The organism is Pseudomonas sp. 43mfcvi1.1 (assembly GCF_900115935.1).
GTDB classification, from domain to species: domain Bacteria; phylum Pseudomonadota; class Gammaproteobacteria; order Pseudomonadales; family Pseudomonadaceae; genus Aquipseudomonas; species Aquipseudomonas bijieensis.
This window is the reverse complement of sequence record NZ_UETT01000016.1, coordinates 57,672-112,346: the sequence shown is the minus strand read 5'-3', so window position 1 is coordinate 112,346 and position 54,675 is coordinate 57,672. Positions and strand designations below refer to the sequence as shown.

Sequence of the window (54,675 nt, the reverse complement as noted above, 5' to 3'; positions counted from 1 at the left end):
AGGCCCGATGGTCAATGGTGTTCTGCAAGGCCAACCTGGCTGGCATGATCAGCGTCTGCCCAACTACCTGCGTCAGCATGCTCAGCAAGCTGCCCTGAAAGGTACTGAAAGCGCACTGCCTTATGCCCGTGCCGCCAGCCTGGAAAACCGTTAATAAGGAAAACCATTGCGCGCCATACCTCTATTCACGCTTCTGCTTGGTGGCTGGTGTGCGATTCCAGCCTATGCCGATGAGGCACAGGATTGGTTGAACCGCCTGAGTCAAGCCGAGCAACAGCAGAGCTTCCAGGGCACTTTCGTTTACGAGCGCAACGGTAGTTTCTCTACCCATAACATCTGGCATCGAGTCCAGGATGGCAAAGTCCGCGAGCGGTTACTCCAGCTCGACGGCTCGGCACAGGAAGTCCTGCGCATTGATGGGCATACTCAATGCGTCAGCGGCTCCTTGATCGCGGGGCTGGGCAATACACCTGACGGCTCCTCACGTACGCTTGATCCGCAGAAACTCAAGAATTGGTATGACCTTGCCGTCATTGGCAAGTCGCGCGTGGCTGGGCGTCAAGCGGTCATTGTGGCGTTGACGCCCAAGGATCAGCATCGCTATGGCTTCGAACTGCACCTGGATAAAGAGACCGGCCTGCCGCTCAAGTCCCTGTTGCTCAATGACAAGGGCCAGTTGCTCGAGCGTTTCCAGTTCACCCGCTTGAGCGTCGGGGCGCCGACAGACGGTGATCTGCAAGTCAGCTCCGAATGCAAGGCTGTCGCGCAGGATCCTGGCAAGGCCGTCGCGGTGAAAACCGCCTGGCACTCGGACTGGCTTCCTCCTGGCTTCGAACTGACCGGCAGCGCTGCGCGCAAGGACCCGGACACCCAGGTCCAGGTCAACAGCTTGATGTACGATGATGGCCTGGCGCGCTTTTCGGTGTTCCTGGAGCCGTTGAACGGTGCCAACGCCACCGATACCCGTACTCAACTCGGCCCGACGGCTGCCGTCTCCCGTAGGCTCACGACACCCCAGGGTGAAATGATGGTCACGGTGGTCGGTGAGATTCCTATCGGTACGGCGGAACGGATTGCGCTTTCCATGCGCTCCGACGTCACTACGACCCAATAGCTTGCCGACTGCACGGGTGGTTCGATTGCGCGAGAGGCTGATGATGCCAGGGCTTGATCGAAATGCCGAAACTTCCTGTCAGCATTTTCATTTGCAAAAAACCAGCTTTTTTTCTATAGGTCAGAGCCGCTCGGCCCTGGCCTTGTCTGTTCCCGGAACAAAAATACTGGCGTATCTTTTCCCGGTATTCCTTGCTCCATATCGCTTAACCATGCTCGTCGTAACGGGAGCCGTATGTCGATACCACGCTTGAAAACCTATCTCTCCATTTTTGCCACCGTGCTTGTGCTCGGCCAGGCCGTTCCTGCCGTGGCGGTCGAATTGCCCGATTTCACGCAACTGGTCGAGCAGGCGTCGCCCGCCGTGGTGAACATCAGCACCACCCAGAAACTGCCGGACCGTCGTGTATCGGACCAGCAGATGCCGGACCTGGAAGGCTTGCCGCCGATGCTGCGGGAGTTCTTCGAGCGCGGAATGCCGCAACAGCCACGTTCTCCCGGCGGTGGTCGCCAGCGTGAAGCGCAATCCCTGGGTTCGGGTTTCATCATTTCGCCTGACGGCTACATCCTGACCAATAACCACGTGATCGCCGATGCCGACGAAATCCTGGTACGCCTGGCTGATCGCAGCGAACTCAAGGCCAAGCTGATCGGTACCGATCCACGTTCCGACGTGGCGCTGTTGAAAATCGAGGGCAAGGACCTGCCAGTGCTCAAGCTGGGCAAATCCCAGGACCTGAAAGCCGGCCAATGGGTCGTGGCCATCGGTTCGCCGTTCGGCTTCGACCACACCGTGACCCAGGGGATTGTCAGCGCCATCGGTCGCAGCCTGCCGAACGAAAACTACGTGCCGTTCATCCAGACCGACGTGCCGATCAACCCGGGTAACTCCGGTGGCCCGCTGTTCAACCTTGCGGGTGAAGTGGTCGGCATCAACTCCCAGATCTATACCCGCTCGGGCGGCTTCATGGGGGTGTCCTTCGCGATTCCGATCGACGTTGCCATGGATGTCTCCAACCAACTGAAAAGCGAAGGCAAGGTCAGCCGTGGCTGGTTGGGCGTGGTGATCCAGGAAGTGAACAAGGACCTGGCCGAATCGTTCGGGTTGGAGAAACCCGCCGGTGCACTGGTGGCGCAGATCCAGGAAGGTGGCCCGGCTGCCAAGGGCGGTCTGCAAGTGGGTGACGTGATCCTGAGCATGAACGGTCAACCGATCGTCATGTCCGCTGACCTGCCGCACTTGGTGGGTGCCCTCAAGGCTGGTGCCAAGGCCAATCTGGAAGTGATTCGCGAAGGCAAGCGCAAGAACGTCGAATTGACCGTTGGGGCCATTCCTGAAGAAGGCAAGGAGCTGGATTCGCTGCCCAAGTCTGGCGTCGAGCGTAGCAGCAACCGTCTGGGTGTTGCGGTGGCCGAACTGACCGAAGAGCAGAAACGTACCCTGGAATTGCAGGGCGGCGTGGTGATCAAGGAGGTACAGGATGGTCCTGCCGCGATGATCGGCCTTCAGCCGGGCGACATCATCACGCACCTGAACAATCAAGCCATCGGTTCCGCCAAGGAATTCACCGACATCGCCAAGGCGTTGCCGAAGAACCGTTCGGTTTCGATGCGGGTCCTGCGTCAAGGGCGTGCGAGCTTCATTACCTTCAAACTGGCCGAATGACCGGTTAGCGGCTCATAAAAAACCGCCTCGAGAGAGGCGGTTTTTTATTGCCTGGCCAGTGCTCAGCCCATCATGTCCTTGACCATGCGTTCCTGCTCCATGAGTTCCCGCTGGCGGGCATCGATGCGTGAAGACAGGGGGAAGTTGGTGCCAGCTCGCCGTTTGGCGAAGTCCAGTTGCTGGATGGCCTGACGGTAATCGCCCACCAGGGCGAAGTACTCGGCACGGGCCTGGTGCAGGCCAATGATGTTGCCTGACAGCCCGCGGGTCTCGGCCACCATGTACCAGACGTCCGGATCATCCGGGCGGGTCTTGAGCAGGGTTTCCAGGGCTTTCTCGGCATCGGCGGGGCGGTTCTGCTTGAGCAGCAGGTCGACGCGCACCTGGTTGAGCGGATAGTTGCCCGGGTATTGGCTCAGCATCCGGTCGACACGGGCCTGAGCGTCGGCCAGCTTGTTGCTGGTGATATCCAGGTCCACCTGGGCGAGGTTGTAGATGATCTCGTTGGGTGATTTGGCCAGCAACGGCTTGAGATTCTCCCGTGCTTCATTCAACTGGCCGCCCTTGATCTGCGCGATCGCCAGGCCATAGCGCGCCACGTCGTTCTTCGGATTCTCATCCAGCTGTGCCCGGAAGCGCTTGGCGCCCAGGCCTGGGGTTTCTTCATAGGTCAGTTGGACCCGAGCGCGAATCAGTTGATAACGCACACTGTCCTCGATGCCCCCCGGCTTGGCCTGTTCGGCGCGGTTGCGGGTGTCGGCGATCCGGGATTCGGTCACCGGGTGAGTCAGCAGGAATTCCGGCGGCCTGGCGTCGAACCGGTACTGACGCATCAGGCGCTCGAACATGGTTGGCATGGAGCGCGGATCGTAGCCGGCTTTCTCCAGGTTCTGGATGCCGATACGGTCGGCTTCCTGTTCGTTCTGCCGGGAAAAGCGCCGTTGTTCTTGGATGGCGGCGGCCTGGGTCCCGGCAATGGCCGCGATCCCGGCGTCACCGCCACCGGCGGCGGCAATCACGATGCCGGCCAGCAGTGCGGCCATCATCGGCACCTGCATGCGTTGCTGGGCTTCCACACCGCGGGCAAAGTGGCGTTGCGACAAGTGCGCGAGTTCGTGAGCCATGACCGAGGCGTACTCGCCTTCGGTCTGCGCATTGAGGAACAAGCCGCCGTTGACCCCGACGATTCCACCAGGTGCGGCGAAGGCGTTGAGTTGCGGGCTGTTGATCAGGATGAATTCCAGGCGCCGGTCGTTGACCTGGCTGGTTTCCACCAGCTTATAGACGCTGGATTCGACGTAGTCCTTGAGCTGTGGATCGTTGAGCTGTGAAACCTGGCTGCGCAGCAGGGCCAGCCAGGCGCGGCCCAGTTGGTGCTCCTGTTCTGGCGAGACGATGGCAGAACTGGCGTCGCCAAGTGACGGCAGGTCGTCGGCGAAGCCCGGTGAGGCAAGCAGGCAAGCGAGCGTCAGCAGGGTGGGGCGCAGAAATGTCATGCACGAAGCCTTAGTCGACAAAGACCTTACTGTAGCCGGACACCGGGCCCGGGACCAGATATTCTAGGCCGCTCAACGACCTGCCGCGGAGTGAACCCATGACTGATGCTGTAGCCCACGATGCCGAACTGGACGCCAGCGGCCTGAACTGTCCGTTGCCGCTACTCAAGGCCAAGCTGGAGCTCAATCGCCTGGCCAGTGGCAGTGTGCTCAAGGTGATCGCCACGGATGCGGGCTCTCAGCGTGACTTTCGCACCTTCGCCCGATTGGCCGGTCATACGCTGCTGCATGAAGAAGACGAAAACGGCGTCTACCGTTACTGGCTGAAAAAGGCTTGAAAAAACCAACAGCGTCTCTTAAGGATTTTTAATGTTCAAAGTGTTACGCGACTGGATTCAGCGCTACTTCTCCGATGAAGAGGCTGTGGTCCTGGCGGTGCTGCTGTTCCTGGCCTTTACCGCCGTGCTCACCCTGGGTGGCATGTTGGCGCCGGTGTTGGCGGGGATGGTGCTGGCGTACCTGATGCAAGGGTTGGTCACGACGCTGGAGCGTCTACGGCTACCCGGCACGGCAGCGGTTGGACTGGTGTTCGCCCTGTTCATGGGTGTGCTGGTGGTGTTTGTCGTGGTGATCGTGCCGCTGCTCTGGCATCAACTGGTGACTTTATTCAACGAGTTGCCAGGAATGCTCGCCAAATGGCAGTCCCTGCTGTTGCTGTTGCCTGAGCGCTATCCGCACCTGGTGTCCGATGAACAGGTGCTGCAGACCATCGAAGTGGTGCGCGGTGAGATTGGCAAGTTCGGCCAATGGGCACTGACGTTTTCGCTGTCCAGCCTTCCGCTTCTGGTCAACATCATGATCTACCTGGTGCTGGTACCGATCCTGGTGTTTTTCTTCCTCAAGGACCGGGAAATGATCGGGCGTTGGGTCCGTGGCTACCTGCCGCGCGAGCGGGCGCTGATTACCCGAGTGGCCCAGGAGATGAATCGGCAGATCGCCAACTACATCCGCGGCAAAGTCATCGAGATTTTCATCTGTGGCGGCGTGACTTATATCGGCTTCGTCGCCCTGGGGCTCAATTACGCTGCCCTGCTGGCGCTGCTGGTGGGCATTTCGGTGGTGGTGCCTTATGTCGGCACCGTGGTGGTGACCGTGCCGGTGGCCTTGATTGCGCTGTTCCAGTGGGGCTGGAGCGATCAGTTCATCTACCTGATGGCGGTCTACGGGATCATCCAGACACTGGATGGCAACGTGCTCGTCCCGCTGCTGTTCTCCGAGGCGGTGAACCTGCATCCGGTGGCGATCATCTGTGCGGTGCTGCTGTTTGGCGGGCTGTGGGGGTTCTGGGGGGTGTTCTTTGCGATTCCCCTGGCGACGCTATTCAAGGCTGTGCTGGATGCGTGGCCGAGCAAGGAGCCGGTTGTGGCGCCGCTTCTATAGCTGATTCTGATGGCCTCATCGCGAGCAGGCTCGCTCCCACATTGGACTGAGGGTGTTAATCAATTCCCTGTGGGAGCGAGCCTGCTCGCGATAGCGCCAGTACAGGCAGCAAAAATTTCAGCCTTTGTTGAGGGACTGGGCCGCCGCCAACACCGCATCCACATGCCCCGGCACTTTCACGCCACGCCATTCCTGGCGCAGCACGCCGTTCTTGTCGATCAGGAAGGTGCTGCGGTCAACGCCCAGGTATTCCTTGCCATAAAGCTTTTTCAGCTTGATCACGTCGAACAGCTGGCAGACGGCTTCGTCCTTGTCGCTGATCAGTTCGAACGGGAACTCCTGTTTGCACTTGAAGTTCTCGTGGGACTTGAGGCTGTCCCGGGAGACGCCGAACACTTCGGTGTTGGCGGCCTGGAACTGCGCGTACTGGTCGCGAAAACCCTGGCCCTCGGTGGTGCAGCCGGGGGTGCTGTCCTTGGGGTAGAAGTAGATCACTACCTGCTTGCCCTTGAGGGCGGCGAGGCTGACGGTCTGCCCGCTGGTGGCGGGCGCCTGGAAATCGGTAACCGGCTGGTCGACGGCAACGGCCATGAACGCTTCCTTACATTGGGTTTTGTGGGCGCCACGGTTCGATCAGGGCATCCAGGTTCATCGCATCGGCGAAGTCCAGGAACTGATCGCGCAGCCAACTGATCTGGGTGCCGGCCGGCAGGGTCACGGTGAACGTGGCATTGAGCATGGTGCCGCCGGTCTGTGGTGCCTGATAGGTATCGCAGGTCAGGTTTTCCAGCTCGACGTGATGGTCCATGAAGAACTGGCACAGCTCGTTGATGATGTCCGGACGGTAGGCCGAGCTCACATAGGCCACGTAGGGCAGGGCCTGGGGACGGTTCTCCAGCGCGGCGCTACGCACCACGTTGACGGTGAAGGCATGCTTCTTGGCCAGCACCGGCAGGCTGCCTTCCAGGCGAGCCAGGGCGTCCCAGCTGCCGGAAATCTCGAGCACGAGCGCACTGCATTCGCCATGACGGGTCAGGCGTGAGGTTACGACGGCGCAGCGATTTTCATGGCTGGCGCGGCACAGGACGTTAGTCAGCTCCATGGGGTTGGCGCCAAGGGCACTGATAACAAGGAATTGTTCGCGGACTGTGGGGGTGGACATGCAGCATTCCTAAAGCGATGAGCGGTCGGTACTTCTGCAGCTCGACACGGCATCAGGCCCGGATAAACGAACGACTCAAGCCCTGTGCCTGGGGTTGCGCTGCACTCCGAGGACGGCGGGAATGCATCAGGACAAACGCAGGATCGGGGCTTGTGGCGACGAAAACGGAGGCTGGGAACCGGTGAATGAGCTTATCAGTACCGATCAAAGCCTGAAGGGTAGCGAAAACCATCGCCAAGGGGAATGGTAGTTCGCTTGTACAAGCATCTTGGCGCCAGTACCATTACCGCTCTCTTTTTCCGGCAGGAGCGGTTTCATGATTGCGGGCAGTATGGTGGCACTGGTCACACCCATGGATGCACAAGGGCATCTTGACTGGGCCAGCCTCAGCAAACTCGTGGACTTCCACCTTGAGAACGGCACCCATGCCATTGTCGCCGTCGGTACTACCGGCGAGTCGGCAACCCTCGACGTCAATGAGCACATCGAAGTCATCCGTGCCGTGGTCAAGCAGGTCAACGGTCGCATCCCCGTCATCGCCGGCACCGGCGCCAACTCGACCCGCGAGGCCGTCGAGCTGACCCGCAACGCCAAGGAAGCCGGTGCCGACGCCTGCCTGCTGGTCGTTCCGTACTACAACAAGCCGACCCAGGAAGGCTTGTACCAGCACTTCAAGCACATTGCCGAAGCCGTCGACATCCCGCAGATCCTCTATAACGTTCCCGGCCGCACCTCCTGCGACATGCAGGCCGAGACCGTGATCCGCCTGTCCACCGTGCCGAACATCATCGGCATCAAGGAAGCCACCGGCGACATGAAGCGCGCCAAGGCCATTCTCGATGGCGTGAGCAAGGACTTCATCGTGCTGTCCGGCGATGATCCGACCGCGGTCGAGCTGATCCTGCTGGGCGGCAAGGGCAACATCTCCGTCACGGCCAACGTTGCCCCGCGCGAAATGGCCGACCTGTGCGAGGCCGCGCTCAAGGGCGACGCCGAGACTGCACGGGCAATCAACGAAAAACTGATGCCGTTGCACAAGGACCTGTTCATCGAGGCCAACCCGATTCCGGTGAAGTGGGCCTTGGTTGAAATGGGCCTGATGCACGAAGGTATCCGCCTGCCACTGACCTGGCTGAGCACCCCTTGTCAAGAACCGCTGCGGCAGGCCATGCGCCAGTCCGGCGTCCTGGTTTAATTGAGGAAGTACAACGCATGAAGCGAATGGCCGGACTTTCCGCACTTGCCTTGATTATCTCCAGCACCAGCGGCTGCGGATGGATCTGGGGGCCGGAAGGTTATTTCCGCGACCGGGGTAGCGATTACCTGCAAGCGCAACAGACTGCACCGATGCAACTGCCGCAAGACGTCAACGTCGCCAAGCGCCTGGATCCGCTGCTGCCGATTCCACGCAACGTCGCCGACGACAGCGTCAAGGGCGAGTACATCGTCCCACGTCCACAGCCGCTGTCGGCCGTGGCCGACGCCAGCGACTACACCCTGCAGAAGAGCGGCGATTCCAGCTGGGTCATGGGCCAGCATCCACCGGCCGAAGTCTGGCCCGTGGCGATCCAGTTCTTCCAGGACAACGGTTTCCGCCTGGACGAACAGCGCCCGCAAACTGGCGAATTCACCACCACCTGGCAGCGTTCCGATGAACTGTCCGCCGCTATGGCCAAGCGCCTGAGCGCCGCCGGTGTCGCGGCCGACAGCGAAACCCGCGTGCGAGTGCGTATCGAGCCGGGCGTGCAGCGCAACACCAGTGAAGTCTATGTGGTCAGCGCCGAGCGACCTGCCGGCAGTACCGCCGACGTGGCCTTCACCAACCGTTCGGTCAACACCGGCCTCGACGCTGCGCTGGTGGACGACATGCTTGCCAGCATGAGTCGTACCGCAGAGCAGGGCGGTTCGGTCTCGATGCTGGCGTCCAAGGAGTTCGATGCGCCGAGCCGCGTCAGCCTGAGCGAAGACGGCAGCGGCAACCCGGTGCTCAACGTCGGCTCCGACCTGGACCGTGCCTGGTCGAGCGTTGGCCGTGCGCTGGAGCAGGGTGAGTGGCGGGTTGAAGACATCAACCGCAGCCTGGGCCTGTACTACATCAACCTGGCCGAGAAAGCCGAGAAGAAAGACGAGAAGCCTGGCTTCTTCGGTAGCCTGTTCGGTAGCAAGCCGGACAAGGAAGAAATCGAAGCCCGCGCCGAGCGTTATCAGGTTCGCCTGAGCAAGGTCGGCGACAACGTCCAGGTCACCGTCGAGAAGAACATCAACACCGTGGCGCCGGCCGATGTGGCCCGCAAGGTGTTGAGTGTGATTCAGGACAACCTGGGCTGATCCGATGCGTTTCGCCGTTCTCGGCAGCGGTAGCCAAGGGAACGGCACGCTGGTAGCCAGCGCTGGTACGTATGTGCTGGTCGATTGTGGTTTCTCCCTGCGGGAAACCGAGAAGCGCCTGTTGCGCCTAGGTGTGCACCCGGCGCAACTGAGCGCGATACTCGTGACCCACGAACATGCCGACCATGTGCATGGCGTGGGTTTGCTGTCTCGGCGCTACAATCTGCCGGTGTACCTGAGCCGTGGAACACTGGAAGGCCTGCGCAAACCCATCGAGCCGGCCGGTTTCGTGGCCGGTGGCGAGCAACTGCGCATCGGTAGTCTGGATATCAGCGTGGTCAGCGTGGCACACGATGCCCGGGAACCGACGCAGTATGTGTTCAGCGACGGTGAGCGACGTTTCGGGTTGTTGACCGACCTGGGTTCGTACTGCGACAGGGTCATGGACAGTTACCGGGACCTCGATGCATTGATGATCGAGTCCAACCACTGCCGCGACATGCTGGCCCGTGGTTATTACCCGTACTTTCTCAAGCAGCGGGTAGGCGGGGAGCACGGACATTTGAACAACCACCAGGCAGCGTTCCTGGTGGCCGAGTTGGGCTGGCAAGGCCTGCAACACCTGGTCCTGGCCCATCTGAGCAGCAAGAACAACCTGCCGCAGCTGGCCCGGCAATGTTTTGTCGACACCCTCGGGTGCGACCCGGACTGGCTACAATTGGCCGATCAAGATTCAGGGCTCGACTGGCGACATATCGCCTAGCCCACTACTTAGCAAGCGGAGCCCATCATGGAAAAACGTGAAGAACTCTACCGCGGCAAAGCCAAGTCGGTTTACAAGACCGACGATGCTGACCGCTTGATCCTGCTGTTTCGCAACGACACCTCGGCGTTCGACGGCAAGCGCATCGAACAGCTGGATCGTAAAGGCATGGTGAACAACAAGTTCAATGCCTTCATCATGCAGAAGCTCGAAGCCGCCGGTGTGCCGACCCAGTTCGACAAGCTGCTGGGCGACAACGAATGCCTGGTCAAGAAACTGGACATGATCCCGGTCGAATGCGTCGTGCGTAACTACGCCGCCGGCAGCCTGGTCAAGCGCCTGGGCGTGGAAGAGGGCATGAAGCTCAACCCTTACACCTTCGAGCTGTTCCTGAAGGACGACGCCAAGGGCGATCCGTTCATCAACGAATCCCACGTCGTGGCATTCGGTTGGGGCACCGCCGAGCAACTGGCCCGCATGAAGGAGCTGTCCCTCAAGGTCAACGAAGTGCTGACCAAGCTGTTCGACGACGCCGGCCTGCTGCTGGTGGACTTCAAGCTTGAATTCGGCGTGTTCAGCGACGGCTCCATCGTCCTGGGCGACGAATTCAGCCCGGACGGCTGCCGCCTCTGGGACAAGGACACCAAGAAGAAGATGGACAAGGACCGCTTCCGCCAAGGCCTCGGTGATGTCATCGAAGCCTACGAAGAAGTCGCCCATCGCCTGGGTGTACCGCTGTAATCGACGCAAGCATCTGATAGCACGGAAAAAATTTCGCTCGGGGGTTCGCTTCCGGCGAATGTGCTGGTATGATGCGCGCCACTGGAGAGATGCCGGAGTGGCCGAACGGGACGGATTCGAAATCCGTTGTACTGGCGACAGTACCTAGGGTTCAAATCCCTATCTCTCCGCCATATTTAAAGGCCCCGAGCGCTTAACCGCCTCGGGGTTTTTTTGTATTTGGGGGAATTATGGGGGAATGGGGGCGGATGTCATTTCCCCCACCATGCTGGAATCGTCCTCGGTTCCGCCCCGTCACTGCTTGGCCTTTCTGTTGCACCACCTGAATGGCCGTCCATCCGAAATAATTGTATTCAGTGGGCCACGGCATGATCGTACCCGACTTGTATTGCCGCACAGAGGCACACAAGTCGGCGTCTGATATGACATTTTCGTCTTGTCTGGTCATTCGCACAGGCTTCGCTATCTGTTACATCATCACGCTTCCTTTATTCGGCTTTGATGGTGTTAAATGCACTCCTCGTGAACCATAGTGATCTACAGTGATCCTACAGAGGGCACGGATACACCCCATAAGGTCATGCTCGCCATGAAGCGTTCAGGCCATGTCCTGCTGAAAGTGCAGGAAAATTTGCGATGGAGAGAAGTCATGTCTAAAGGCAATGTCGTCTCGTTTACCGACAGAAAGGCGGAGATTCAAACAGGTATCGAGTTCCTTGATCTGCTTGACAGGGATATCAAGGAAAATCCTGAAGGTATCCAGCCTATTCCTCGCGGCCTGCTGCAGCGAATTCAAGCAATTCGCAATCAGGCAGACGACAATCGTCGCCGCGAGCTTCAAGAAGGCTAAGCGTGACTGAAAGCACGATTCATATCGAAAACGGGTGGGCACTTTATGCTCACCCGTTATTCATTGCGCGCCTCGAAGAAATCACCGTCGCTGTTGAGAGGGCGATGGCTAATGACCCGGAAGGCTTTCACCATCATCCGGTCTACAAGCTTTTCGATGCAGTGAGCGTGAATATCCTGATAAATGTTCCGTCTGATCCGGCCCATACCTGCTATCGCCAGGGGAACACGCTAGGGCGTGACTTCAAACATTGGTTTCGAGTGAAGAAGCAAGGGATACCTCCACGATATCGCCTGTTTTTTCAGTTCAGATCCGAGGCGCCGAAGACCATCATCTACGCGTGGCTCAATGATGAGAAAACGTTGAGGAAGGATGGCGATAAAAATGATGTGTATGCAGTTTTTACCGCAATGCTCCTAAACGGGAAAATGCCTAATTCCTACACCGACCTCGTCGCGGCTTGCGGAGTCTTGGAATATGGAAGTTCTACGACAGGAACGGAGGAAGAATAAAGCCATCCGTTTTCCATAAAAGCCCGGCGTATCCGCTGGGCTTTTTCGTTTCTGGCGTTTTGTCGCGTACGGGAGCGCGGCGATATGGATTGCGCGACAGTATTGCGAGCGTGAACTTCGGGGGCGCGGATCGCCTGACCTATGATGTGCGCCGCGGTTTTGCCTCGTTTACGGATGAGCCACGTTACGACATGGAGTTTGTCGAGAACTGGTTGAACATGGGCCTGCCCGAATGCCAACGAGGCAAGAACTTCCCCGTGACCTACTTGGCTGGCTCAGTACGACGACGCTTGAAAGGGATCGCCCTGCGATAAGTTCGGAGCTTTTCGGCAGGTCTACTTTGTAATAGGAAGGTTGCCGGTGATTACAGATTTAACTGATCGGCATCTCCACGTAGATGCCTTTTGATCTAGGCCGGCTCTGCGTCCAAGCGTCGGGCTATGACATCAAGCACGTCGCAACCGTCCCTCAAGGAGATGCAGCACAGTTGTGCAAAGTCTTGGAGGACGACTGAGTCACTTGGAATGTACCCTCGCATGACGAGGTTCTCTAAAAGCTGGGTGACCGCGCGAATTCTATAGCCTGCCGTGTCAAGCAAGATGTGCAAAGGCGCAGAGGTATCGACGAAGAGGGGTTGATCATCGGCATTGCTGGTAAGAGCCATGTATCTATTCATTTTTTAACTTCCATGATTGAGGACCTTCTTACCATTTGTCATCGAGTCGCCAAACCCAAGCCGCTCTTACGAACGACGCTAGGACTTTAGAGCCCTTCTGTAGAAATCATCAATCAGATGATGAGTCAGAAAATTCCCTAAATTATGCGGGTGAGAAATGTCAGAAAATTCCCCGCTGCAATTACGTCCCCCCGGTTTTTTAGTCCGCCCAACCCACTCCGTAACCTGCATAACCACAGCCTTCCCAACACCCAAAGCTTTGTAACAATTGGACAAATGGTCTATAGCTCAAGGCATGGCTGCCGATAGGCAAGCTAACCCCCATGAAAGGAGTGTCACCCCATGTTGCGGTTTTTCGCCGATCTAGGCTTCCGCTGGAAAATCACCCTGCCCATTGCGTTCCTGGCGCTGCTGTTGGTGCTGATGGGGTGGTCGGGTATGCGGGGCATCGGCCAGGTGACGGAGTCCAGCACGCAACTGACCAAGCGCTATCTGCCGGCCATCAGCCTGTTGCTCAACGCCGATCGCGATCTCTACCAGGCCTTTGTTGCCGAGCGCAGTCTGCTTGGGGGCAATGCGGGTAATCATTCCGAGGCACTGCGTGCCAGTCATCGAGATAATCTGAAGCAAGCTTATGATCGTGTGCAGAAATATGCCGCGATGCAACCCAGCGCCGAGGCGTTGGCGCTGGTCAGTCAGTTCAATGATCGTTTTGCACAGTGGTCGCAGGTTTCTCGGCAGGTCGTCGAGCAGGCCGCGAGCAATCCGCAGGCGGCCAGTGCGCTGAGTTTTGGTGACGGCGAAAGTAAGTTCGACACCATGCGTGATGCCATCGATAAGCTGGGTGAGCTGGAAGACGAAGCGTCGCTGCGCGAGGGGCAAGCAGCGATTGACCGTGGCCAGGCGGTTGGGGTGCAGCAGGGCGGTATCTTGTTGGTGGGGCTGCTGGGTTGCATCCTGCTGATCGTTGCCTTGCCGATGGTCGTGCTGCGTCCAATGCGTCGCCTGCTGCACCGTGTCGAACAGATCGCCGAGGGCGGTGGCGATCTGAAGGGGCGTCTCGAAGTGCGTTCGGCTGATGAGTTGGGTCAGCTTGGCAGTGCGTTCAACCGCTTCCTCGATAAGCTGCAGCCGCTGATTGCCGAAGTGGGCCGGGTGACCGGGGAGGTCGATGCCGCGGCCCGCGCCATGGCGAATATGGCGGCGACCAATGATCAACTGATCAGCAGCGAACACGCGGCGCTCGACCAGGTCAGTACCGCCGCGACCCAGATGAGTGCCGCTGTGCATGAGGTGGCACACAATGCCGTGAACGCGTCGGACGCCGCGCAGCAAGCCAGCAGTCAGTCTCGCGATGGCACCGAGGTGGTCAGCAGCACCATCGAGTCGATCCGTCAGTTGGCCCAGGAAGTGGAGAGCGCCTCGGGCACCATCGAGGCTTTGGCCCAGGAAACTTCCAGCATCGGTGCCGTGCTCGAGGTGATCCGCGGCATTGCCGAACAGACCAACCTGCTGGCACTGAACGCTGCCATCGAGGCGGCACGAGCGGGCGAGCAAGGCCGTGGTTTTGCTGTCGTGGCCGATGAAGTCAGGGCCCTGGCGGCACGCACCCAGGATTCGACCAAGGACATCCAGGTTCGCATCGAGCGCTTGCAAAGCGGTGTCGCCAAGGCCGTGCAAGCCATGCAGGTCGGTAGCAGCAAGGCCCGTGACAGTGTCGAGCGCGCCGCGGGCGTCGATCAGGTGCTCAGTGGCACCAGCGGCTCGATCCAGCGGATCAATGACATGGCCGCGCAAATCGCCAACGCTTGTGAGGAGCAGAGCAGCGTCACCGAGGAGATTGCCCGCAACATTTCCGACATCCGCGACTTGTCCAACGAAGCGGCAGCGAATTCCGCCCAGAGCATGCAGGCCAGCCAACAGCTTTCCAACCTGTCACAAAACCTGGCAGGGTTGATCGGCCGCTTCCGCACCTGAGGCAGGTGCGCGGTGGACACCAACGACAGTCTCCAAGCATTGCATCAGGACGGTTTCGTCCTGCTGCCCGCGGTACTGAGTGCCACACAGGTTGCCGACCTGCGCCACGCCATCGACCAGTTGAAGCCTGAGCATTGGGACTACAGCGGCGTCATCGATCATTACAAATGTGTGTTCAATCGTGATCCGTTCTGGCTGTCGTTCCTGGATGTGGCCGGGGTGATAGAACTGGCCGAGGCGGCCCTGGGCGATGATTGCCATGTCATCGGCCAGACGGCCTGGCGCTGCCATCCCGGTTTTGCCGGGGCACCGTTGCACCTGGATCACCTGGCGATGGCGTTGCCGCCCAACCTGTTGGCTGACCCGACCTTTGACCTGCCGATGCAGGTGTTCACCGCGCAGTTTTACCTGGATGACATCGACGCCGACTTGAGCCCGACCCAGGTGATTCCTGGCAGCCACAAGGCCGGTCGAGCACCGCTAGCGGGCGAAACGCAATGGCAAGGGCGCCCCGCGCAGCCAGTACTGTGCAGGGCGGGCGATGTGCTGATTCTGCGCAGCGAACTATGGCATGCCGGCAGTGACAACCGCACCGTCGACCGCACGCGGTACCTGCTCCAGGTGCACTACGGTCGGCGGATGGTCGCGCAGAAGTTCTCACCCTATCTGCACTGGCAGTTCAATCCTGAGGTCCTGGCCGCCGCGACACCTCGCCAGCGGCGGTTATTGGGCGAGCACCAGGAAGCTGAATACGATTGAGCCTGACTCAATCAGATCCACACATCGTTGACCGCCGTTCGTTCATTGGTTTCGTCGCCGGTATTGATGACGCCGCGAGGCTCGATCAACAGCAGTTTCACTTCCTGGGCGGCGCAGGGCTTATGCTCCACACCTTTCTTGACCACATACATCTCGCCCGGGCCAATCGTCACCGCACCGTCGCGAAAGTCGATGCGCAGCTCGCCCTCCAGCACGATGAAGGTTTCATCCGTATCGGCGTGGGCGTGCCAGACGAAGTCGCCTTCGAGCCGGGCGATCTTGAATTGGTAGTCGTTCATTTCGGCCACGACTTTTGGCATCCACTGTTCCTGGAACAGGGTGTATTTCTGGGCGAAGTTGATGGGGGCGTAACGGGTCATCGAGGATGCTCCTTGGTGGGTGGTGCGTCCTACTTTATTGCTCGAGCCAACGTCGCGTATTGGATGATCGTGCAGCTTTTCGCGGCGCGCAGTCGCTGTCTTAGCGCAGCATGTTCAGCCAGCGTGCCGGTGAAATACCGAAGGCCTGGGTATGCAATCGGGTCATGTGGCTCTGATCGAAAAAACCACAGGCCAGGGCCACTTCGCTCAAGGGCGTGCCGTGGAAGGCCTGGCGCCGGGCTTCGCTCAAGCGCCGCTGGGTGATGTAGCGATAGGGGCTGGTGCCGTACAGCGCCCGGAAATCCCGGGACAGGCTCCATCGATCCCGGCCGCTGGCCTGCACCAGGTCGTCCAAGGTGATCACCTGGTCGAGGGCGTCGTGGATGAACAGGCGGGCACGCTCTGCCGCCGGGTAGTCGATCAGCCGCCGTCCCCGCCTGTTGCCTGCCGCGATATCCAGTGCCTGGGCCACATCGTAGATGGCGTCTTCTTCTTCCAGCGGGTCGAGGGGATGATCCAGGCTGTTCAACAGTCGACGGGTCGCGATGTTGAGGCGAGGGTCGTTGGACAATCCACCTTCGATAAAGGGCAATGGCTTGCCCCCCAGCACGTGCTGGATCACCGACGGTTCGATGTAGAACATCCGGTAGCGAAAGCCCTCGCGGGTCCCGGCTTCGCCATCGTGCACCTCGTCCGGGTGCAGGACGATGGTGCCGCCGGGCTGGCTGTGGCGTTTGCTGTGGCGATAGTTGAAGCTCTGCACGCCTGAAAGCGTGATCCCAATGGCGTAGGTGTCATGGCGATGAGTGGTGTAGCCGTGCCCACTGAAATAAGCCTCGATGCGTTCCATTTTCCTCGATTCAGGCGCTCGCACCAGCCAGTCGCGGTTGTGGATGGATCGAGTCATTGCACCGACCTCCTGCTTTTGTCCGTATACCCTACCTGCCTGGAAACTTTCGTCACAGCAAAAAAACTCCGCCTGTTCACTTGAGGCGATTGAGCCTGTGGCGAGGGGATTTATCCCCGTTGGGCTGCGCAGCGGCCCCCAAACCAGGCAACTCGGTGTGCCAGGAGGATTGAGTTCACTGCTTTAGGGCTGCTGCGCAGCCCAGCGGGGATAAATCCCCTCGCCACAATGATCAGACAAGCCGGTGAAGATGAGCTCAGGTCGAGCCCGCAAGCTGCCCGTTCGTCGAGCAGCTTGTCGGCCAATCCCACACAGCACAGTTCAGATCTCTTTTACCGGCGTTTCACCCTGGACATTCTTGATCAGCCCGATGACGTGTAGGCAATCACTCTTGTTCACATAGGATTCGCCACTGGCGATCGTTTCATGGTTGCCGGCTCGCAAACGCCAGCGCCATTGGCCTTTTCCGGTGCTGGGGGTGCCTCGGGTCTGTCGATAGATTTCAAAATACATGGGTTCGCTCCCTGCGATTCATTCAGTCAAGACATGCGTTGGACATGTGGCTGCAAGCCTATCCAAGTGGGTGGTTTTGGCTACGGGGAATTCGTTTCCATTGGTTATCAAATATTGCTGGGTATGAGCCCGGATCGAGTATTCGACTTTACGCGTGGAAAAAGTCATGTTGCGAACATGCAGTCTGCTGAAGTTCCAGTTTGATCCTTGCGTTGCCTTCTCCGGTCCTGCTTAATACGTTTCGACGCCAAGGGCCGGAAGCCCGATGGGACTGAAAACACTATAAGAAAAAGAGCCATCAAGTGACTGAATATCCAGGAGTGGATCTGCAAGGTCGTCTAGCGCTTTCGCTTGTCATTCCGGTCTACAACGAAGTCCAGTCCATCGATGTGTTCATGGCCAGGATCGACCGGGTCTTTGCCCATGAGTCGCTGTTGGACCTGGAGCTGGTGTTCGTCAACGACGGCAGTGTGGACGACACATTGGTGCTGCTGCTGGAACGGCAGAAGACCGACCCGCGCATCCGGATCGTCGACCTGAGTCGCAACTTTGGCAAGGAGGCGGCGTTGAGTGCCGGCCTGCAAGCCGCCCGTGGCCAGGCGGTGGTGCCGATCGATGTCGATCTGCAAGACCCTCCCGAAGTGATCCTGGAAATGATCGCCCATTGGCGCAACGGTGCCGAAGTGGTGCTGGGGCACCGGATCAACCGCGACTCCGACTCCTGGGCCAAGCAGGTTTCCGCCAACGGGTTTTACCGGCTGCACAATAAAATCGCCGACCACAAGTTGCCGGAAAATGTCGGCGATTTTCGCTTGATGGATCGCTGCGTGGTCGATGCGTTGCAAACCCTGCCTGAATCGCGCCGCTTCATGAAAGGGCTGTTCGCCTGGGTCGGGTTCCGGACCACCTACGTGGACTACGTCAGGCCTGAACGGGCGGCCGGCGTAAGCAAGTTCAATGGCTGGCGCCTGTGGAATTTTGCCCTTGAAGGCATCACCAGCTTCAGCACCGAACCGCTGCGTATCTGGACCTACCTGGGACTTTGCGTCTCGCTGGTGTCCTTTGCGTTCGCCATCTTCATCGTGCTGCGAACCCTGATTTCCGGAGTTGACCTGCCAGGTTATGCCTCGCTGATGGTGGCGGTCACCTTCCTGGGCGGGTTGCAACTGATCGGCATCGGCGTACTGGGTGAATACCTGGGCCGCACCTATATCGAATCCAAGCGCCGACCGGTTTTCCTGGTGCGGCGCATCTATGACGCCAAGGACTGACCATGGACCTCAAGGAAACCGACATCCTGGGCCCCGATATCGGGCAGCATTGGTACTACCGGTCGAAAGCGCGCGCCATGCTGCACATGCTCAAGGGCACTTCAGCCAATACGCTACTGGACGTGGGCGCCGGGTCGGGTTTTTTTTCCCATCACCTGCTGACCCATACCGCAACGGCCCAGGCCTGGTGCGTAGACATCAGTTACCCGGCCGACTCCGATGCCAGCACCGCCGGGAAACCGGTGCGTTATCGTCGGGCGGTGGACTCGCTGGACGCCGACCTGGTGCTGCTGATGGATGTGCTGGAGCACGTGGACGATGACGTGGGGCTGCTCAAGTCTTATGTCGACAAAGTGCCGTCCGGCAGCCGCTTCCTGATCACCGTGCCGGCATTCCAGTTCCTCTGGAGCGGCCATGACGATTTTCTCGAGCACAAGCGCCGTTACACCCTCAAACAGTTGGAGACCGTCGTGGCACAGGCCGGTTTGCAGGTCCAGCAGGGCGCCTATTACTTCGGTCTGGTATTCCCCATTGCCGCCGGCCTGCGCCTGTTGCAACGCAAATCCCACGGGGCACCCAAGTCGCAGCTTGCGCGGCATCATCCGCTGGTCAATGGCGTGTTGAGGTCACTGTGCAGCCTGGAACGTCCGATCATGGGCGCCAATCGTATTGCCGGCCTGACGGTGTTCTGCCTGGCGCAGAAGCCGTGACCTGGACGCACTCGCCGTTGCTGCGACGTGCCTTTCGCTTTGCCATGACGGGCCTGGTGGTCACTGCGGTCCATGTGGTGGCTGCCGTGCTGTTCGTGCACCTGATCCTGGAAAACCCGCCGCTGGCCAATGGTTTCGCCTTTGTGGTGGCGACCGTGGTGTCGTACCTGATCAACACCCTCTGGAGTTTTTCCAGCCGCTTGCATGGGCGGACTCTTGGCCGGTTCCTGGTGGTCTCGGCCGGTGGGTTCGGGCTGGCGATGCTGGTGGCCTGGGTGGCCCAGAGCCTCGGCCTGGGTTACCTGGCTGGCATCGCGGCCGTCGCGCTGATCATCCCCGTGTTCACCTTCATCCTGCATAATTTCTGGACGTATCGATGACCGTTCGCGGCAAGCATGACTTGGCTCCCTTGTTGCCCATACTGCTGGGTATTCTGGCGTTCCTGCTGGTGATCGGCCCCCGGGTGCTGGACCCGACGAACATCGCCTGGCTGGGGGAGGGCGATGCGGCGACCCACTACATGGGCTGGGCGTTCTTCCGCAGTTCGCCCTGGACCTTTCCGTTGGGCATGAACCCGTCCTATGGTTTGGAGTTGGGCAACGGCATCATTTTTTCCGATTCCAATCCGCTGTTGGCGTTTCTGTTCAAACCCTTCAACGCCTGGCTTCCCGAGACATTCCAGTATTTCGGTCTCTGGTTGCTGGCCTGTTTCATCCTGCAAGCCTGGTTCGCCTGGAAACTCGTCGGCCTGCTGACACCGTCGGTGTGGATCAGGTTGTTGGGGGCGGGCCTGTTTGTGTTTTCGCCGCCGATGTTCCTGCGCATGGGTGGGCACCTGTCGCTGTCCGGGCACTTCCTGATCCTGGCGGCCCTGTATCTGGCGCTGCGGCCCGGCCTGGAGAAGCGTCGGCTGGCCTGGGGCGGGTTGTTGGCTGCTACGGCGCTGGTGCATGCGTATCTGCTGGCCATGGTGGCGTTGATCTGGCTGGCCGATCTTGCCAGCAGGGCCGTCAAGGCTCGGTTATCCCGGCGCAATGCCTTGGTCGAGTTGTGCGGCTTGTTCCTGCTCGTCGCATTCTGCTGCTGGCAGGCGGGTTATTTCAGCGTGGGCGGCGGGACCGTGGCGGGCGGCTATGGGTTGTATCGCCTCAACGTCATGTCGCTGGTCAACCCCAGCGGCTGGTCTTACACCTTGCGCGACATGCCCCAGGGCCCCGGGGACTACGAAGGTTTCAATTACCTGGGATTGGGCGTCCTCCTGCTGGCGATCTGCGCCGGCGTGGCATTGCTGCAGGGCAACACCGGTCTGGCGAAGGCCGTGCGCCACCGGCGACTGTTGCTGTTGGCATTGATCGGACTGACGCTGTTCTCGCTGACCAACCACCTCGGCATCGGCATGCAGAATATGCATTACTGGCTGCCCAAGCCCCTCGAGCTTCTGGCAAACGTCTTTCGCGCGGCTGGCCGGATGTTCTGGCCGGTGTTCTACGCCATCGTATTTGTCGTCATCTTCGCGGTGATCCGCGGCAACAAGCCACGCGCAGCGGCGTGCCTGCTGGCTATCGCGCTGGTGGTACAAGTCCTGGACACCCGCGCGGGATGGGCCGGCCTGCGTCACAGTCGGATGACGCCGGTCGCCTCGAGTTGGCCCACGTCCATGAATGATCCGTTCTGGGCCAGCGCGGCCCGCCATTATTCGAAAGTCCGGACGCTGTTGCCGCAGAACCAGCCGGACAACTGGCTGCTGACCAGTCAATACGCCCTGACGCATGGCCTGGAAACCGATGGCGTGTACCTGGGACGCATGAGCGACCGGGCGATCGAGCAGGCCCAGCGACACACTGAGCAGATGCTCGCCAGCGGCCAGTACGCGGCGGATTCGCTGTACATCCTCGACCCTCGCGCCGCGCTCCAGGCGACGAAAACCGTCAACCGCCAAACCGACCTGTTGACCCGTATCGATGGCCTCGTAGTGCTGGCGCCGGGCTGGAAAACTTGCGCCCAATGCCCGCCGTTTGCCGACGAGACGTTGGACATGCAGGTGAAGATCGGTGAGCGCCAAGTGTTCAGCCGAATCAACGCCATGTTGGCCGACGGCTGGGGGCGCGTCGAGGAGTGGGGCACCTGGTCGGAAGGAACCGAGGCCGAGGTTGTTTTGCGCATACCGTCAGAGGCGCGTGCCATTTCGATCGAAGCGGCGGCGTTCGTGCAACCCTCGCACACGCGCCAGCGGGTGGAGGTCTCGATCAACGGTGTCGAGGCGCTGTCGACGCAGTTCACGCGCTTGCAGGACAACACCCTTGAACTGTTCCTGACTCCGGCCATTCGTGAAACGATTGGCGCGGATGGGCGGTTGCGCGTGCAGTTCCATTTACCCGATGCCATCAGTCCCAAGGCGCTGGGGTTGGGGAGCGACGAGCGAGTCATGGGGCTGGGACTGAAATCGCTAACGGTTAAGTAGCTGTTCACCGTGGCGAGGGAGCTTGCTCCCGCTGGGCCGGTCCGACGCTTCGGGCGAAGCGGCTCCAAGACTTTGCGGTTGCCGCGCAACCGAGCGGGAGCAAGCTCCCTCGCCACAAAAGCAGGGGGCCTCTTCCAACTCTTTGGATGGTATTGCGCAGGCCATGGGCCTTTTGCGCATAGACGCACGACCCCCAGCATTTCTACACTGCATCCAGTCAAGGAATCAGGGGGCAGTGGATGAACCGCAACGAATTGCGCAAGGCCGACATCAACCTGATGGTGGTTTTCGAAACGCTGATGCTTGAGCGTAACGTGACACGGGTGGCGGAAAAACTGTTCCTGGGCCAGCCGACCATCAGCTCGGCCCTCAATCGCTTGCGCAAGATGTTCAACGACCCGCTGTTCATTCGCGTCGGCCACCGCATGGAGCCGACGGCAAGGGCCGAGGAAATCATCCGGCATCTATCCCCAGCGCTCGATTCGCTGTCGGTGGCTTTGAGCCTGACCCACGACTTCGACCCCTCCAGCAGCACCATGACGTTTCGCATCGGCCTGTCGGACGACGTCGAGTTCGGCCTGCTGCCGCCACTGTTGAGCAGCTTGCGGCAAGAGGCGCCGCAAATCGTGTTTGTGGTCCAGCATGTCGATTACTGGCGCATCCCCGACTTGCTGGCCTCGGGCGATATCACCGTGGGCATCAGCCAGACTCGCGGGCTGCCGGCCAATGCCAAGCGCAAGCTGTTACGACACATCCAGCCCCGCGTGCTGCGTGCCGATGCGTCGGACACACCGCTGAGCCTGGACGAATACTGCGCGCGGCCTCATGTGCTGGTGTCCCATACCGCGAACGTCGCCGGTTTTGCTGACGAATGGCTGGCCGAGATCGGACGCTCGCGCCAGGTCGTGCTGTCGGTGCCGCAATACAGCGCATTGCCGGCGTTGCTGGCCGGCACGGACTTGATCGCCAGCCTGCCGGACTATACCGCCGCCGCCATGGCCGCCTCGGGACAACTGTTCAACGAGCCCTTTCCCTTCAAGACCCCGACCCTGGATTTGTCCATGGTCTGGTTGAGCCATGTCGACAGTGACCCGGCCGAGCGCTGGTTGCGGTCGCGGTTGGAGGCCTTCATGGGCGAGCGAGGGGTCTTGGCGCATGCCTGACACCGGCCCGTGGCGAAACAAAACCTGCCTCAATCAAGAAAGTCGAGGTAAGGTTGTGATGGCTGACATCACCTCGTCATATTTTCGAATCGGAGTCGAACACATGCCTCACCTGCACCTGGAGTACACCGCCAACCTGCCTGAGCTGAAGGCCGATTCCGCACTGATGCGCCTGAACAATGCGCTGGTGGCCTCCGGTCAATTTGGCGCCGAGTTGGATATCAAGAGCCGGGCCGTGAAGCACGAGACTTTCCGGGTGGGTACGAGTCTGGGCGAGCGGGGTTTCGTACACGTGAAGCTGGCCTTGCTGAGCGGTCGCTCGCCGGAAATCAAGAAACAACTGTCCGCTAGCCTGCTGGCGGTGATCCAGGACCTGGGGCCATGGCCGGCTGGGGTCAGCGTGCAGCTGTGCGTGGAGATCCTCGACATCGACCGGGAGTCGTATGCCAAGGCCTTGATCGGTCAATGACGATCAGGCGTCGGGTGGGGCGCAGGCCTTGATGATCTGTTCGCGCAGCCAGGCGTTGGCACTGTCCTGATCGACGGCCAGGCTCCATTGCATGTTCAAGGTAAACCCCGGCAGACCCTTGGGCACTTCGTGGTGATTGAAGATCGCCTCGTTGGCCAGCAGTTTCTGGATGCGGCGGGGCAGGGTCAGGATGAAGTCGGTGCCGGTGATCATCTTCAGTGCGGCACCGTAGCTGTTGGCGCGCGCGGCAATCTGGCGTTGGTGCGCCTGTTGCGACAGCCAGCCGTCCACCATGTTGGTCGCTGACGTCCAGGGTGTCGGAAACACGTGTCGGCGCTGTACGAAAGATTGAAGGCTCAGTTGCGGCTCAAGTGGTGTCGCCCGTTTATCCACGACACAAACCAGGTCTTCCTCCAGTAACTGCCGGGATTTGAAATCGGCATGGTTGCTGTGGAAATTCGGGCCGAAGCAGATCACCAGGTCCAGGCTGCCGTCGCGCAGTTCTTCGGCGGGAATGTCGGCTTCGAGCTTGTGCACGTTCACCACCACCGGCAAGTTGGCGTAATCGAAGCTTTGCAGCAGTGGCGGCAGGATCAGTTGTTCGAAATATTCCGGTGCGCAGATGTTGAAAGTAATGGCTTGTCGGGTCGGATCGAAGGTTGGCGTACCGGCATGGCACAGGTTGATGCTTTGCAAAATGGCGCGCACGTGATCGTACATGCCCTCGGCCTTGTAGGTGGGACGCATGCCCGTGCGGGTGTTGATGAACAACTCGTCTTCGAAACAGGTTCGCAGTTTCTTGAGGCAATAACTGACGGTTGACTGGCTGACGCACAATGCCTCGGACACGCCGGTGACACTGCTTTGCTCGTACACGGCGCTAAACACCATGAGGTCTTGCATGTCGAGCTTTCTGAGGGAGTTACTGTTCAGCATCCGTTCTGTCTCTCGCTGTGCTCCTTGCGCGGACTTTGCGCAAACCAGGCTGACGATCCTAGCGGAACGATCGTGCCAAGAGAATGCCGGGCAGGCGCTTTCATGGTCGGGAACGGGACAGATAATGTAGGGAACACGACGTCTCGATCAACGACTGATTCGTTGACCTATGTTTAGCTCGCTGTGATCCAAGCTCCATCAAATCCAGGTTTAACCTGCCAGGATGCCGTGGGACGCTTGCCCGATGTGTTTCCTGTGATGCGCTCATGGACGGTTGGCCCCTGGCAGTGCAATACCCTTCATCCGCTGCAGTCGATCCGGTCGGCAGGTTCACGCCTGCCATGGCCCCGACCCTCAGTGCGTTGCCCTCCGAGCTGGCCTTCTGGGCGCTCTGGCATTGCCGTCACGCGCGTCCTCCAGATATTCGTATTTCCTGTTGATCATTCACGGTGCTCGCGCAGTGGCGAGCACAGACTGACGGCGCCTTGTCGCCCGTCCGACATGGAAATACGAGCCTTCTCATGAGCCTTGCCAAGATTTCTTTCGCACCCGTAGAGCACGCCCAGGCGTTCCTTGCCCAGAACCCCGATATTGAACTGTTCGAGCTGTTCATTCTCGACAACAACGGCGTGCCCCGGGGCAAGTTGTTGCACCGGGACGAGTTGCTGGCGGTCTTTGAAAGTGGCCGGCCGCTGCCCAGTACGATTCTCGGGCTGACCATCAATGGCGACGATGTGGAAAATTCCGGGCTGGTGTGGGACGTCGGTGACATCGATTGTCGTGCCTATCCCATCAGCGGCAGCTTGCAGCGCATGCCGTGGCGGTCGATTCCCACGGCTGCCGTGCAGGTTGGCATGCATCCCCAGGAGGGAATGCCGGCGGCCATCGCCGATCCGCGTTATCTGCTCAGCCGGGTGATAGAGGCCTTGCAGGCCGACGGTTATTACCCGGTTATGGCGGCGGAGCTGGAGTTTTATCTGCTGGACACGCAACGCGACAGCCAAGGCCGACCACAGCCGGCGCCGGACGCCGACGGCGGTCGACCGCGCGCTACCCAGGTCTACGGTTTGCGCGAGCTGGAACAGATCGAGCCGTTCCTGGCCGACCTGTACGCTGCGTGCAAGCTGCAAGGCATTCCAGCCCGGACCGCCATTTCCGAATACGCACCGGGGCAAGTGGAAATCACCCTCGAACACCGCAGCGATGCGTTGCAAGCCATGGACGAGGCGGTGCGTTACAAGCGACTGGTCAAGGGGGTGGCCCACAAGCATGGCATGCAGGCGTGCTTCATGGCCAAGCCGTTCGATCACCTGGCGGGCTCCGGCATGCACATGCATGTCAGCCTGGCGGACCGCGATGGCCACAACCTGTTCGCCAGTGAGGCTGGCGACGGCACGCCGCTGTTGCGCCAGGCGGTGGGCGGGATGCTCGACACCTTGCTCGATTCGCTGTTGATGTTTTGTCCGAACGCCAACTCCTACCGGCGATTCCAAAGCAACAGCTATGCACCGCTGGCGGCGACCTGGGGCGTGGACAACCGCACCGTGAGCCTGAGAGTGCCGGGCGGCCCGGCATTCTCGCGGCACATCGAGCATCGCATCTGCGGTGCCGATGCCAACCCTTACCTGGCTGCGGCGGCGATACTGGCCGGCATTCATCGCGGCATACGTGAGCAGTGCGACCCTGGGGAACCTGTCGAAGGCAACGGCTATGCCCAGGCGACTGAGCTGTTGCCCACCGACTGGCTCACCACCCTGCATGCCCTCGAAGCGTCGGCCTGGGCGCGGGAAGCATTTGGCGCTGAATTTCTTGGCGTTTATCTGGCGGTCAAGCGCGCCGAGTACCGTCAATTCATGGGGGAAGTCGGGGAGCAGGATTGGCGCTGGTACCTGAATCAGGCTTGAAAACGGCTGGCCGCCTGTTTCTTAAATAATTATTTAGTAGCAACTTTTTCACGAAAAATTGATGGTGAGCTACCTAAAGTTTGTGTTGCCGTAGGAAATGAATTTTTCACATTTCCTACGGCATTTCTTTTTAAAAGAGCAACTTTCAGGAAGCCGTCAACCATCATGCTGACCATTAAAGCCGTGCGCCCCGAGTGGGTGACGCTGGCCGCCAGTGCCTTTTTATTAGTGGGCTTCAACCTCGTCCTCTGGCAACACTTGCTGGCGATCACGACGGCTGACGCCCGCGGCCTGCTGATGTGCGTGGCGTTCGGCGTGATGATCTTCTGCGCGTTCAACCTGGTGTTGACGCTCGTGGCTTTCCGTCCACTGCTCAAGCCGGTGTTGATGCTGCTGTTCATGATCAGCGCCGGCGTGGCCTATTTCATGGCCCAGTACGGCGTATTGATCGACGCCGGCATGTTTCGCAACTTTGCTGAAACCAATGCCACGGAAGTCCGCGACCTATTGTCGCTGAAGTTGTTTATCTACCTCGGGTTATTGGGCGTGGTGCCTTGTTGGTTGTTGTTCAAGACACCGATCAACTATCGTCGCTGGCCTAAAGAGTTAATAAGTAAGTTGGTGGTCGGCGTGGCCTCGGCTGCGGTGATAGGCATGGTTGCCCTGGCCAACTACCAAGGCCTGTCTTCGTTGTTTCGCAACCACCACGAGTTGCGCTTGATGGTGGTGCCGAGCAACTACATCGGTGCTTCGCTCGGGTACTTGCGTGAGCAGGTCGCGTCGGCCAAGCAGCCATTCATCACGCTGGGCGAGGACGCCAGTCGCAACCCGGCCTGGCAAACCCATGGCCGCAAATCCCTGACCGTATTGGTGGTGGGCGAGAGCGCCCGGGCCGAGAACTTCGGCATCCTCGGCTATAACCGTGATACCACGCCGACACTGGATAAAGAGGCCGGGTTGATCGCCTTCACCGACGTGCATTCCTGCGGCACTGAAACCGCCGTGTCGGTGCCCTGCATGTTTTCCAACATGGGGCGCAAGAACTACGACGCCAGCAAGGCCAGAAATGAAGAAGGCCTGTTGGATGTGCTCAAGCGCGCCGGGCTGGAGGTGATCTGGCGGGATAACCAGTCCGGTTGCAAGGGCACTTGCGATCGGGTCACGTTGCAGGATGTCAGCAATCTCAAGGACCCGGACCTGTGCGCCAACAGTGAGTGCCGCGACGAGATCCTGCTCCAGGGGTTGCAGCATTTCATCGACACGCTCGACAAAGACACGGTGCTGGTGCTGCACCAAATGGGTAGCCATGGGCCGGAGTATTTCAAGCGCTATCCCAAGGAGTACGAACATTTCACCCCGGTGTGTGAAAGCAACGCGCTGAACAATTGCAGTCGCGAAAGCATCGTCAACGGCTACGACAACACGCTGGTGTATACCGATCATGTGCTGTCGACCCTGATCGATCTGCTGCGGGCCAACCAGGACAAGGTCGACACGGCCATGCTGTACCTGTCGGACCACGGCGAGTCCCTGGGCGAATACAACCTGTTTCTCCACGGCACGCCCTACATGCTCGCCCCGGAGCAACAAAAGCATGTGGCGATGCTCGCCTGGTTCTCCGACAGTTATCAGAAGTCTTTCTCGGTCGATACCCATTGCCTGCAACTGAGCCGGGAAAAGCCCCTGAGCCAGGACAACCTGTTTCACTCGATGCTCGGGTTGCTGGAAGTCAACAGCCAGGTCTACAACCGGGACCTGGACCTGTTCGCCAACTGTCGCGGCGCGGTGATCGACGGTGTCCTGGCGCGGGAGTGATGGCCTGGACCTTTTTTTCACGCGGCGTTGATTAACCTGTCATCCAATCTTTTCCAAGAGCCGTTTGTATGTCCAGGCTACCCCCTTCCACCGTCGAGCTTGAGTTCGCCAGGCAGCATGACCAGGAACATGCGCAGATCTGCTGCCAGCCGGCGCCTCGGCGGTTGCGCCTGGCGTTCTGGCGCGACGAGCAAATGGTGCGCAACGCCCTGAAAGTGGCGGGTGAGCCTGGGTTGGTGCTGGATGTGGCCTGTGGGGCGGGGCGGTTCTGGCCGGTGCTGGCCGAGCACGCCAACCGGGTGATCCTGGCGGCGGACCCGTCGCCGGACATGCTCGAACACGCGCTCACTCACCATGGCGGCGCGTTGCTCCAGCGGGTCAAGACCTTCCCGAGTTCGGCGTTCACCATCGGGCTGTCGGCCAACGCGGTGGATTGTATTTGTTGTCTGCAACTGTTCCGTCATGTCAGCGCCAGCGAACATCGCCTGGCGCTGTTGCGCGAATTTCATCGGGTCAGTCGCGATACGGTCATCGTTTCGCTGCAAATCGAAGGGCGTCTCAAGATTGGCCAGGCGCCGCAACGAAGCCTGGCCGACAAGGCCGATGTCGAAGCCGAGTTTCGCCAGGCCGGTTTTAGCGTGCTCTGGTATCAGGATTTCCTGCCCGGTTTTGCGCTGACGCGTGTTTATGTACTGCGTAAGACCGGTTAAGTCCTGATGTAGGACTATTCTTGCTTTTTCGCAGGCGATTTCTCTTAGGCTGCTGCTCTATGGATGCTCGCAATCGCCGGCGGCGATATATACTGCGCGCCATTCTTCAAGGGAGAGCCGTGTGGCCATCGATATTCACTGGATTCGCGACAACGATAGCCTCGGTCAGTTTTGCGCCGAGTGGCAGCAGTTGCCATTCGTCGCCCTCGACACCGAATTCATGCGGGTCGACACCTTTTATCCTATTGCCGGTTTATTGCAGATCGGCGACGGCAAGCGTGCCTACCTCATCGACCCCTTGACCATCGACAATTGGCAACCCTTGGCCGCGCTGCTGGAAAACCCGGCGGTGCTCAAGGTGTTGCACGCCTGCAGCGAAGATCTTGAAGTGCTGCTGCGCTTGACTGGCAGCCTGCCTGCGCCGCTGTTCGATACTCAACTGGCTGCCGCTTACCTGAACCTGGGTTTCTCCATGGGCTATTCGCGGCTGGTGCAGGAAGTGCTGGGTATCGAGCTGCCCAAGGGCGAGACCCGTTCCGACTGGTTGCAACGGCCGCTATCCGAGACGCAGATCAGCTACGCGGCAGAGGATGCCGTGCATCTGGCAGAAGTTTTCGTACAGCTGCGCCCGAAGCTTTCCGACGAAAAATACAGTTGGGTCCTGGAGGATGGTGCCGAACTGGTGGCCAACCTGCGTCGCGAAGTCGACCCGTACGAGGTCTACCGCGAGGCCAAGCTCGCCTGGAAACTGTCCCGCGCCCAATTGGCCGTGCTGCGCGAGCTGTGCGCCTGGCGCGAACGCGAGGCGCGGGCCCGTGACCTGCCGCGCAATCGCATCATTCGCGAGCATTCGCTGTGGCCCCTGGCCCGCACCCAGCCGGATAACCTCGGCGCGCTGGCGAAAATTGAAGACATGCACCCGCGCACCGTGCGCCAGGACGGCCAGTTTCTGCTGGACCTGATCCAGCGCGCCGCCAGCGTGCCGCCCGAGCAATGGCCACCGGCCGTGGCCGAGCCGTTGCCCATCGAGGCGTCGGCGCTGGTCAAGCGTCTAAAGGCGCTGGGGCAGGCTGAAGCCGAGCGCCTGGGGATCGCCCCGGAGTTGATGCTACGCAAGAAAACCCTCGAAGCGCTGATCAAGAGCGGCTTTCCCGAGGGCCCTTACCAATTGCCCGATTCGCTGCGTGGCTGGCGCCGCGAATTGATGGGCCAGGCGCTGCTCGACAGCCTGGCCACTGCCGGAGAACAGCCTTGAAACGTATCTGTTCCATCTACCGAAGCTCGAAGAAAAACGAGATGTACCTGTATGTGCTCAAGAGCGATGCCTTGAAGCGTGTGCCGGAGCCCCTGATGGCTGCCTTTGGCAAGGCTATCCACGCCTTCGACCTGGTGCTGAGCCCCGAACGGGAGCTGTCCCGGGAAGACATCAACAAGGTGCTGGAAAACCTCGACACCCAGGGCTATCACTTGCAGATGCCACCGGCCGAAGACGAGTACATCGAGCATTTACCCGAAGAGTTGTTGCGCCGCAACGACCCGGTCTGACGGTAATCGGAGGTGCCTGTTCTGGGGGCCTCTTGAAACACACTGGAATGGTTTATTGACGACGATCGCATGGATGGAGCGACACTCTGTCGGCGGTCGTCTGCACTGTTTTTGAAAGGTTTGATTCATGCGCGTTCTGATTGCCGAACACGATCGCACGGTGTATGCCCAGCTTCTGCGCCAGGCGGCACCCGATATTGAAGTGCTGACCAGCGGCGATTCCGCCGAATTGTCGCGACTGGCCACCGATTGTCCGGTCTGGCTCGGCCAGCCTGATCTGCTGGCCACTCTGCTGCGTCAAGGCCATAAACCCCGTTGGCTGCAATCGACCTGGGCAGGTATCACGCCGCTGTTGGCCGAGGGCTTGACGCGCAATTACCGCCTGACCCGCGCGGTAGGCATTTTCGGCCAGGTGATGGCTGAGTATGTGCTCACCTACATGCTCGGCCATGAGCGCGAGGTACTGGCGCGGTTGGTCAGCCAGGTCGAGCGCAAGTGGGACAACCGCCAGGGGCAAGGCCTGGCCGGGCGCAAGGTGCTGATCGTCGGCACCGGCGATATCGGCCAGCGCGTGGCGCAGTTCCTGGTGCCGTTTGGCGTGCAGCTGTACGGCATTGCCAGCGAAGCCCGGGAGCTGGCGCCGTTCATCGAAGTCGGGGCACTGCAGGATCTGCCGCGCTTGGTGGGCGAAGTGGACTACGTCATCAACCTGCTGCCCAACACGCCCAACACTCATGATGTATACGACGCGGCGCTGTTCAAGCAATTCAAGCCAACCGGGCTGTTCATCAATGTCGGACGCGGCGTGGCGGTAGTGGATGCGGATCTGGTGCAAGCCTTGAAGGAAGGGCACCTGGCCGGTGCGGTGATCGACGTATGCCGCCAGGAGCCGCTGCCGCAGCGCCATCCATTCTGGACCGCCTGGGGGCTATTGTTGACCGGGCATAGCTCGGCACCGACCTCGCCGACGATGATGGTGCAGTTGTTCCTGGAAAACCTGCGGGCCTATCAGGCCGGCGAAGCGTTACGCGGGGAAGTGGATTTCACCCGGGGCTACTGACACTGCCCCAATCAACTTGTGGGAGCGGGCTTGCTCGCGAAGGGGCCGATACATTCAACAATTATGTTGACTGACATTTCGCTTTCGCGAGCAAGCCCGCTCCCACAGTTGATCTTCAGCGGTCACAAAATTGGGGTTACAGGCTGAAATCGCCTTCCGCCACCAGTTCGCTCAACGGCCGGCGCGAGCTTGGGACTTCACGGGCCTGGAGGTACTCAGCCAGTGTCGATTTGTCCCCCAGCTTGCCGATCGCCACGGCGGCGTGCAGGTCATAGCCTTGCGGGATCTTCAGTTCCTTGCGAGTCAGCTCCTGGTCGAAACCGGCCATGCCGTGGGTGTGCCAGCCGCTGAGGCTGGCTTGCAGCGCCAGGTGGCCCCAGGCCGCGCCCGTGTCGAAGGTGTGGCTCTGTGCTGGGGTTTCTTCAGTGGCGCCGGGCACGGCGAAGGTGGTTTTCGAAACGACGATCACCAATGCCGAGGCGTGTTGGGCCCAGCCGCGGTTGAATTCATTGAGCAGGCCCAGGAACCGCTCCCAGTTCGGCGTATCGCGGCGCGCATACAGGAAGCGCCACGGCTGCGAGTTGTAGGCCGACGGTGCCCAGCGGGCGGCTTCGAAAAAGCCCAGCAGGGTTTCTTCTGCAATGCTCTCGCCGGTAAAGGCACGAGGCGACCAGCGTTCGATGAACTGAGGGTGGATAGCGTAATCGGCGATGCGGGGATTGGCGCTCATGGGATTACCTTGAAGGGGTAGGGAAAGTGGATAAAGCAACCTACGTCCCGGAGCCGAGCCTGACAAGCCCCCAGTTTACCGACAGTCGCCAACGCTTGGCCTGAAGAGGCCCCGGCACTAGACTGTCGGCCTTTTCACCACCTGATGTTGATGCTCGAGCCATGGCCGCCAAAGTCGAACCGTTCTGGATACGCAAAACCCTCGATCAGCTCGATCCGCAGGAGTGGGAATCGCTGTGCGACGGCTGTGGCCTGTGCTGCCTGCAAAAACTCGAAGACGAAGACGACAACAGCGTCTATTACACGCGTATCGCCTGCAAACTGCTGGACCTGAAAACCTGCCAGTGCAGCGACTACCCCAACCGCCGTGAGTTCGTGCCCGATTGCATCCAGCTCACGCCGGGCAAGGCCGATGAGTTCAAATGGCTGCCGCCGACCTGCGGTTATCGGCTGGTCAGCGAAGGCAAGGACTTGCCGTTGTGGCACCACCTGGTCTGCGGTGATCGCGATGCCGTGCACCACGAACGCATTTCCCAGTCCGGGCGTATGCTGGCCGAAGGCAGTGTGCCGGAAGAAGATTGGGAAGATCATCTGATTTTCCGCGCCGGCTGAACCGCCGGGCATCGCACCCTCAGGGAGACCCCATGGCGGCAGGATTGAAACGGATGCTGGCAGTCGGGCTGCTGGTAATGTGCGGGCCGCTGTGGGCGGCGCAGAAAGTCGATCTGGATTATCACGTGCACCTGCTGCCGCAGAGCGATCAGGCTGAGGTGCGCCTGACCCTGGCCCGGGGTTCGGCGGTGCGCAGCCTGGATTTCGACCTCGGCGACGGCAGCCGCTACAGCGATTTCAAGGCCGACGGCCAATGGCAGCTCACCCCCGGCAATGAGGCGCGTGGCGTCTGGCGCCCGGCCGCCGACAAGGCCAGCCTGAGCTACCGCGTACGCATCAGCCATGCGCGCAAGAGCGCGACCTTCGAAACCCGCATGACCCCGACGTGGGCGTTGTTGCGCGGCGACGATCTGGTGCCGTCGGCCAAACTCGATCAGCAGGACGGCGTCGAATTGGTGGCCCGTCTCGAAGTTGAATTGCCCGATGGCTGGAAAAGCATAGAGACTCCCTGGCCACGCATCGGCAAGCAACGCTTTCGCATCGACAACCCCTCGCGCCTGTTCGACCGTCCCACCGGCTGGATGCTCGCCGGCAAACTGGGGAGCCGGCGCACACGCCTGGGCGAAACCGAAGTGACAGTGGCCTCGCCCCGAGGCCAGGGCATGCGCCGGATGGATGTGCTGACGCTACTGACTTTTGTCTGGCCGCAGGTGCAGGCGCTGGTGCCGCGCCATCCTGCCAAGTTGCTGATTGTCGGTGCCGGTGATCCGTTGTGGCGTGGTGCCCAGGCCGGGCACGACTCGATTTACCTGCACAGCCGTCCACCGCTGGTCAGCGAGCGGGGCAGCAGCCCGTTGTTGCGCGAATTGGTGCAGGCGCTGGCGCGTATCAACGACCATGATCGCAGCGATTGGATCAGCGAGGGACTGACCGAGTACTACGCCGTCGAACTGCTGCGCCGCGCTGGCGGCCTGAGTGATGAGCGCTATCAGGCCCTCAATGACCGCCTCGCCCGCGACAGCAAAGGCGTCACCACCTTGCGCGGTGAGCGGGTCGGCACCGCGACGGTGGCCAAGGCGGTATTGCTGCTACAGGAGCTGGACCGCGAGATTCGCTTGAAAACCCGTAACAAGCGTTCGCTGGATGATGTGTTGCAGGGGGCGATGCGGCTGGAAACAGTTGATACCCAGGAGTTTGTGCAGCTCAGTGAAAGTGTCCTGGGTGGGAACTCTGCAGTGCTGGATACCAAGTTACTTCAGTAATATCGCTATCGCGGGCAAGCCTTGCTCCCACACTGAATCTTCGCCGGATGAGCTATTGGATACGACTCGATCCTGTGGGAGCAAGGCTTGCCCGCGATGGGGCCATCAGCCCCACCGCAAAAAATCAAAGCCCAACTTTGGGTGAAACCAGCGAATCATTCCCCGTCACCGTAGCCGTACCGGTCGCCGCCTCGGCATTGGCCTTCAGGCGGCTCAGCTCGTCGCCGGCCTGCTCGATGCGGGCGCGGGCGTCGCTGAGGTTCTGACGGTTCTTTTCCAGCAAGGCCTTGGCCGAACAATGCCCGGTGATCCCCCGCGCCAGCGCCATGCCGCCGATCGCCAGTTGGGCCAGGCCGATCACACCGCCACGACGCAAGCCCTTGCCCATCATCAGGACACCGCCGGCCAGTGAGCCAATGCGTTCCCAACCATGTACGTTTTGCGGCGGATGAGATTGGAAAGGGGTGGTCTCAATCGGCTCGAACGGGTTGTTATCGCTCATGATCTGTCTCCGGTGTGGGGGTTGGTATAAAACTGACTGCCCGAGCGATTGCCTTGTTCAATTGGATTTAGCGCCGGTCAGCGGAATTGCGGCCCCGAACGGGTGTTGTTGCCTTTGGCCATGCGGTCATACAGCACGACGTTGACCGTGGCGGCCAGGTTCATGCAGCCGGTGGTGGGGATGTACACCACGTCCTCGCACCAATCGCGAATGTCTTTATCCAGTGAACCGTCCTCGGGACCGAAGATGTACAACGCCCGGTCCGGGTGGGTGTATTCGGGCAGTGGACGAGCGCCCTCCACCAGTTCCACGGCCACCGGTACGCAACCCAGGGGCAGGATCTTCTTCAGGTCGTCGATACCGATCAGCGGGATGTCGTAGTGGACTTTCTTGGTGTCGGTGACGAAGTCGGCGGCACGCTCATAGCGCTTGCCGGTGTAGAACACCGACGCCACGCCGTAGCAGCCGGCGGCACGCATGACCGAACCGACGTTTTCCGGTGACTTGGGGTTGAACAGACCGATGCAGCTATAGCGTTTGTTGGCCACGGACGGGGTGCCTTTGGGAAAAGGCGCGATTATACGGGGAATGGGGCTGCGTGTTCAGTTTGTGAGTGGGGACTGATGGTCGGTTACCTATCACGAACCTGACCAATCGGTAACGTCCCCGCCAGCGTCGTGAAAGGCGCCAGTCGTTATGGTTTGCCTGACAAATGACTGCCGGAGTTCCCTATGAAAACCCTTGATGCCTTGCTCGCCGTTTCGATCCTGTCCCTTTCTTCCCTTGCCTTGGCGGAAGGAGGAGGTGACCGGGTTTATGGCCGGATGATCCAGAACAATCAACAAGCCATGGCCCAATTCGCCGCCGAAAACGGCAAAGCCGTCGCCGAAATCGTTCATTACGAATACGGCATGAAACTCGATGTAAAAAAAGTGCTGAGCATTACACCGGCCATTAAAGGCTGTGGTGTCGGACCGTCGCGTATGACTTACGAAGATTCGAACGGCAAGCTCAACACCGTGGAATACAGGCTCCTGGGTGATAACTGTCCGAAGGGCGGCTGATTACCGTCTCGTTTGTTCTCCTTTGGTTTTGAGACGGTCAGGCGCCCTGGTGGCGCCTGTTTTTTATGTGCGCCGGATTATTGTGCTGGCGTGTTACGCAACCTCAAGGCATTGAACACCACCGATGCCGAACTTACGCTCATGGCGATGGCGGCAATCATGGGCGAGAGCAAGTGACCGGTCAGGGGGTACAGCAGGCCGGCAGCCAACGGAATACCCATCGAGTTGTAGAGGAAGGCAAAGCCGAGGTTCTGGCGCATGTTCCTGACGGTTGCCACCGAAAGGGTGCGGGCTCGCAAGATCCCCATCAAATCGCCTTTTACCAAGGTCAGTTGGGCGCTGTTCATCGCGACGTCCGTGCCTGTCCCCATTGCAATGCCTACGTTCGCCCGAGCCAGGGCCGGTGCGTCGTTTATCCCGTCACCCGCCATCGCGACCTGGCGGCCATCGCGTTGCAGGTCCGCCACCAGGCGCTCTTTGTCCTCGGGTTTGACTTCGCCATGGACCTCTTCAATGCCCATCTCCATGGCCACGGCGCGTGCAGTGGTGAGGCCGTCGCCGGTGGCCATGATGATTTTTATGTCGTGAGCCTTGAGGCGGTTGACCGCTTCCCTGGAGGTCGGCTTGATCGGGTCCGAGACGGCCAGTAGCCCCGCCAGCACGCCGTCGATCGCCATGTAGATAATGCTGATGCCTTGGGCGCGTAGCTGCTCGGCCTGTTGCTGCAATGGATAAACGCTGATGCTGACGGCATTCATCAGCGCGGTATTGCCCAAGTGGACCAGTTTGCCGTCCACCCGGCCACTGACACCGATGCCACTGGCGGATTCAAATGAAGCCGGCTTGATCAGTTCAAGATGCTCGGATCGGGCGTGATCGACGATGGCGTGGGCCAGGGGATGCTCGCTGCCCTGGTCGAGGCTGGCGGCCAACAGCAGCACTTGGCGGCCGTCGAAGCCCTGGGTGGCTTTTACGCTGTGAAAAGCCGGGCGCCCTTCGGTCAGGGTGCCGGTCTTGTCGACGATCAGCGTGTCGATCCTGCATAAGTTCTCGATGGCGCTGGCGTCCCGGAAAAGCACGCCCAGGCTGGCCGCCTTGCCGGTGGACACCATGATCGACATGGGGGTTGCGAGCCCCAACGCACAGGGGCAGGCGATGATCAGCACGGCGACGGCATTGATCAACCCGAAGACCCAGCCAGGTTCGGGACCCAACAGCCCCCAGCCGAAAAAGGTCAGTACGGCGATGGCAATCACGCCCATGACGAAATAACCAGCGATCACGTCGGCCATGCGCTGCATCGGTGCTTTCGAGCGTTGGGCCCGGGCGACCATCTGAACAATCTGCGCCAGGACGGTCTCGGCACCGACCTTCTGGGCCGTCATCACCAAGCTGCCGTGGGTGTTGATCGTGGCCCCGATCAGGCTGTCCCCGGCGCGTTTGATCACCGGAACCGGCTCGCCGGTGAGCATCGACTCGTCAACGGCACTTTCGCCTTCGAGCACCGTACCATCGACCGGGACCTTCTCACCGGGCCTGATCCTCAGGTGGTCACCCCGATGGACGTGGCTCAGGGGGATGTCTTGCTCCTGGCCATCGGCATTGATCCGGCGCGCGGTCTTGGGTGACAGCCCCAGCAGCGACTTGATGGCGGCCGACGTCTGTGAGCGAGCCTTGAGCTCCAGCATCTGCCCCAGCAATGTGAGGGAGATGATCACCGCGGCGGCTTCAAAGTAGACGCCGATACGCCCCTCTTGCATGAACGTGGCGGGAAATCCTCCAGGCCAAAACGTGGCGGCGACACTGTAGAGATAGGCCGCCGCAGTGCCCAGGCCAATCAGGGTCCACATGTTCGGGCTGCGCTGGCGAACAGAGGCCACTCCCCGCACAAAAAACGGCCAGCCTGCCCACAGGACCACTGGCGTGGCCAGAAAAAACTCGACGAAATTTTGCGTGACACCGTGGAACAGCGACAAGGCGTGCCCCGCCATGGCGAGCACGGTGACGATCACCGTCAACGGCAGGGACCACCAGAAGCGGCGGGTGAAATCCTTGAGTTCTGGATTGTCCTCTTCTTCCAGCGCGGGCATCACCGCCTCCAGCGTCATGCCGCACTTGGGGCAGGTACCGGGGCCGGGTTGGCGTATTTCCGGGTGCATGGGACAGGTGTATTCAGTCGCCATGTCGCCGCTGAGCGCTGCGGCGCTGTGGTGAAGGTGCGCGGGAGTGTCGGACATGGTCAGCGGCCTTCCTCATCCTTGCCGTCTACGGGTGGCTCGTCATGTCGTCCATGACCGCTGTGGCCGTGTCCGAAGACATGCATCAAGGGACACATCAGGAGAATCAGGTACGGCCAATTCCCCGCGATGTGGCTGAAGTGTTCTCGCGCCAGATAGAAGAGGCCGATGGCCAACAGCATGATCAATACAATGCCGGTCTTGTTCCGCCAGAATGGCGTTGCGCCAGCAGATGGGGGTTGATGAGTGTTCATGGTATCGCTCCTTCAGGCCGGGCGAGCCACCCATAGCCACAGCATAGGCAGGGCGTGCTTTGGCAGATTGACATTCATCAACCTTGGCTTACTTCACCTCTGAATGAGGGAAGCAACGGGCATGCTAAAGGTGCGAGGCTGTCAGCGACCTGACGGGGACATTGCAGATTTGTCAGCGGGTCCATGCGAGCGGCATGGGCAGTCGAGCGGGCCACGTGTGGCGAGGGGGTTATCTGGGCGCAAAACGTTGCAGCGCAAGATAAACACCCTCGCCGCAATGGCTGACTATTCGTCTTTCTTCATCAACCCGGCCAGCGCGGCGAAGGGGTTGTGGGTGGCCTTGGCGATTTTCGGCGTGCTCAGGGAGCCGTCGCCGAAGTATTGCTGGTCGGTGTAGCGCGAGTGCTCGTTGTCGTGGCAGTACAGGCACAGCAGTTCCCAGTTGGAACCGTCCTGCGGATTGTTGTCGTGGTTGTGGTCGCGGTGGTGAACGGTCAGTTCGCTCAGGCGCTTGCCGGAAAATTCGCGGGCGCATCGGCCACAGACATGGGGGTACATTTTCAGGGCTTTGTCGCGATAGCCCATCTCCCGGTCGCGCTGGGCATCGGCAAGGATGCGGTCCAGCTTGGCGGTGTTGGACGGCGGTGTTGACGAACTCATGGGTCCACCTTTGTAGAAAAGACTGATGACGGTTGGACAGAGTTTAGCTCAGCCCTTGAGCTTCTCGGCAATCCAGATGGTGTGGCGGGTGCCTTTGTTGCCATGGGCGAACACCTGCACCTCTTCGGCCTTGAAGCCGGCTTTCTTCAGCTTGTCGGAAAACTGCCGGTCAGCGCTGGCCGACCACACCGCCAGCACGCCCTTGGGCCGCAGGGCCTTGGCGCAGGCAGCCAGGCCACCGGTCGAATACAGCCAACTGTTGGCTTTCTGGGTCAGGCCTTCCGGGCCGTTGTCGACATCCAGCATGATCGCGTCGAAACCCTGGGGCTCGGCTTGCAGCACCTTGGCCACGTCTTCCATGCGGATCACCGTGCGCGGGTCCGACAAGGGTCGCCCGGCCTTTTCACCCAAAGGGCCACGGTTCCACTCCACCACGCCGGGCACCAGCTCGGCCACCACCACTTCGGCGGTCTTGCCCAGGTGCTTGAGAGCCGAGGCGAGGGTGAAGCCCATGCCGAGGCCGCCGATCAGTACGCGCGAGCCGGGACGGCCGGCGACCTTGCGGCAGGGAATCTCCGCCAGGGCGTCTTCGGAACCGTGCATACGGGTGTTCATCAACTGCCCGCCGTCACCGCCCTGGATCTTGATGACGAAGTCTTCGCCGTACTCGAACAGGCACAGGGCACCGCCGTTATCAGGGATGGGCGTGGTGTCGAGCAGGACGAAACGTTTCATGGAAATCTCGTAGGAGGGCGAACCGGCGCGGCAACGACTAGCCTTAAAGCAGACAATAGCCACGGAGCCATTGATGAAGTGCATCATTCTAACGGCCATTGCCCTGGCGACGCTCTCAATAAGTTGCGCCCAGGCCCAACAACCGACGATTCCGGTCAACCCACCCAGTATCCCCGGGTCGCCTGGCACCGCGACCCCGATGCCGTATCCGCCGATCACGCCCAACGGCATACCCAAGCCCGGTGCTGGAAGTGGTGGGCCGCCGTTGCTGCCACCGATCGAAATGCCCAAGCCGCCGAAGGACCAGCCGATACCGGGCATGGAGCCTCAGCCGGTGAAGGCCAAGACGCCCGGGGGATAGGCTTGTAGCCAGTCGGTGAAACAACTGAATGGCAAAAACCTGTGGGAGCGAGCCTGCTCGCGATAGCGATATACCAGTCAACATGGATACTGGCTGATCCGACGCTATCGCGAGCAGGCTCGCTCCCACAGATTCTGTATTTCAACTGGAGGTGAGCTAGACCTGCTGCGACAGCAACTGCCCATCGGCCATGCGCAGACGCTTGGACAGGGAGACGGCGAGGGCGCGGATGATCTTGGCGGCGATCTTCGGGGCATCGTTGAGCATTTTTTCCAGGGAGTCCTTGCCCAGGTTCAGCAACTGGCAATCACTGGCCGCGATGCAGCTGGCCGAGCGTCGTTCGCCGTCGAGCACGGCCATTTCGCCGAAGGCCCGGCCGCTGCGCAACGTGGCGATGGTCACGGGTTGGCCGTCGGGGCCGGTTTTCTGCACGGCCACTTGGCCGGTGTGGATGATGCACATGAAACTGCCGGCATCCCCTTCGCGGAAAATCGCTTCACCCTCGGCGATGGCGCTGATGCTGAAATAGCCAGACGCCGCGGCGAAGTCGACAGGCAGCAACTGGTCGAACAGACCGCAGTCCATCAGCCAGTCGCGGATTTCTTTGTTCAGTAAGGTCGGTTCTGACATGTTGTCACGGTCTTTTTCTTGTGTTTGTTGCGGTTTCGGGTTGGCCTGGATGTAAGAAGATCCAATGTGGGAGCAAGCTCGTTCCCACATTGGACTGTGGTTGCATCAGAGCCTGCGCATGGAGCTAAGACCCGGCGATCCGATGGAGTTCCTCAACCCAACCCCAAAACTTTCAAGACAAATGCATATTCGAGCGCTACGTCACGCAATCCCTGGTAGCGCCCACTCATCCCGCCGTGGCCGGCGTCCAGTTCGGTCTTGAGCAGCAAAGGGTTGTCATCGGTCTTGGTGGCGCGCAATTTCGCCACCCACTTGGCCGCTTCCCAGTACTGCACGCGGCTGTCGTTGTACCCGGCGATCACCAGCAGCGCCGGATAGGCCTGGGCGCTGACGTTTTCGTACGGGGCGTAGGCCCGGATCCGATCATAAACGTCTGGTTCCTCGGGGTTGCCCCATTCGTCGTATTCAGTGACGGTCAATGGCAAGTCCGGGTCGAGCATGGTGTTGAGCACATCGACGAACGGCACTTCGGCAATCGCCACCTTGAACAGCTCCGGGCGTTGATTGAGTACTGCACCAATCAGCAGGCCACCGGCGCTGCCGCCGCTGATCGCCAGTTGTCCGGCGGTGGTGAAACCGTTGGCGATCAAATGTTCGGCACAGGCGATGAAGTCGCTGAAGGTGTTGTGCTTGTGCTCCTGCTTGCCGGCGCGGTACCAGGCTTCTCCCAGCTCTCCGCCGCCGCGCACGTGGGCGATGGCAAACGCCACACCACGGTCGAGCAGGCTCAGCCGCGTGTGGGAAAACCAAGGGTCGAGACTCTCGCCATAGGCTCCGTAGCCGTACAGGTACAGCGGTACGGGCCGGCCGAGGGCTTCGCGCTTGACCACCAGGCTGATGGGCACCTGGGTGCCGTCCGGTGCCGTTGCCCAAAGCCGCTGGCTGACGTAGGCGTCGGCGTCGAACGGGCCTAGTACCGGGGTTTGCTTGAGCACGACCTGTTCGCCGCTGGCCAGGTCCAACTGACGGATCTGCGCCGGGCGGTTCAGGGCTTCGTAGCGCAGGCGAATGCGATCACTGATGAATTCCAGGCTGTTCTGCACATGCAGGCTGTAGGCCGCGTCCGGCAATTGCACCCGATAGGCCGGCAAACCCTGGGGGTGAACCTCGATGATCGGCAGGCCACCTTCACGCAGGCTCAGGGTCATGGCCCCTGCGTTCAGGCTCAGGCCGTCGATCATCACCGTGTCGCTGTGGGGGATCAGGTTCTGCCAGTCGGCCTCGGTCGGCGCGACGCCGGTGTCGACGGCCTGGTACAGGGCGAAGTTGATCCCGTCGCGGTTGCTGCGGATCAACCAGGTCCATTGGCCATCGAGCAGGCCATGGTCGACGTCATACTCGTGGTCTTCCCGCCGAGGCGCCAGGCAGGTGAAGGGCTGTTGCGGCTGCGTGGCGTCCAGCACCCAGACTTCGCTGGTGGTCTTGCTGCCCAGGGACAGGATCAACTGCTGTTCCGAGCTCGAACGATAGCAATGCAGGAAGAAGCGCCCGTCCGGCTCATGGAACACCTCCTCGGCGGCCGTGCCGTCCAGGCGGTAGCGCCAGAGTTTGTGAGGACGGTGGGTGTCGTCCAGCTCGCCAAAAAACAGCGTCAGGCTGTCATTGGCCCAGGTCATGCTGCCGTCGCAATCGTCGAAGGACAGTTCACTGACCTTGTCGTTGGACAGTTCCTTCACGAACAGGGTGTAGATCTCGTCGCCTGTGGTGTCCAGGCTGTAGGCCAGGCGCTGGTGGTCGGGGCTGATGCTGAAGGCGCCCAGGGAGAAGAAGCCGCCGCCGGCCAACGCGTTCGGGTCCAGCAGCAGTTGTTCGCGGCTTTCATCCACGGTCAGGCTGTCATCGGTCGGGCGCGGGCAGCGGTAGTGGCGCGGGTATTCGTCACCGGCCGTGGTGCGGGTGTAATACAGGTACGGACCCCAGGGCGAGGGCAGCGACAGATCGGTCTCGAGGATCCGGCCCTTGATCTCCTGGAACAGGGTTTCGCGCAGTTCGGCCTGATCGGCCAGTTGCGCCTGCTGGTAGCTGTTTTCGGCCTTGAGGTAGTCGAGCACGGCGTCGGTGTCGCGTTCCTGCAGCCAGGCGTACGGGTCAACACCGGGGTCCCTGCGGGCAATCGGGGCGTTGGAAACGTGGGCATATAGGGACATGAAAGGCTCTCGAACGTTGTACGAAAAGGGGCGCGTGGCCTGGGCAGAAGCAACCACACAGGCCATTCGCCAGACGCCGGGGCAGCCTGACGAGCGAAAAGCCGTTACTATAAGCGTCTCTTTGCCTGCCTTGCCATGGACACCATGACCGAGAATGACTATCTGATCGCCTGGGGCCTCTACGCCTTCGCCGCCCTGGGCTGCCTGCTGGTGTGGATGCGCATGACCCGCTGGATGTGGCGCTGGTTGCGCGAACCGCTGCGGTTGCTGATGGCGGTGTTGCTGTTCAGCCCCACCATCGTCGACCCGGTGAAGGACAAAGTTGCCCCGGCCTTGGCCATTGTCGCCCTGGACGTACTGTTCAAGGTCGGCAACAACGTCTGGCGAGCAGCGTCCGATCTGCTCATGTACGGCATGATTGCCTTCGGCCTCTACCTGGTGATCGTGTTGATCCGCTTCCCCATCGAACGTTCCGCCAACGCTCGCAAGGAACGGGCCGCCGCCGCAAAAGCCGCCGCTGCGGCCGATGAGCCCGACGATGAGCCGCCGTTCGGCGTGGCCGGTGATGACCGTTACGGTCGCCCGCCCGTGCCGAGTAACCCCCAGCGTTCGCGTATCGAACCGCGCCTGTAACCGGGCCTGCCCTTTGAAGCGAGAGTTCGAGCATGTGTGAGTTATTGGGCATGAGCGCCAATGTGCCGACCGACATCGTGTTCAGCTTTACCGGGCTGATGCAGCGCGGCGGCAAGACCGGGCCGCACCGGGACGGTTGGGGCATCGCCTTCTATGAAGGCCGCGGCCTGCGCCTGTTCCAAGACCCGGCCGCCAGCAGCGAATCGGAAGTGGCGAACCTGGTGCAGCGCTATCCGATCAAGAGCGAAGTGGTGATCGGGCATATTCGCCAGGCCAACGTCGGCAAGGTCTGCCTGTCCAACACGCACCCGTTCGTGCGTGAGTTGTGGGGGCGCAACTGGTGCTTTGCCCACAACGGCCAGCTCGCCGGTTTCCAGCCTGAAGTCAGTTTCTACCGGCCAGTGGGCGACACCGACAGCGAAGCGGCCTTTTGCGATCTGCTCAACCGCGTGCGCCAGGCCTTCCCGGAGCCGGTGGAGGTGGAACAGTTGCTACCGTCGTTGATCCAGGCCTGCACCGAATACCGCAGCAAGGGCGTGTTCAACTGCCTGCTCAGCGATGGCGACTGGCTGTTCTGCTATTGCTCGACCAAACTGGCTCAGATTACCCGTCGCGCGCCGTTCGGCCCGGCACGGCTCAAGGATGTGGATGTGATTGTCGACTTCCAGGCTGAAACCACACCCAACGACGTGGTCACGGTGATTGCCACCGAACCCTTGACCGAAAACGAAACCTGGACCCGCTACGAACCGGGCCAATGGAGCCTGTGGCGACGCGGCGAATGCGTCAGTCACGGTCGGACCGAATAAGGACGTCACGTTATGTTGCTCAGTTATCTACGCCTGGTGTTGTTCGCGGTGGGCCTGCTGGTTGGGGTCCAGGTGCCGGGCTTCATCAATGATTACGCCAAGCGGGTCGAGGCTCACCTGATCGAGGCGCAAACCGGCCTGCAAGGGTTCCAGGGCACCGCCAACCAGTTCTTCAAGGGCGATATGCAGGCCCTGGTGGCCCATTACCGCGCCAGCGAGGACCCGATCTTCCGCAGCGATGCCGACAGCCTGAACACCTTGCTCGTACGCCAGCAGGCTTTGGACAAGCAATTCCAGGCGATGCAAGGCCCGTGGTACATCCGCTTTCTGCAAGTGGCGCTGGCCGCCGACCCGGACATTCGCAAGGAAACCTGGAACGGCTACAGCTACCAGATCCTGCTGACCCCCGAGGCGATGATCTGGGGCATCAGCGGTGCGATGCTGCTGTCGTTCGGCCTGGAATGCCTGTTCCGCCTGATCGATTGGGTGGTGTTAGGCGGCAAGCGTCTGCGCCAGAGCCGGCCGATTGAAGAGCGGGATTTGCGCGGGCTATAGCGCCGCAGCGAGCCTCTGTGGCGAGGGGATTTATCCCCGTTGGGCTGCGAAGCAGCCCCCTCATTGCAGTCAATTGAATGATCCTGCCTGATACATAAGGTGGCCTTGTCGGGGGGGCCGCTTCGCAGCCCAGCGGGGATAAATCCCCTCGCCACAACTGTGTTCATTGCGTTCCGGCAATGTCATTTCTTCATCCCTGCTCCTCCAATCAAGTTTTTCTTATGACCCAGCCAAGGTTTTATTCGTTGGACGGGATCGGCCGTGCGCTCAAGAATCGGGGCAACGGTCTCCACGTCAGCGTCGTCGAGACTCAAGAACAATAAAACCGTGGAGAACCACCATGAGTGCACCCGACACGCTCGGCGTCCCCCAACCCCAGGCCCGTTCTGGCCCGTTCGATTGGTATCGCAACATCAACCAGCAGGAACGTCGCACCTTCTGGAGTTGCAAGATCGGCTACGCCCTGGACGGCATGGACACGCAAATGCTCAGTTTCGTGGTGCCGACCCTGATCGCGATGTGGGGCATCACCACCGGCCAGGCAGGGCTGATCCACACCAGCACCTTGATCGCTTCGGCCATCGGTGGCTGGGTGGCGGGCATACTTTCCGACCGCATCGGTCGGGTGCGCACCCTGCAGCTGACGGTGCTGTGGTTCGCGTTCTTCACTTTCCTCTGTGGCTTTGCCCAGAACTATGAACAACTGTTGATCGCCCGCACGCTGATGGGCTTTGGCTTCGGCGGTGAATGGACTGCCGGCGCGGTGTTGATGGGCGAGGTGATCCGCGCCAAGGATCGCGGCAAGGCAGTGGGCATGGTGCAGTCGGGCTGGGCGCTGGGCTGGGGCATGACGGCGATTTTATATGCGCTGCTGTTCTCGGTACTGCCACCGGAGGATGCCTGGCGTGCCTTGTTCATCCTTGGCATTGTCCCGGCGGTGTTCGTGATTTTCGTTCGCCGGCTGGTCAAGGATCCGGAAGTCTATAACCAGACCAAGGCCCGGTTGACGCCGGAAAACCCCGCGAAGTTCTACGAGATTTTTGCCCCCGGCATCCTCTTTACCACCCTTCGCGCCTCGCTGCTGACCACCGGTGCCCTGGGCGGCTACTACGCCATCACGTCCTGGCTGCCGACGTTCCTCAAGAATGAACGTGGATTGAGTGTATTGAGTACCGGTGGCTACCTGGCGATGGTGATCGTCGGTTCCTACGTGGGTTACGTCATCAGCGCGTACCTGTCGGATATCCTGGGTCGGAAAAAGAACTTCGTCCTGTACGCCATCGGCTCGTTCACCATCGTCCTCCTGTATACCCAGGTGCCGGTGAGCAATAACGTGATGCTCTGGCTGGGCTTTCCCCTGGGGTTCTTCGCGTCGGGGATGTTCAGCGGCATGGGCTCGTTCCTCACCGAACTGTTCCCTACACGCATTCGTGGTTCGGGTCAGGGTTTCTGCTACAACATTGGCCGGGCGGTGGCGGCATTGTTCCCGCTGTTGATCGGTATTTTGAGCCAGAAGGTGCCGCTGAGCGTGGGTATCGGCGCATTTGCGGCGGTGTCCTATGGCGTCGTGATTCTGGCGGCCCTGAGCCTGCCGGAAACCCAGGGCAAGCAGTTGGAAGCCGAGTAACTGATAACCTGCGGGGCACGTGCCTCACAGTTAAACAAAGAAAGAACCTACAGGAGCGTTCACCGTGAACCGCCTGCTATTGAACTGCGACATCGGCGAAAGCTTCGGCAGCTGGACCATGGGTCTGGACGCCGAGGTGATGCCCTTCATCGATTGCGCCAACATCGCCTGCGGCTTTCACGCCGGCGACCCGAGCATCATGCGCAAAACCGTCAGCCTGGCCCTGAGCCACGGCGTGCGGATCGGTGCGCACCCGGCCTATCAGGACCTGGCGGGCTTCGGTCGCCGCTCCATGGCCTATGGCGCCCAGGAGTTGCAGGACTTGCTGCACTACCAGATCGGCGCCCTCGACGGCATTTGCCGGGCTCAGGGCGGACGGGTCAGCTACGTCAAGCCTCATGGGGCGATGTACAACGACATGATGGCCAACCCGGCGCAACTGCGTGCCGTGATCCAGGCCGTCGCAGCCTATGATCGGCAGTTGCCGTTGATGCTCATGGCGACCCGGGACAACAGTGCCGCCCAGGCCCTGGGCGACGAATACGGCCTGACCCTGTGGTTCGAAGCCTTCGCTGATCGCGCCTATGACAGTGCCGGTCGCCTGGTTTCGCGGCAAACGCCGGGTGCGGTGCACCACGAGCCCGAGGTGATTATCGGGCAGGCCCTGACCATCGCCCGCGGCGATGCGTTGACCGCCAGTGATGGCCGCGCCTTGCACCTGAAGGCCAACACCCTGTGTGTGCACGGCGACAACGCCAGCTCCGTGGCGGCCGTGCAACGCATCCGCGAAGCCCTGGACCGGCAGAGTGCACCATGAAACCACGCTTGGAAGTGGTGGCGGTGGACTGCCTGATGGTGCGCCTGTTCGATGAGATCGCCGAGGCCAACATGCCCTGGATGCTCGCCGCCAGCGAACGCCTGCGGGCGGTGTTTGCCGAGGATCTGATCGACCTGGTGCCGTCCTATACCACGTTGATGGTGCACTACGATTTGCTCGCCCTGACCCCGGCGCAGGCGCGTGATCTGGTCGGCGAGGCGCTGAATCATCTTGCACCGGATGCCCAGGCTGCCGGCCAGTGTCACGTGCTGCCGGTGTGGTACGACCCCCGTGTCGGACCTGAGCTGGACCTGCTGGCGAGCCGCAGTGGCTTGACGGTCGCCCAGGTGATCCGCCGCCATAGCGAGCGCGAGTACCAGGTGTTTGCCTTGGGCTTCGCCCCCGGCTTCGCCTTCATGGGGCTGGTGGACGAGGAACTGGCCGCACCGCGCTTAGGCACGCCGCGCAAACGCGTGGCGGCAGGCAGCGTCGGCATCGCCGAGCGCCAGACTGCGGCGTATCCGGTGGTGTCGCCCGGCGGCTGGAACCTGATCGGTCGCACCCCGGCCAAACTGTTTGATCGCGAGCGCGACGGCTACAGCCTGATGCAGCCGGGGGACACGGTGCGTTTTGCTCCGGTGGACCATGGCGAATTCATCGCGCTGGGTGGCGACGACACACCGTTGGAGGCCCAGGCATGAGCCGCTTGTTGATCGAGGCCAGTACCCCACTGTGCCTGTTGCAGGACGCCGGTCGTTTTGGCGTGAGGCATCTGGGCGTGACCCAGGGCGGCGCGGCGGACTGGTTGTCGATGGCCTGGGCCAATTGGATGCTTGGCAATGCCCTGGGGGCGACGGTGGTGGAAATTACCCTCGGCGGCTTCACCGTAGTGGCCGAAGAGGATTGCGTGCTGGCGCTGGCCGGTGCGGACCTGGGTGCACGGATAGACGGCCAGGCGGTGGCGTCCTGGCGCTTTTTCAGCTTGCGCAAAGGCCAGGTGCTGGCGCTCACCCAGCCCGTGCTCGGTGCCCGGGCCTACCTGGCAGCCCCCGGCGGTTTCAATGCGCCGGCGGTGTTGGGTAGCCGGGCGACGGTGGTGCGTGAGGAACTTGGTGGCCTGGATGGACGAGGGCGGGCGTTGAGTCGCGGTGCGCAATTGAGCTATTCAGGCTCGGCGATGCCTCGGCCCATGCCGCACGCGCTGATTCCGGATTTCCAGCCAGCACAGCCGCTGGACCTGATCCTGGGGGCGCAGAACGGGGCGTTCAGCGGCCGCAGCCTGTTCGATGCGTTTAACGCGCCGTGGACGCTGGACAGTCGCGCCGACCGCATGGGCATCCGCTTGCTGGGCACGGCCCTGGAATACCAGGGGCCGGCGATGATTTCCGAAGGCATCCCCCTGGGCGCTGTGCAGGTGCCGCCGGACGGCCAGCCGATCGTGCTGCTCAACGATCGGCAAACCATCGGTGGCTACCCACGTCTGGGTGCCTTGACCCCATTGGCCCTGGCTCGGCTGGCGCAATGCCTGCCGGGGACGCAGGTGCGCTTGCGGCCAGTGATGCAGGAGGTTGCGCATCGGCAGCAGGTGGAGTGCCTGCGGGGGCTGTTAAACCGCTAAAAACATCGCGAGCAGGCTCGCTCTCACACTGGATCTTCGTCGTACACAAGACCCCTTGTGGGAGCGAGCCTGCTCGCGATGAGGCCCTGAAGGGCACCAATAAATCTTATTTGGAAAGAAATCGCATTCCTTCCTCCAACCCCCGCAAGGTCAGCGGATACATCCGGTCTTCCACCAACTCGCGCACGATATTGGTCGAGGCGGTGTAACCCCAGGTGTCCTTGGGGTAAGGGTTGATCCAGATGAGCTTCTTGTACTTTTCCATGAAGCGCTGCATCCACACATAACCGGCTTCTTCGTTCCAGTGTTCGACGCTGCCGCCGGCCTGGGTGATTTCATAGGGCGCCATGGCGGCGTCACCGATGAAGATCACTTTGTAGTCGGCGCCGTATTTGTGCAGCAAGTCCTGGGTCGAGGTGCGCTCCGAAGTGCGGCGCAGATTGTTCTTCCACACCGATTCGTAGACGAAGTTGTGGAAGTAGAAATACTCCAGGTGCTTGAACTCGGTCTTGCAGGCCGAGAACAGTTCTTCGCAGATCTTCACGTGGGCATCCATCGAGCCGCCGATGTCGAACAGCAGCAACAACTTGACCGTGTTGCGTCGCTCCGGGCGCATCTGGATGTTCAACAAGCCGGCGTCCCGGGCGGTGTGGTCGATGGTGCCGTCGATGTCCAGCTCTTCGGCCGCACCCTGGCGGGCGAACTTGCGCAGGCGGCGCAGGGCGATCTTGATATTGCGTGTGCCCAGTTCCACCTGATCGTCGAGGTTCTTGTACTCACGCTGGTCCCAGACCTTCACGGCCTTGCCCTGGCGCTTGCCGGCGTCGCCGACACGAATGCCCTCGGGGTTGAAGCCGCCGGAGCCGAATGGGCTGGTGCCGCCAGTGCCGATCCACTTGTTACCGCCGGCATGGCGTTCCTTCTGTTCCTCCAGGCGCTTCTTGAATTCTTCGATCAGCTTGTCCAGGCCACCGAGGGACTGGATCTGCGCCCGCTCTTCGTCAGTCAGTGACCGCTCGAATTCCTTGCGCAACCAGTCTTCGGGGATCAGCGCCTGGAGATGGTCGTCGAGTTTTTCCAGGCCATTGAAGTACGCGGCGAACGCCCGGTCGAACTTGTCGAAATGCCGTTCGTCCTTCACCAGGATCGCCCGGGACAGGTAATAGAACTCGTCCATGTCGGCGAAGATCACCCGCTGTTTCAGCGCGTTGATCAGGTCCAGCAGTTCACGCACCGACACGGGCACCTTGGCGGCGCGCATTTCATTGAACAGGTTAAGCAGCATGGCAATCGCCCTCGCTCTTGTTAAACGAAGAGGATCAGCGAGTGCCGCGACGGCTCATGAACGCCAGGCGCTCGAGCAATTGCACGTCCTGTTCGTTCTTGACCAGGGCACCGGCCAGCGGTGGGATGGCCTTGGTCGGATCTCGCTCGCGCAGTACCGCTTCACCGATGTTGTCGGCCATCAGCAGCTTGAGCCAGTCCACCAGTTCGGAAGTGGAAGGTTTCTTCTTCAGGCCCGGCACTTTGCGCACGTCGAAGAACACGTCCAGCGCTTCGCTGACCAGGTCTTTCTTGATGTCCGGGTAATGCACATCGACGATTTTCTGCAGGGTGACGCGGTCGGGGAAGGCGATGTAGTGGAAGAAGCAGCGGCGCAGGAACGCGTCCGGCAGCTCTTTTTCGTTGTTGGAGGTAATGATGATGATCGGCCGCTGCTTGGCCTTGATGGTTTCGTCGGTCTCGTAGACGTAGAACTCCATCTTGTCGAGTTCTTGCAGCAGGTCATTGGGGAATTCGATGTCGGCCTTGTCGATCTCGTCGATCAGCAGGATCACCCGCTCTTCGGACTCGAAGGCTTCCCAGAGCTTGCCCTTCTTCAGGTAGTTGCGTACGTCGTGGACTTTGTCCACGCCCAACTGCGAGTCCCGCAGGCGGCTGACCGCGTCGTACTCGTACAGGCCCTGGTGGGCTTTGGTGGTGGACTTGATGTGCCAGGTGATCAGGCGCGCGCCGAAGGACTCGGCCAGTTGTTCGGCCAGCATGGTCTTGCCGGTGCCCGGTTCGCCCTTGACCAGCAACGGCCGCTCCAGGGTGATGGCGGCGTTCACGGCCAGTTTCAGGTCATCGGTGGCCACGTAGGCGCTGGTGCCTTCGAACTTCATCTGCAATTTCCTCGAACGTGTCGCCGGCCCGGCGAGGCGGGGCGCGCGAAATAAATATCGTGCCCGACTATAACGCGACGCCCCGCCGACTGTGAACGCAGACGCTGTATTCAGTCTCTGAATGGAGCGTCACATGTTGACTCAGTCTCGGCGCCTTGCCAGTATTGCATATCGCCAATTTGGCGATATGTTGGTCGCATGTCTACTAAATATCGATTCAGAGATACCTACCGTATTCAACTGCGCGAAAGGGACCATCCGCCGCCCCATGTTCACCTCACCGGTGGCGGGCTGGATGTGGTGCTGAGCCTGGAAACCGTCGAAGTGATGATGGGTCGGGCGCCGCCGTTGATCATTAAGGAGGCACTGGACTGGGTCAGGGCCCATCAGGTGCAACTGTTGGAGGATTGGCAACGATGTTACCCATGAAACGGCCTCGGCTATTGGCCGTGCAGGCCTTATTGCCTTTCAGGCTCGAACTGACGTTCATTGACGGGCAGCGGCTGACGTTGGACATGAGCGCCGATGTGCAACGTTATCCGGGCTTGCAGCCTTTGCTTGAAGAGGGCGCGTTTGGAGGAGCGAGCCTGGGGGATGATGGCTGGAGCGTGGAATGGCCCGAACTGGATATCCAGATCGGTGCCGATACCCTTTATCTGGATGCGTTGGCGCAAAATGCCGTGGATGAAAACACCCGCATCTTCATCGACTGGCGCGCCCGCACCGGCTTGCCGTTGAACAAAGCCGCCGAAGCGTTGGGGGTCAGTGCTCGCAGCATCACTCGCTACAGCAGTGGTCGCGAGGCGGTGCCGCGTTCGCTGGCCCTGGCTTGCCTGGGTTGGGACTCTCTGCAGCGCGGAACGGCAATAGCGGCGGCGGAAAAAACGGGTCGCTATACCATTACGCGCAAATCTTAATCGTTTGAAGGTGGCGGCTGCTCATAGCGGGCGTTGAACGCCTGGACGAAACCATTGCGCAGGATTTGCAGGAAGGCTTCGAAGGCGCTGATGTCCTGCTGGTGAACATTGCCGCTGAGTTCCACCCGAGTGGCGAATTGGTTCTTGCGCTGGTTCTTGAGGGCCGTTTCGCCTGTGCCGACCAGCGCTTCCCAGACCGAGCGGAAGATGTTTTTGTTCTGGTTTTCCACGTCCTGCTGCCAGTCGAACACATCGACATCACGCAGCAATGGCTTGATGTAGCCGCTGAGCCGGGCATTGTCGGCTTCGGCCTCGACCACCAGGTCGCCGTGGCCGGCGTTGAAATCGAATTTGCCATAGGCCGCGGCGAAGTCGTTAAGGCGCCTGAGTTCGATGTTCCTGGCCCGCAGGCGAAAATCGAAATCTTCGAAATTGCTCAAGGGGTCGAAAGTGGCCTGCATTTCCAGGGGCGCATGTTCGGCCACCAGGGCCTTGCCTTCGAAACGGGCGTCGCGCTTGCCTTTTGTGTCGACCACGTTGGTCAGGTTGTAGAAGCTGGCGTTGACGTCGGTGGCCCGCAGGTTGACCGGTGGCTTGGAATTGAAATTGCGAAAGGTGACCTTGCCATCCCTGATGCGCACTTCGTTGAAGGTGATGGGCAGCAGTTTTTCCAGTTGCTCGCGCCAGTTGGTGCCTTGACCGGTCTGGGAGTTCTGTCGGTTGGCCCCACCGTCGACGAAGTTCACTTCGGGACGGGCAAACTCCACTTCGGCCACCACCGCATGGTCGTACCACAGCGAATGCCAGCTCACGGACAAGTCGATCAACGGCGCATCGACGAACGGCACCGGGACCTTGCCGTCGACCTTGACGATTTTCAGGCCATTGATCCGGTAGGCCCCGCGCCAAAGCGCCAGGTCTACATCGAGAACCTGGCCGAGGTAGTCGCCCATGTCGGCCAGTTTGTCGTTCAGATAGTTGCGCACCAGATAAGGCAGGGTGAAATGCAGGGCCACCAGCACCGCGACGATGGTGGCGAAAACCCACAGTGGCCAGCTGTATCGACGCTTCATGTCAGTCAGTCTCCAGCGTTTGTTGGGGGAGCGCCTTCTACTGCCATTGACTGTCGCAACAATGGGAACGTTCGGTGAAACTGGACGCCCATGGGCAACAGGCATACCTTTAAAGGCTTAAATTCCCGCCGCATTAAGGACCCAGCCATGAGCCGTATATTCGCTGACAACGCCCATTCCATCGGTAATACGCCACTGGTACAGATCAACCGCATTGCGCCGCGCGGTGTGACCATCCTGGCCAAGATCGAGGGGCGTAACCCGGGGTATTCGGTCAAATGCCGGATCGGCGCGAACATGATCTGGGACGCTGAAAGCTCGGGCAAACTCAAGCCTGGCATGACCATCGTCGAACCGACTTCGGGCAACACCGGTATTGGCCTGGCGTTCGTCGCCGCCGCCCGTGGCTACAAGCTGATGCTGACCATGCCCGCTTCCATGAGCATCGAGCGGCGCAAGGTGCTCAAGGCCCTGGGTGCTGAGCTGGTGCTCACCGAGCCGGCGAAGGGAATGAAGGGTGCCATCGAGAAAGCCACCGAGATCCTGGCCAGCGATCCATCCAAATACTTCATGCCGCAGCAGTTCGATAACCCGGCGAACCCGGCGATCCACGAAAAAACCACCGGACCGGAAATCTGGAACGACACCGATGGCGCGGTGGATGTGCTCGTCGCGGGCGTGGGCACCGGCGGAACCATTACCGGGGTTTCGCGGTATATCAAGAACACCTGTGGCAAACCGATCCTGTCGGTGGCGGTAGAACCCGAGGTTTCGCCGGTGATTACCCAGGCGATGGCGGGCCAGGAGATCAAGCCCAGCCCTCACAAGATCCAGGGGATCGGTGCCGGGTTCGTGCCGAAGAACCTCGATCTGTCGATCGTCGACCAGGTCGAGCGGGTCTCCGACGACGAGTCCAAGGCGATGGCCCTGCGCTTGATGCAGGAGGAGGGAATCCTCTGCGGGATCTCTTGTGGCGCGGCGATGGCCGTGGCCGTGCGCCTGGCGGAGAAACCGGAAATGCAGGGCAAGACCATCGTCGTGATCCTGCCGGACTCGGGCGAGCGGTACTTGTCGAGCATGTTGTTCAGTGATCTGTTTACCGAGCAGGAGATTCAGCAGTGACGGTGGATTCACTGCGGTGGTGAGTGGACCTTTGCGGTGGTGAGTGGATCTTGTTGTGGCGAGGGGATTTATCCCCGTTGGACTGCGTAGCAGTCCCTCGGAGGACCAGTTACTCTCAATAGACGAGGTGTCAGGTTTGGGGGCTGCTTCGCAACCCAACGGGGATAAATCCCCTCGCCACAGGGTAATACAAGGTCTAAGAAGAGGGTTGTTTGACCCGGCGTCAGCCAAGGTTCAGGCGGCCCCTGTTAGAAAGTGATTGTTGCGTTTCACTCAACAGAAAATGTTGCGTCAGACGGTTTTTACCTGGGCCATGAGGCTTTACCATGGCCCTCGGCTACGTCGGGCAGTTGGCGTTGCGTAAGTTGTTTTTGGACAAGGAGTTGTAAAATGACCGTTTCGTTTGCCGCCAAGGCCTCAGTGTTGCTGCTGTTTTTGGGCAGTACGCTTTATGTGCATTTGCGTGGCAAGGCGCGTTTGCCGATGTTGCGCCAGTTCGTCAACCACTCGGCGCTGTTCGCCCCCTATAACACTTTGATGTACCTGTTCTCCGGCGTACCCTCGAAGCCTTACCTGGACCGCAGCAAGTTTCCCGAGCTGGATGTGCTCAAGGATAACTGGCAAGTCATTCGCGACGAGGCCATGCACCTGTTCGACGAGGGTTACATTCGTGCCGCCGAGAAGAACAACGATGCCGGTTTCGGCTCGTTCTTCAAGAAGGGCTGGAAGCGTTTCTACCTCAAGTGGTACGACAAACCG

Annotated in this window: 61 protein-coding genes, 1 tRNA gene and 2 pseudogenes (2 of these 64 running past the window's edge); 44 read left to right on the top strand and 20 right to left on the bottom strand. The window is 60.5% G+C overall.

Translation table 11 applies throughout. The features are described 5' to 3' along the window. The 3 genes from DTP52_RS25845 to DTP52_RS25835 form a co-directional block, all read left to right on the top strand. On the top strand, positions 1–154 hold the end of the coding sequence (locus DTP52_RS25845; RefSeq protein WP_109755889.1) for a sigma-E factor negative regulatory protein. Its footprint begins 434 nt before the window's first position; only the last 154 of its 588 coding nucleotides appear in the window; its start codon lies off the left edge, out of view; it ends in the stop codon at positions 152–154. A 12-nt stretch (positions 155–166) separates the two neighbouring features. After that, complete coding sequence (locus DTP52_RS25840; protein WP_109755888.1) at positions 167–1,114, top strand: MucB/RseB C-terminal domain-containing protein; 948 nt, start codon at positions 167–169, stop codon at positions 1,112–1,114. A gap of 234 nt (positions 1,115–1,348) precedes the next feature. Further along, positions 1,349–2,779, top strand: coding sequence for a DegQ family serine endoprotease (locus DTP52_RS25835; protein WP_109755887.1), 1,431 nt, complete (start codon positions 1,349–1,351; stop codon positions 2,777–2,779). 62 nt (positions 2,780–2,841) lie between these two features. Here the strand turns inward: DTP52_RS25835 and DTP52_RS25830 are convergent, their stop codons facing one another. After that, a complete protein-coding gene (locus DTP52_RS25830) occupies positions 2,842–4,275 on the bottom strand; it encodes a M48 family metalloprotease (protein WP_109755886.1) in 1,434 nt (477 codons plus the stop codon). Positions 4,276–4,373: 98 nt separating this feature from the next. Here DTP52_RS25830 and DTP52_RS25825 point away from each other — a divergent pair, with 98 nt between their 5' ends. Together DTP52_RS25825 and DTP52_RS25820 are read left to right on the top strand one after the other, a co-directional pair. Next, entirely contained in the window at positions 4,374–4,613 is a 240-nt protein-coding gene (locus DTP52_RS25825) for a sulfurtransferase TusA family protein (protein WP_109755885.1), read from the top strand. A 31-nt stretch (positions 4,614–4,644) separates the two neighbouring features. Beyond that, entirely contained in the window at positions 4,645–5,715 is a 1,071-nt protein-coding gene (locus DTP52_RS25820) for an AI-2E family transporter (RefSeq protein WP_109755884.1), read from the top strand. 117 nt (positions 5,716–5,832) lie between these two features. Here DTP52_RS25820 and DTP52_RS25815 read toward each other — a convergent pair whose 3' ends face one another. Both DTP52_RS25815 and DTP52_RS25810 read right to left on the bottom strand, forming a co-directional pair. Further along, positions 5,833–6,306, bottom strand: a complete 474-nt coding sequence (locus DTP52_RS25815) for a peroxiredoxin (protein WP_109755883.1) — start codon at positions 6,304–6,306, stop codon at positions 5,833–5,835. A gap of 10 nt (positions 6,307–6,316) precedes the next feature. Continuing rightward, complete coding sequence (locus DTP52_RS25810) at positions 6,317–6,877, bottom strand: glycine cleavage system protein R (RefSeq protein WP_003184325.1); 561 nt, start codon at positions 6,875–6,877, stop codon at positions 6,317–6,319. A gap of 316 nt (positions 6,878–7,193) precedes the next feature. Here DTP52_RS25810 and dapA point away from each other — a divergent pair, with 316 nt between their 5' ends. From dapA to DTP52_RS25765, 9 genes and pseudogenes are all read left to right on the top strand, one after another. Continuing rightward, entirely contained in the window at positions 7,194–8,072 is an 879-nt protein-coding gene (gene dapA, locus DTP52_RS25805) for a 4-hydroxy-tetrahydrodipicolinate synthase (RefSeq protein WP_014337035.1), read from the top strand. Between the two features lie 17 nt (positions 8,073–8,089). Continuing rightward, positions 8,090–9,205, top strand: coding sequence for an outer membrane protein assembly factor BamC (gene bamC, locus DTP52_RS25800; protein WP_109755882.1), 1,116 nt, complete (start codon positions 8,090–8,092; stop codon positions 9,203–9,205). Positions 9,206–9,209: 4 nt separating this feature from the next. Beyond that, positions 9,210–9,968: an MBL fold metallo-hydrolase gene (locus DTP52_RS25795; protein WP_109755881.1), complete on the top strand. Its 759-nt coding sequence runs from the start codon at positions 9,210–9,212 to the stop codon at positions 9,966–9,968. Positions 9,969–9,995: 27 nt separating this feature from the next. Further along, complete coding sequence (gene purC / locus DTP52_RS25790) at positions 9,996–10,709, top strand: phosphoribosylaminoimidazolesuccinocarboxamide synthase (RefSeq protein ID WP_109755880.1); 714 nt, start codon at positions 9,996–9,998, stop codon at positions 10,707–10,709. Between the two features lie 83 nt (positions 10,710–10,792). Further along, a tRNA-Ser gene (locus tag DTP52_RS25785) sits at positions 10,793–10,882 on the top strand. 85 nt (positions 10,883–10,967) lie between these two features. Next, positions 10,968–11,130, top strand: a pseudogene (locus DTP52_RS31450) (phage tail protein); the annotation flags it as partial. Between the two features lie 168 nt (positions 11,131–11,298). After that, positions 11,299–11,559 (top strand): hypothetical protein, encoded by a 261-nt coding sequence (locus DTP52_RS25775; protein WP_146206883.1) that lies wholly within the window; start codon positions 11,299–11,301, stop codon positions 11,557–11,559. Between the two features lie 2 nt (positions 11,560–11,561). Beyond that, positions 11,562–12,071: a type II toxin-antitoxin system YhaV family toxin gene (locus tag DTP52_RS25770; RefSeq protein ID WP_109755878.1), complete on the top strand. Its 510-nt coding sequence runs from the start codon at positions 11,562–11,564 to the stop codon at positions 12,069–12,071. A 110-nt stretch (positions 12,072–12,181) separates the two neighbouring features. Continuing rightward, positions 12,182–12,385, top strand: coding sequence for a hypothetical protein (locus DTP52_RS25765; protein WP_109755877.1), 204 nt, complete (start codon positions 12,182–12,184; stop codon positions 12,383–12,385). Positions 12,386–12,480: 95 nt separating this feature from the next. Here DTP52_RS25765 and DTP52_RS31445 read toward each other — a convergent pair whose 3' ends face one another. Further along, positions 12,481–12,747: a short-chain dehydrogenase gene (locus tag DTP52_RS31445; protein ID WP_109755876.1), complete on the bottom strand. Its 267-nt coding sequence runs from the start codon at positions 12,745–12,747 to the stop codon at positions 12,481–12,483. A 342-nt stretch (positions 12,748–13,089) separates the two neighbouring features. On the opposite strand from DTP52_RS31445, the pseudogene DTP52_RS31765 reads away from it, so the two are divergent. The 3 genes and pseudogenes from DTP52_RS31765 to DTP52_RS25750 form a co-directional block, all read left to right on the top strand. Beyond that, positions 13,090–13,866: pseudogene (locus DTP52_RS31765) on the top strand (MCP four helix bundle domain-containing protein); the annotation flags it as partial. Between the two features lie 69 nt (positions 13,867–13,935). Beyond that, the gene (locus DTP52_RS31760; protein ID WP_371925648.1) at positions 13,936–14,724 is read left to right on the top strand and encodes a methyl-accepting chemotaxis protein; all 789 of its coding nucleotides are present in this window, start codon (positions 13,936–13,938) and stop codon (positions 14,722–14,724) included. Between the two features lie 12 nt (positions 14,725–14,736). After that, entirely contained in the window at positions 14,737–15,483 is a 747-nt protein-coding gene (locus tag DTP52_RS25750; RefSeq protein ID WP_109755874.1) for a phytanoyl-CoA dioxygenase family protein, read from the top strand. Between the two features lie 11 nt (positions 15,484–15,494). Here the strand turns inward: DTP52_RS25750 and DTP52_RS25745 are convergent, their stop codons facing one another. The 3 genes from DTP52_RS25745 to DTP52_RS25735 all read right to left on the bottom strand — a co-directional run bounded on the left by DTP52_RS25745 (position 15,495) and on the right by DTP52_RS25735 (position 17,283). Next, entirely contained in the window at positions 15,495–15,863 is a 369-nt protein-coding gene (locus tag DTP52_RS25745; protein ID WP_109755873.1) for a cupin domain-containing protein, read from the bottom strand. A gap of 100 nt (positions 15,864–15,963) precedes the next feature. Beyond that, entirely contained in the window at positions 15,964–16,770 is an 807-nt protein-coding gene (locus DTP52_RS25740; protein WP_109755872.1) for an AraC family transcriptional regulator, read from the bottom strand. Positions 16,771–17,091: 321 nt separating this feature from the next. Next, positions 17,092–17,283, bottom strand: coding sequence for a DUF1508 domain-containing protein (locus tag DTP52_RS25735; RefSeq protein WP_014337049.1), 192 nt, complete (start codon positions 17,281–17,283; stop codon positions 17,092–17,094). A gap of 302 nt (positions 17,284–17,585) precedes the next feature. Here DTP52_RS25735 and DTP52_RS25730 point away from each other — a divergent pair, with 302 nt between their 5' ends. From DTP52_RS25730 to DTP52_RS25705, 6 genes are all read left to right on the top strand, one after another. Continuing rightward, complete coding sequence (locus DTP52_RS25730) at positions 17,586–18,554, top strand: glycosyltransferase family 2 protein (protein WP_109755871.1); 969 nt, start codon at positions 17,586–17,588, stop codon at positions 18,552–18,554. Between the two features lie 2 nt (positions 18,555–18,556). Next, the gene (locus tag DTP52_RS25725; RefSeq protein WP_109755870.1) at positions 18,557–19,264 is read left to right on the top strand and encodes a bifunctional 2-polyprenyl-6-hydroxyphenol methylase/3-demethylubiquinol 3-O-methyltransferase UbiG; all 708 of its coding nucleotides are present in this window, start codon (positions 18,557–18,559) and stop codon (positions 19,262–19,264) included. Between the two features lie 44 nt (positions 19,265–19,308). Further along, positions 19,309–19,644, top strand: coding sequence for a GtrA family protein (locus DTP52_RS25720; RefSeq protein ID WP_109755951.1), 336 nt, complete (start codon positions 19,309–19,311; stop codon positions 19,642–19,644). Next, a complete protein-coding gene (locus DTP52_RS25715; protein WP_109755869.1) occupies positions 19,641–21,725 on the top strand; it encodes a DUF6311 domain-containing protein in 2,085 nt (694 codons plus the stop codon). Before DTP52_RS25720 ends, DTP52_RS25715 begins: the two co-directional genes overlap by 4 nt. A 239-nt stretch (positions 21,726–21,964) precedes the next feature. Then, positions 21,965–22,888: a LysR family transcriptional regulator gene (locus DTP52_RS25710; protein ID WP_109755868.1), complete on the top strand. Its 924-nt coding sequence runs from the start codon at positions 21,965–21,967 to the stop codon at positions 22,886–22,888. A 103-nt stretch (positions 22,889–22,991) separates the two neighbouring features. Next, positions 22,992–23,357, top strand: a complete 366-nt coding sequence (locus DTP52_RS25705) for a 5-carboxymethyl-2-hydroxymuconate Delta-isomerase (RefSeq protein ID WP_109755950.1) — start codon at positions 22,992–22,994, stop codon at positions 23,355–23,357. Positions 23,358–23,360: 3 nt separating this feature from the next. On the opposite strand, the gene DTP52_RS25700 is transcribed toward DTP52_RS25705, so the two are convergent. Next, positions 23,361–24,293: a LysR family transcriptional regulator gene (locus DTP52_RS25700; RefSeq protein WP_109755867.1), complete on the bottom strand. Its 933-nt coding sequence runs from the start codon at positions 24,291–24,293 to the stop codon at positions 23,361–23,363. A gap of 521 nt (positions 24,294–24,814) precedes the next feature. Between DTP52_RS25700 and DTP52_RS25695 the strand changes: the two genes are divergently transcribed. From DTP52_RS25695 to DTP52_RS25670, 6 genes are all read left to right on the top strand, one after another. Continuing rightward, complete coding sequence (locus DTP52_RS25695; RefSeq protein ID WP_109755866.1) at positions 24,815–26,197, top strand: glutamine synthetase family protein; 1,383 nt, start codon at positions 24,815–24,817, stop codon at positions 26,195–26,197. A 165-nt stretch (positions 26,198–26,362) separates the two neighbouring features. Beyond that, the gene (locus DTP52_RS25690) at positions 26,363–28,012 is read left to right on the top strand and encodes a phosphoethanolamine transferase (protein WP_109755865.1); all 1,650 of its coding nucleotides are present in this window, start codon (positions 26,363–26,365) and stop codon (positions 28,010–28,012) included. Positions 28,013–28,080: 68 nt separating this feature from the next. Beyond that, positions 28,081–28,722, top strand: coding sequence for a class I SAM-dependent methyltransferase (locus DTP52_RS25685; protein WP_109755864.1), 642 nt, complete (start codon positions 28,081–28,083; stop codon positions 28,720–28,722). 121 nt (positions 28,723–28,843) lie between these two features. Continuing rightward, entirely contained in the window at positions 28,844–29,977 is a 1,134-nt protein-coding gene (gene rnd, locus DTP52_RS25680; RefSeq protein ID WP_109755863.1) for a ribonuclease D, read from the top strand. Continuing rightward, positions 29,974–30,267 (top strand): YcgL domain-containing protein, encoded by a 294-nt coding sequence (locus DTP52_RS25675; protein WP_053120094.1) that lies wholly within the window; start codon positions 29,974–29,976, stop codon positions 30,265–30,267. The genes rnd and DTP52_RS25675 overlap by 4 nt, the downstream gene beginning before the upstream one ends. A gap of 127 nt (positions 30,268–30,394) precedes the next feature. Beyond that, the gene (locus DTP52_RS25670) at positions 30,395–31,327 is read left to right on the top strand and encodes a D-2-hydroxyacid dehydrogenase (protein ID WP_109755862.1); all 933 of its coding nucleotides are present in this window, start codon (positions 30,395–30,397) and stop codon (positions 31,325–31,327) included. A 136-nt stretch (positions 31,328–31,463) separates the two neighbouring features. Here DTP52_RS25670 and DTP52_RS25665 read toward each other — a convergent pair whose 3' ends face one another. Then, entirely contained in the window at positions 31,464–32,057 is a 594-nt protein-coding gene (locus DTP52_RS25665) for a nitroreductase family protein (protein WP_109755861.1), read from the bottom strand. A gap of 161 nt (positions 32,058–32,218) precedes the next feature. On the opposite strand from DTP52_RS25665, the gene DTP52_RS25660 reads away from it, so the two are divergent. Then, positions 32,219–32,668, top strand: a complete 450-nt coding sequence (locus tag DTP52_RS25660; RefSeq protein ID WP_109755860.1) for a YcgN family cysteine cluster protein — start codon at positions 32,219–32,221, stop codon at positions 32,666–32,668. Between the two features lie 32 nt (positions 32,669–32,700). Next, positions 32,701–33,930: a hypothetical protein gene (locus DTP52_RS25655; RefSeq protein WP_109755859.1), complete on the top strand. Its 1,230-nt coding sequence runs from the start codon at positions 32,701–32,703 to the stop codon at positions 33,928–33,930. Positions 33,931–34,054: 124 nt separating this feature from the next. Here DTP52_RS25655 and DTP52_RS25650 read toward each other — a convergent pair whose 3' ends face one another. Together DTP52_RS25650 and DTP52_RS25645 are read right to left on the bottom strand one after the other, a co-directional pair. Next, positions 34,055–34,432, bottom strand: coding sequence for a DUF2892 domain-containing protein (locus DTP52_RS25650; RefSeq protein ID WP_109755858.1), 378 nt, complete (start codon positions 34,430–34,432; stop codon positions 34,055–34,057). Positions 34,433–34,509: 77 nt separating this feature from the next. Next, positions 34,510–34,980: an RNA methyltransferase gene (locus DTP52_RS25645; protein WP_003198862.1), complete on the bottom strand. Its 471-nt coding sequence runs from the start codon at positions 34,978–34,980 to the stop codon at positions 34,510–34,512. 183 nt (positions 34,981–35,163) lie between these two features. On the opposite strand from DTP52_RS25645, the gene DTP52_RS25640 reads away from it, so the two are divergent. After that, positions 35,164–35,496, top strand: a complete 333-nt coding sequence (locus DTP52_RS25640; RefSeq protein WP_109755857.1) for a DUF2790 domain-containing protein — start codon at positions 35,164–35,166, stop codon at positions 35,494–35,496. A gap of 77 nt (positions 35,497–35,573) precedes the next feature. On the opposite strand, the gene DTP52_RS25635 is transcribed toward DTP52_RS25640, so the two are convergent. The 4 genes from DTP52_RS25635 to DTP52_RS25620 form a co-directional block, all read right to left on the bottom strand. Further along, positions 35,574–37,733: a copper-translocating P-type ATPase gene (locus tag DTP52_RS25635; protein ID WP_109755856.1), complete on the bottom strand. Its 2,160-nt coding sequence runs from the start codon at positions 37,731–37,733 to the stop codon at positions 35,574–35,576. Positions 37,734–37,735: 2 nt separating this feature from the next. After that, complete coding sequence (locus tag DTP52_RS25630) at positions 37,736–37,987, bottom strand: DUF2933 domain-containing protein (protein ID WP_109755855.1); 252 nt, start codon at positions 37,985–37,987, stop codon at positions 37,736–37,738. 285 nt (positions 37,988–38,272) lie between these two features. Beyond that, positions 38,273–38,647 (bottom strand): YajD family HNH nuclease, encoded by a 375-nt coding sequence (locus tag DTP52_RS25625; protein ID WP_003184246.1) that lies wholly within the window; start codon positions 38,645–38,647, stop codon positions 38,273–38,275. Between the two features lie 48 nt (positions 38,648–38,695). Continuing rightward, positions 38,696–39,382, bottom strand: coding sequence for a spermidine synthase (locus tag DTP52_RS25620; protein WP_109755854.1), 687 nt, complete (start codon positions 39,380–39,382; stop codon positions 38,696–38,698). Positions 39,383–39,455: 73 nt separating this feature from the next. On the opposite strand from DTP52_RS25620, the gene DTP52_RS25615 reads away from it, so the two are divergent. Beyond that, positions 39,456–39,743 (top strand): hypothetical protein, encoded by a 288-nt coding sequence (locus DTP52_RS25615; protein ID WP_109755853.1) that lies wholly within the window; start codon positions 39,456–39,458, stop codon positions 39,741–39,743. 156 nt (positions 39,744–39,899) lie between these two features. Here DTP52_RS25615 and DTP52_RS25610 read toward each other — a convergent pair whose 3' ends face one another. After that, entirely contained in the window at positions 39,900–40,373 is a 474-nt protein-coding gene (locus DTP52_RS25610; RefSeq protein ID WP_014337065.1) for a cyclic nucleotide-binding domain-containing protein, read from the bottom strand. A gap of 152 nt (positions 40,374–40,525) precedes the next feature. After that, positions 40,526–42,580 (bottom strand): S9 family peptidase, encoded by a 2,055-nt coding sequence (locus DTP52_RS25605; RefSeq protein ID WP_109755852.1) that lies wholly within the window; start codon positions 42,578–42,580, stop codon positions 40,526–40,528. Positions 42,581–42,715: 135 nt separating this feature from the next. Here DTP52_RS25605 and DTP52_RS25600 point away from each other — a divergent pair, with 135 nt between their 5' ends. The 7 genes from DTP52_RS25600 (at position 42,716) to DTP52_RS25570 (ending at position 48,639) form a co-directional block, all read left to right on the top strand. Then, positions 42,716–43,213 carry an MFS transporter gene (locus DTP52_RS25600; RefSeq protein WP_109755851.1) on the top strand — a complete coding sequence of 166 codons (498 nt, stop codon included), beginning with the start codon at positions 42,716–42,718 and terminating at the stop codon, positions 43,211–43,213. 32 nt (positions 43,214–43,245) lie between these two features. Beyond that, positions 43,246–44,022, top strand: coding sequence for a class II glutamine amidotransferase (locus DTP52_RS25595; RefSeq protein WP_109755850.1), 777 nt, complete (start codon positions 43,246–43,248; stop codon positions 44,020–44,022). A gap of 12 nt (positions 44,023–44,034) precedes the next feature. Continuing rightward, positions 44,035–44,577, top strand: a complete 543-nt coding sequence (locus DTP52_RS25590) for a DUF2937 family protein (protein WP_109755849.1) — start codon at positions 44,035–44,037, stop codon at positions 44,575–44,577. Positions 44,578–44,917: 340 nt separating this feature from the next. Beyond that, positions 44,918–46,204 (top strand): MFS transporter, encoded by a 1,287-nt coding sequence (locus tag DTP52_RS25585; protein WP_109755848.1) that lies wholly within the window; start codon positions 44,918–44,920, stop codon positions 46,202–46,204. 64 nt (positions 46,205–46,268) lie between these two features. Then, positions 46,269–47,021, top strand: a complete 753-nt coding sequence (locus tag DTP52_RS25580) for a 5-oxoprolinase subunit PxpA (protein WP_109755847.1) — start codon at positions 46,269–46,271, stop codon at positions 47,019–47,021. Continuing rightward, positions 47,018–47,722, top strand: coding sequence for a 5-oxoprolinase subunit PxpB (pxpB, locus tag DTP52_RS25575; RefSeq protein ID WP_109755846.1), 705 nt, complete (start codon positions 47,018–47,020; stop codon positions 47,720–47,722). Before DTP52_RS25580 ends, pxpB begins: the two co-directional genes overlap by 4 nt. Continuing rightward, on the top strand, positions 47,719–48,639 hold the full coding sequence (locus tag DTP52_RS25570) for a biotin-dependent carboxyltransferase family protein (protein ID WP_109755845.1): 921 nt from the start codon (positions 47,719–47,721) through the stop codon (positions 48,637–48,639). Before pxpB ends, DTP52_RS25570 begins: the two co-directional genes overlap by 4 nt. Before the next feature lie 106 nt (positions 48,640–48,745). Here DTP52_RS25570 and DTP52_RS25565 read toward each other — a convergent pair whose 3' ends face one another. After that, positions 48,746–49,924, bottom strand: a complete 1,179-nt coding sequence (locus DTP52_RS25565) for a VWA domain-containing protein (RefSeq protein WP_003198888.1) — start codon at positions 49,922–49,924, stop codon at positions 48,746–48,748. 34 nt (positions 49,925–49,958) lie between these two features. Beyond that, positions 49,959–50,804, bottom strand: coding sequence for a MoxR family ATPase (locus tag DTP52_RS25560; RefSeq protein ID WP_003184225.1), 846 nt, complete (start codon positions 50,802–50,804; stop codon positions 49,959–49,961). 198 nt (positions 50,805–51,002) lie between these two features. Here DTP52_RS25560 and DTP52_RS25555 point away from each other — a divergent pair, with 198 nt between their 5' ends. Next, complete coding sequence (locus tag DTP52_RS25555; protein WP_109755844.1) at positions 51,003–51,233, top strand: DUF4160 domain-containing protein; 231 nt, start codon at positions 51,003–51,005, stop codon at positions 51,231–51,233. Further along, entirely contained in the window at positions 51,221–51,721 is a 501-nt protein-coding gene (locus tag DTP52_RS25550; protein WP_109755843.1) for a DUF2442 domain-containing protein, read from the top strand. The genes DTP52_RS25555 and DTP52_RS25550 overlap by 13 nt, the downstream gene beginning before the upstream one ends. On the opposite strand, the gene DTP52_RS25545 is transcribed toward DTP52_RS25550, so the two are convergent. After that, on the bottom strand, positions 51,718–52,794 hold the full coding sequence (locus DTP52_RS25545) for a DUF748 domain-containing protein (RefSeq protein ID WP_109755842.1): 1,077 nt from the start codon (positions 52,792–52,794) through the stop codon (positions 51,718–51,720). The genes DTP52_RS25550 and DTP52_RS25545 overlap by 4 nt on opposite strands. A 147-nt stretch (positions 52,795–52,941) precedes the next feature. On the opposite strand from DTP52_RS25545, the gene cysK reads away from it, so the two are divergent. Together cysK and DTP52_RS25535 are read left to right on the top strand one after the other, a co-directional pair. After that, positions 52,942–53,916 (top strand): cysteine synthase A, encoded by a 975-nt coding sequence (gene cysK, locus DTP52_RS25540; RefSeq protein WP_109755841.1) that lies wholly within the window; start codon positions 52,942–52,944, stop codon positions 53,914–53,916. Between the two features lie 390 nt (positions 53,917–54,306). Then, positions 54,307–54,675: the 5' end (the start) of an aspartyl/asparaginyl beta-hydroxylase domain-containing protein gene (locus DTP52_RS25535; RefSeq protein WP_109755840.1), read on the top strand. It continues 570 nt past the right edge of the window; the window shows 369 of its 939 coding nt (coding positions 1–369); the start codon lies at positions 54,307–54,309; its stop codon lies beyond the right edge, outside the window.

What these genes read in the sequence shown, in the direction of transcription:
- DTP52_RS25560 (WP_003184225.1), bottom strand. Translation starts at nt 50,804, where the DNA reads ATGAAGTTCGAAGGCACCAGCGCCTACGTGGCCACCGATGACCTGAAA.
- purC (WP_109755880.1), top strand. Translation starts at nt 9,996, where the DNA reads ATGGAAAAACGTGAAGAACTCTACCGCGGCAAAGCCAAGTCGGTTTAC.
- DTP52_RS31445 (WP_109755876.1), bottom strand. Translation starts at nt 12,747, where the DNA reads ATGAATAGATACATGGCTCTTACCAGCAATGCCGATGATCAACCCCTC.
- DTP52_RS25565 (WP_003198888.1), bottom strand. Translation starts at nt 49,924, where the DNA reads ATGCTGCTTAACCTGTTCAATGAAATGCGCGCCGCCAAGGTGCCCGTG.
- DTP52_RS25555 (WP_109755844.1), top strand. Translation starts at nt 51,003, where the DNA reads ATGTCTACTAAATATCGATTCAGAGATACCTACCGTATTCAACTGCGC.
- DTP52_RS25635 (WP_109755856.1), bottom strand. Translation starts at nt 37,733, where the DNA reads ATGTCCGACACTCCCGCGCACCTTCACCACAGCGCCGCAGCGCTCAGC.
- DTP52_RS25695 (WP_109755866.1), top strand. Translation starts at nt 24,815, where the DNA reads ATGAGCCTTGCCAAGATTTCTTTCGCACCCGTAGAGCACGCCCAGGCG.
- DTP52_RS25830 (WP_109755886.1), bottom strand. Translation starts at nt 4,275, where the DNA reads ATGACATTTCTGCGCCCCACCCTGCTGACGCTCGCTTGCCTGCTTGCC.
- DTP52_RS25625 (WP_003184246.1), bottom strand. Translation starts at nt 38,647, where the DNA reads ATGAGTTCGTCAACACCGCCGTCCAACACCGCCAAGCTGGACCGCATC.
- DTP52_RS25700 (WP_109755867.1), bottom strand. Translation starts at nt 24,293, where the DNA reads ATGCTGAACAGTAACTCCCTCAGAAAGCTCGACATGCAAGACCTCATG.
- DTP52_RS31760 (WP_371925648.1), top strand. Translation starts at nt 13,936, where the DNA reads ATGGCGAATATGGCGGCGACCAATGATCAACTGATCAGCAGCGAACAC.
- DTP52_RS25720 (WP_109755951.1), top strand. Translation starts at nt 19,309, where the DNA reads ATGACGGGCCTGGTGGTCACTGCGGTCCATGTGGTGGCTGCCGTGCTG.
- DTP52_RS25795 (WP_109755881.1), top strand. Translation starts at nt 9,210, where the DNA reads ATGCGTTTCGCCGTTCTCGGCAGCGGTAGCCAAGGGAACGGCACGCTG.
- DTP52_RS25725 (WP_109755870.1), top strand. Translation starts at nt 18,557, where the DNA reads ATGGACCTCAAGGAAACCGACATCCTGGGCCCCGATATCGGGCAGCAT.
- DTP52_RS25690 (WP_109755865.1), top strand. Translation starts at nt 26,363, where the DNA reads ATGCTGACCATTAAAGCCGTGCGCCCCGAGTGGGTGACGCTGGCCGCC.
- DTP52_RS25820 (WP_109755884.1), top strand. Translation starts at nt 4,645, where the DNA reads ATGTTCAAAGTGTTACGCGACTGGATTCAGCGCTACTTCTCCGATGAA.
- DTP52_RS25615 (WP_109755853.1), top strand. Translation starts at nt 39,456, where the DNA reads ATGAAGTGCATCATTCTAACGGCCATTGCCCTGGCGACGCTCTCAATA.
- DTP52_RS25640 (WP_109755857.1), top strand. Translation starts at nt 35,164, where the DNA reads ATGAAAACCCTTGATGCCTTGCTCGCCGTTTCGATCCTGTCCCTTTCT.
- dapA (WP_014337035.1), top strand. Translation starts at nt 7,194, where the DNA reads ATGATTGCGGGCAGTATGGTGGCACTGGTCACACCCATGGATGCACAA.
- DTP52_RS25605 (WP_109755852.1), bottom strand. Translation starts at nt 42,580, where the DNA reads ATGTCCCTATATGCCCACGTTTCCAACGCCCCGATTGCCCGCAGGGAC.
- DTP52_RS25600 (WP_109755851.1), top strand. Translation starts at nt 42,716, where the DNA reads ATGGACACCATGACCGAGAATGACTATCTGATCGCCTGGGGCCTCTAC.
- DTP52_RS25775 (WP_146206883.1), top strand. Translation starts at nt 11,299, where the DNA reads ATGAAGCGTTCAGGCCATGTCCTGCTGAAAGTGCAGGAAAATTTGCGA.
- DTP52_RS25740 (WP_109755872.1), bottom strand. Translation starts at nt 16,770, where the DNA reads ATGACTCGATCCATCCACAACCGCGACTGGCTGGTGCGAGCGCCTGAA.
- pxpB (WP_109755846.1), top strand. Translation starts at nt 47,018, where the DNA reads ATGAAACCACGCTTGGAAGTGGTGGCGGTGGACTGCCTGATGGTGCGC.
- DTP52_RS25735 (WP_014337049.1), bottom strand. Translation starts at nt 17,283, where the DNA reads ATGTATTTTGAAATCTATCGACAGACCCGAGGCACCCCCAGCACCGGA.
- DTP52_RS25810 (WP_003184325.1), bottom strand. Translation starts at nt 6,877, where the DNA reads ATGTCCACCCCCACAGTCCGCGAACAATTCCTTGTTATCAGTGCCCTT.
- DTP52_RS25835 (WP_109755887.1), top strand. Translation starts at nt 1,349, where the DNA reads ATGTCGATACCACGCTTGAAAACCTATCTCTCCATTTTTGCCACCGTG.
- DTP52_RS25745 (WP_109755873.1), bottom strand. Translation starts at nt 15,863, where the DNA reads ATGACCCGTTACGCCCCCATCAACTTCGCCCAGAAATACACCCTGTTC.
- DTP52_RS25670 (WP_109755862.1), top strand. Translation starts at nt 30,395, where the DNA reads ATGCGCGTTCTGATTGCCGAACACGATCGCACGGTGTATGCCCAGCTT.
- bamC (WP_109755882.1), top strand. Translation starts at nt 8,090, where the DNA reads ATGAAGCGAATGGCCGGACTTTCCGCACTTGCCTTGATTATCTCCAGC.
- DTP52_RS25630 (WP_109755855.1), bottom strand. Translation starts at nt 37,987, where the DNA reads ATGAACACTCATCAACCCCCATCTGCTGGCGCAACGCCATTCTGGCGG.
- DTP52_RS25590 (WP_109755849.1), top strand. Translation starts at nt 44,035, where the DNA reads ATGTTGCTCAGTTATCTACGCCTGGTGTTGTTCGCGGTGGGCCTGCTG.
- DTP52_RS25710 (WP_109755868.1), top strand. Translation starts at nt 21,965, where the DNA reads ATGAACCGCAACGAATTGCGCAAGGCCGACATCAACCTGATGGTGGTT.
- cysK (WP_109755841.1), top strand. Translation starts at nt 52,942, where the DNA reads ATGAGCCGTATATTCGCTGACAACGCCCATTCCATCGGTAATACGCCA.
- DTP52_RS25715 (WP_109755869.1), top strand. Translation starts at nt 19,641, where the DNA reads ATGACCGTTCGCGGCAAGCATGACTTGGCTCCCTTGTTGCCCATACTG.
- DTP52_RS25655 (WP_109755859.1), top strand. Translation starts at nt 32,701, where the DNA reads ATGGCGGCAGGATTGAAACGGATGCTGGCAGTCGGGCTGCTGGTAATG.
- DTP52_RS25585 (WP_109755848.1), top strand. Translation starts at nt 44,918, where the DNA reads ATGAGTGCACCCGACACGCTCGGCGTCCCCCAACCCCAGGCCCGTTCT.
- DTP52_RS25825 (WP_109755885.1), top strand. Translation starts at nt 4,374, where the DNA reads ATGACTGATGCTGTAGCCCACGATGCCGAACTGGACGCCAGCGGCCTG.
- DTP52_RS25685 (WP_109755864.1), top strand. Translation starts at nt 28,081, where the DNA reads ATGTCCAGGCTACCCCCTTCCACCGTCGAGCTTGAGTTCGCCAGGCAG.
- DTP52_RS25570 (WP_109755845.1), top strand. Translation starts at nt 47,719, where the DNA reads ATGAGCCGCTTGTTGATCGAGGCCAGTACCCCACTGTGCCTGTTGCAG.
- DTP52_RS25620 (WP_109755854.1), bottom strand. Translation starts at nt 39,382, where the DNA reads ATGAAACGTTTCGTCCTGCTCGACACCACGCCCATCCCTGATAACGGC.
- DTP52_RS25610 (WP_014337065.1), bottom strand. Translation starts at nt 40,373, where the DNA reads ATGTCAGAACCGACCTTACTGAACAAAGAAATCCGCGACTGGCTGATG.
- DTP52_RS25550 (WP_109755843.1), top strand. Translation starts at nt 51,221, where the DNA reads ATGTTACCCATGAAACGGCCTCGGCTATTGGCCGTGCAGGCCTTATTG.
- DTP52_RS25650 (WP_109755858.1), bottom strand. Translation starts at nt 34,432, where the DNA reads ATGAGCGATAACAACCCGTTCGAGCCGATTGAGACCACCCCTTTCCAA.
- DTP52_RS25815 (WP_109755883.1), bottom strand. Translation starts at nt 6,306, where the DNA reads ATGGCCGTTGCCGTCGACCAGCCGGTTACCGATTTCCAGGCGCCCGCC.
- DTP52_RS25705 (WP_109755950.1), top strand. Translation starts at nt 22,992, where the DNA reads ATGCCTCACCTGCACCTGGAGTACACCGCCAACCTGCCTGAGCTGAAG.
- DTP52_RS25665 (WP_109755861.1), bottom strand. Translation starts at nt 32,057, where the DNA reads ATGAGCGCCAATCCCCGCATCGCCGATTACGCTATCCACCCTCAGTTC.
- DTP52_RS25595 (WP_109755850.1), top strand. Translation starts at nt 43,246, where the DNA reads ATGTGTGAGTTATTGGGCATGAGCGCCAATGTGCCGACCGACATCGTG.
- DTP52_RS25545 (WP_109755842.1), bottom strand. Translation starts at nt 52,794, where the DNA reads ATGAAGCGTCGATACAGCTGGCCACTGTGGGTTTTCGCCACCATCGTC.
- DTP52_RS25660 (WP_109755860.1), top strand. Translation starts at nt 32,219, where the DNA reads ATGGCCGCCAAAGTCGAACCGTTCTGGATACGCAAAACCCTCGATCAG.